Genomic DNA, 56,648 nt, shown 5'->3' on the forward strand with positions numbered 1-56,648 from the left:
GACCTGGCGCCCGCAGTGGCCTTCGCGAAGGCCGACTCGCCGCCGACCAGCGGGAGTTGGGCCGAGGTGCGGGAGAGGTCGAGGGTGAGGGTCGGGGTGGTGGACGGGGGGTCGATGAGGTCCTTGTCCGTGCCCGCGACGATCAGCGCGAGGCGGTGGCCGGCCGGGACGACGTGGTCGGTCGCGGCCAGGTCGAGGGTGATGGTGTAGGCCTTGCCCGGAGTGAGGGGTACGCCCTTGCCGGCCGAGGCGTAGTTGCCGAGGTCGGCCCAGCCGCGGCTGACGATGTTGTAGTCAACTGCCTTGGTCTTGGCCTGGGTTGCCAGGAAGCAGGCGCTGTCGCCCGCCGTGCTCTCGCCCCAGCAGGTGCGGTCGGTGAGCGTGGTGATGCCCTCGGCCGCGTCGGCGTAGTCGCGGATGGTATCGGGGCCCAGGTCCACGACGACAGCGGACAGATGGGCCGTGGAGGTCGTGGGCGTCGCGGTGATCGTCACCTTCGAGGAACCCGCCAGGTGTACGTCCTTCTTGAGCGGCCCGGTGACGAAACCGGCCTTGTCCGCGGTCGGCTTGTCGATCGCGGCGGCCCAGTCGGTCTCGCTCTCCTGGGGGTTGTCGGTGAACGTCTCGGTGCCCGCGCCCGTGCGGAGGCCGAGCGTACCCACGCCCGCCTGGGTGCCCTGCGCCGGATGGAGCGTGGTGGTCGCGGTGCCGCTCGGCGGCCAGACCTTCGACGTGACCCACTGGTCCGGGTGGCGTTCGACGTCGGCCATCGGCTCGCGGTCGATTCCGTTGTCGTAGCCGAGGAGTTCGTGGTCGAACCAGCGGTGCAGGGTGTCGACCCAGGCGCCGCGGCGGTAGTCGAAGGGGTCGACGTGGCCGGTCTGGGAGAGCCAGATCTTGCGCTCGACGCCGTTCTTGGCGAGGGCGTCCCACCACTGGCCGAAGTTCTTGGTGCGGACGTTGAGGTCCTGCAGCCCGTGCACGAGGAACACGCTCGCCTTGACCTTGCTCGCGTCCTTCACGTAGTCGCGCTCGGTCCACAGCGAGGTCCAGTCGCCGGTACGCGGGGCGCCGTCGACGAGCTTCTGCTGTACGGCGGCGCAGTGGGCCTGCGCGTCGGGGCTCTCGACGGCGTCGGACAGCCAGTCGGGGCCGGAGTCGTAGAGCGGGGCGCCCTGGGCGAAGTAGTAGTCGTACCAGGAGGAGATGGAGCTGATCGGGACGATCGTCTTCAGGCCCTTGACGCCGGTGGCGGCGACGCCGTTGGCGATGGTGCCGTCCCAGCTCTTGCCGATCATCCCGGTCCTGCCGTTGGTCCAGCTCGCCGTGGCGCGGGCGGTTCCGGTGCGGCTTGTGTAGGCCTTGGCCCGGCCGTTCAGCCAGTCGACGACGGCCTTCGCGGACTGGATGTCGGAACGGCCGCCGACGTCCACGCAGCCGTCGGAGCGGTTGGTGCCGGCGAGGTCGACGCCGACGAACGCGTAGCCGCGGGGCACGAAGTAGTTGTCGTAGAACAGCGGCATCTGGACAACGTTGCCGTCGGTGTCGTACGTCTTGATCTGCCCCTCGTTGCCGCGTCCGCAGCAGGAGTAGTAGGGGCTGGCGTCCATGATGACGGGCACTTTGTGGCCCTGCTGGGCGGGTTCGCTCGGGCGGACGATGTCGACGGCGACCCGGTCGGTCTTACCGTCGCCGTCTCCGTCGAGTCCGGTGTCCACCCACACCGCCTCGCGGATGGCGTTCGCGTAGGAGTAGACGGGTTGGCTTTCCTGCGGGGCGCTCTGGGCCGCTGCCGGGGTGAGGAAGGCGGCCAGGAGGGCGGCGATGGCCGCCGTCGCGAGCGATCTCCAGATCGTGAAGCGCGTGCGTTTCGGCATGCGCGGACGGTACATCGGTCAACTCCCGTGCTGGAAGAGGCACTCGGAGTCATGTCGGCCGAATGGCGATCGTGTGACAGGAGGGGCCGCGGACAGGCGAAGGGCCACAGGGACTGAATAGCCTGCGTACAGACTTCGCGCCTCTACGACTTGGAGTTCTCGTGCACCGCAGACTGATCGCGCCGGGCGCACTCGCGGCGGCCTCCCTCATGCTGGCGATCCCGGCGTCGGCGGCAAGCTACTCCCCCGGCGCTCCGGGCATCGGCGACCCCTACTACCCGGCCTACGGCAACGGCGGATACGACGTCTCGCACTACGACCTCAGGCTCCAGTACCAGCCCACCACCGACGAGTTGACGGGCACCGCGACCATCCTCGCCAGGACGACGCAGGATCTGTCGCGGTTCAATCTGGACTTCCTGCTGGACGTCAGTGACATCAGGGTCAACGGCGCCGAGGCGACCTTCGCGACCTCCGGCCAGCACGAGCTGGAGATCACCCCGAAGACCCCGCTGCCCAAGGGCACGCCGATCACCGTCGTGGTCCGCTACAGCGGGGTGCCTTCCACGAAGAGCGCGTACGGCTTCACCACCTGGCACCGCACACCGGACGGCGCGGTCGCGGCGGACGAGCCCGAGTCGGCGTGGTGGTGGTTCCCGAGCAACGACCACCCGAGCGACAAGGCGACCTACGACGTGTCGGTCGCCGTGCCGAACGGCACGCAGGCCATCTCCAACGGCACACTCCAGTCGACGAGTTCACAGCTCGGCTGGACCCGCTACAACTGGCGCCAGAACAAGCCGCAGGCCACCTATCTGGCCACGCTCGCCCTCGGGAAGTTCGACATCACCACCAGCACCTCGGACGGCGGTGTCCCGGTCGTCAACGCCTACAGCAAGGATCTCGGCGACAACGACGGGGCCGCGCGGGCGAGCGTGGAGCGGACCGGGGAGATCGTCGACTGGCTGAGCGGCTACTTCGGGCCGTATCCGTTCAGCAACGCGGGCGGGTACGTGCCCAACACGACCACCGGGTACGCGCTGGAGACCCAGACCCGCGTCTACTACAGCCAGAAGCAGTTCGCGAACGGCGCCAACACCTCTGTCGTCGTGCACGAGTTGGCCCATCAGTGGTACGGCGACGACGTGTCACTGAAGGGCTGGAAGGACATCTGGATCAACGAGGGCTTCGCGCGCTACGCGCAGTGGCTGTGGTCCGAGCACGAGGGTGAGGGCACCGCGCAGCAACTCGCCGACTACGTCTACGCCTCGCACCCGGCCGACGACGCCTTCTGGACGATCGCGCCCGGTGACCCGGGTCCGGAGAACCAGTTCGAGCTTCCGGTCTACGACCGGGGCGCGCTGGCCATCCAGGCGCTGCGCAACGAGGTCGGCGACGACGCGTTCTTCGCCATTCTGAAGGGCTGGCCGAAGGAGCACGCGTACGGCAACGCGTCCGTCGCGGACTTCCGTACGTTCGCGGAGCAGGTATCGGGGAAGCCGTTGTCCGCGCTCTTCGACACCTGGCTGTTCCAGCCGTCGAAGCCGGCCGCTCCGGCGGCCCGGGCCGCGTCCGTCGCGAAGGCGTCGACGGCTCCGGTCCGGCCGAAGTCGTGGAAGAGCATCGCCGCCACGAACGACGTGCACGGCGGCTGACGGGTGAGGGGCGGCCCGGGGGCTGTGGGTTCCTGGGCCGCCTACGCCGTGCGGGACTCCGAATCCACCAGATCGGCCAACTCGGCCAACTCAGCCATCTGCGCGAGGAGTTCGTCGCGGCCGATCGCGTCGATCTCCGTCGACGGCACCGTGCAGGCGTAGGCCCCGGCCACCGCGCCGTAGCGGGCACAGCGCTGCGGGGACTCTCCGCCCAGCCAGCCGAAGAGGAAGGCGGCGGCGAAGGCGTCGCCCGCGCCGTTCGAGTCGATCACCGGTCTGCGGGGCGTGACGACGGGGATGTGGGTCATCTCGTCGTCGGCCAGCAGATAGGCGCCCTCCGCACCGGCCGTGGCAACGACCAGGCGGGCCCGGCCCCGCTCGGCGATGGCGCGCATGGTGTGCTCGGGAGTGCCGGTCAGCGCGGTGGTGGACAGGAAGACGATGTCCGCCGCGTGGGCGAACTCCGCCTGGTACGGGTTCACGCCGTCCCAGTTGTGCAGATCCGTGGAGATCGTGGCGCCGGCCTCGCGCAGGGTGGGCAGCGCGTGGGCGCAGGGCTGGGTGATGGAGACATGGGCGTGGCGACTCGCGGTGGCGAGGGCGCGGACGGTGGGTTCCGGCAGGCGGTCGTCGGGGTGGCCGCGGGTCGAGTCGTAGAGGGACAGCCGCCGTCCGTCCGGGCCGACGAGGTTGACCGCGCGCTTGGTGCCGGCGGGCCCGGGCACCTCGGTGAGCGGGATGGCGCGGTCCCGGTGCAGGGCGCGGACCAGGTCGCCCTCGGGGTCGGCGCCGAGCATGTCGAGGTGGTGGGTGCGCAGGCCCAGGGCGCTCAGGCCGAGGGCCACGAAGTCGCCGGTCTGGCCGGCGCGGGTGCGGATGCCGGGGTCGATCATGTAGCTGTCGGCGTACGGGAGCGGCAGCTCGGGGACGTGGACGATGGTGTCCACGCCGGCGCCGCCGAGGACGAGGACGTCGATGTCACGGCTCATGGTTCACGACCCTCCCTGTGGTTGCGCAAGATTCTGCAACTCCTTTCAGCCGGGGGCAAGTTCGGGGCAGGTCGGTTCGCCGGCTCAGTCCTCGTGGTCGTACACGGTCACCGCGATCCCCCGCCGTACCAGCCGCTCGGTCACCAGCGGTTCGACCCGTGACCACTTGCCGCCCGCGAGGCCGCACCCTATGCGGGGCATGTGCACGGACGCGCCCAGCTCCGCCGCACGCTCGGCCAGCAGGCCCAGCGCCGTGTCGATCGCCTCGTAGCGCACCGGGACGCCCTTGCTGCCCGTGCGTATCCCCCGCTGGCCGATCATGTTGGCCACCCACACATGGCGCTCGACGCGCACGAGCTGGACGGCGCCCAGAGCGAAGTCGTTGGCCGCGCGCCCGCGGTGCCAGGCCCGGTACTCCTTCTCCGGCTCCGGCCAGCGGCGCGACACGGCCAGCACGAAGCCCTTTCCCCAGCCCCCCAGGTCGTTGCAGACATGCGCGATCACCTTGACGCCCTTGACCGACGGAACGGTCGCGTCACCCCGGACATAGTTGATCTCCCCCATGCCACCCACCGTAGACGGCACCACTGACAACGTCCTTCGGTGGTTTCACAGCGTTGGTGAGACAGCGATACTGCTGCGCATGACGACCGACACCGAGGAGCCCACGCTCACGATCGACGAACTGGCCGCGCGGGCCGGTACCACGGTCCGCACGGTCCGGTTCTACAGCACCAAGGGCCTGCTGCCGCCGCCGGTGCTCGGGGCGCGGCGGGTCGGGCACTACGGGCAGGAGCATCTGTCACGGCTGGCGCTGATCGAGGAGTTGCAGCACCAGGGCATGACACTGGCCGCGATCGAGCGCTATCTGGGGCAACTGCCGCCGGACCTCAGCGCGCAGGACCTCGCGATCCACCGGGCGGTGGTGGCGTCCTGGGCGCCGGACGGTACGGAGACCCTGGACCGGCGGGAGTTGGAGCGGCGGGCCGGCCGGGCACTGGACGAGGAGGACGTGGAGCGGCTCGTCGCGATGGACGTGGTCCGGCCCGACGGTGCCTCGTACCGCGTCGACGCCGGTCTGCTGCGGCTCGGCGTACGACTGCTCGACGTGCCGCTGTCGCAGGGGGCGATCCTCGCCGCGCGGAACGTACTGATCGAGCACTCCCGCGCGGCGGCCCACGAGTTGTCGCGGCTCCTGCGCGAGGAGGTCTCCCAACGCGCCACCCAGGACGTGAAGTCGCTGTCCGCGCACATGCAACCCCTGGTGGTGCAGGCCCTTCTGACGGCCTTTCAGCGATCACTGCGCGAGGAACTCCGCGAGTGGCTCAAGGAGTCGGCGGGGTCGGAGGAGGGCTGATCCGTCGGGCACGCTGCCCCGTCCCCGGAGGGCAAGGGCAGCGCGTCGATCGGTGCGGCCACGCGTCAGCGCGCGTCGGTGAACCGCTCGCCCTTCTCGGCCTTCTCCACCAGCAGCGCGGGCGGCGTGAAGCGGTCCCCGTAGCGCTCCGCGAGTGCACGCGCGCGTGCCACGAAGCCGGGCAGGCCGCCCTCGTAGCCGTTGATGTACTGGAGGACGCCGCCGGTCCAGCCGGGGAACCCGATCCCGAAGATCGACCCGATGTTGGCGTCCGCGACGGACGTGAGGACGCCCTCCTCAAGGAGCTTGACGGTGTCGAGCGCCTCGGAGAACAGCATGCGTTCCTGCATGTCCGTGAAGGGGGTCTCGGCGGGAGTCCCGGCGCCACCGTGGGTGAAGTGCTCGCGCAGGCCCGGCCACAGACCGGCCCGCTTGCCGTCCTCGTCGTAGTCGTAGAAGCCCGCGCCACCGCTGCGGCCGGTGCGGCCGAACTCGTCGACCATGCGGTCGATGACGGCCTCGGCGGGGTGGGCGGGCCAGGTGCCGCCCGCCTCCTCCACGGCCCGCCGGGACTCGTTGCGGATCTTGCGCGGGAGCGTGAGCGTCAACTCGTCCATCAGGGAGAGGACCTTGGCCGGGTAGCCCGCCTGCGCGGCGGCCTGCTCGATCGACGCGGGCTCGATGCCCTCGCCGACCATCGCGACACCCTCGTTGATGAACTGTCCGATCACCCGTGAGGTGAAGAAGCCGCGCGAGTCGTTGACGACGATCGGTGTCTTCTTGATCTGCCGGACCAGGTCGAAGGCGCGGGCCAGTGCCTCGTCGCCGGTGCGCTCGCCCTTGATGATCTCGACGAGGGGCATCTTGTCGACGGGCGAGAAGAAGTGGAGCCCGATGAAGTCGGCCTGGCGGTCCACGCCTTCGGCGAGGACGGTGATGGGGAGGGTGGAGGTGTTGGAGCAGAGCAGCGCGTCGGGTTCGACGATGTGCTGGATCTCCTGGAACACCTTGTGCTTGAGGGAGGTGTCCTCGAAGACGGCCTCGATCACCGCGTCGCAGCCCGCGAGTCGCTGCGGGTCGGCGGTGGCGGTGATGCGGGCGAGCAGCGCGTCCGCCTTCTCCTGGCTCGTACGACCGCGGGAGACGGCCTTCGCGCAGAGCTTCTCGGAGTAGGCCCTGCCCTTGGCCGCCGCCTCCTCCGTCACGTCCTTGAGGACGACGTCGATGCCCGCGTGGGCGCACGAGTAGGCGATGCCGGCGCCCATCATCCCGGCGCCGAGGACGGCGACCTTGCGGACCGGGCGCGAGGCGATGCCCTGGGGGCGGTTGGCGCCGGAGTTGACGGCCTGGAGGTCGAAGAAGAAGGCCTGGATCATGTTCTTCGAGGTCTGGCCCGCCGCCAGTTCCACGAAGTAGCGAGCCTCGATGACCTGAGCGGTCTCGAAGTCGACCTGCGCGCCCTCGACGGCGGCGGCGAGGATGTTGCGCGGGGCCGGGTAGGGGGCGCCGCCCGTCTGCTTGCGCAGGGAGGCCGGGAAGGCGGGCAGGTTGGCCGCGAACTTCGGGTTGGCCGGGGTGCCGCCCGGGATGCGGTAGCCGGGCCTGTCCCAGGGCTGCTGCGACTGCGGGTTGGCGTCGATGAAGGCGCGGGCCTTGGCGATCAACTCGTCCGGGGTGGCGGCCACTTCGTGGACGAGGCCGTTCTCCTGGGCGCGTCGCGGGCTGTACTGGGTGCCCTGGAGCAGCACCTTCAGCAGCGCGTCGGCGATGCCGAGCAGCCGTACCGTACGGACGACTCCGCCGCCGCCGGGGAGCAGGCCGAGGGTGACCTCGGGGCAGCCGATCTTGGAGCCGGGGGCGTCGAGGGCGACCCGGTGGTGGCAGGCGAGGGCGAGTTCGTAACCGCCGCCCAGGGCCGCGCCGTTGATCGCGGCGACGACGGGCTTGCCGAGGGTCTCGATGCGGCGCAGGTTCCGCTTGATGGCGAGGCCGCCGTCGAGCAGTTCCTGTGCGGTGTCCGGGGTGACGCGGATGAGGTCGCGCAGGTCGCCGCCCGCGAAGAAGGTCTTCTTGGCGGAGGTGACGATGACGCCGCGGATGGAGTCCTTCTCGGCCTCCAGGCGGTCGGTGATCGCCGCGAGGGAGTCGCGGAAGGCCGCGTTCATGGTGTTGGCGGACTGGTTCGGGTCGTCGAGGACGAGGGTGACGACGCCGGTGTCGTCCTGTTCCCAGCGGATGGTGGTGCTCTCGGTCATGGTGAGGGTCTCCGTGAAGTCTCTTGGTTCCGCCGGGGTTTCAGACGCGCTCGACGATCGTCGCGACGCCCATGCCGCCGCCGACGCACAGCGTGGCGAGGCCGTAGCGCTTGTCCTGGCGCTCCAGTTCGTCGACGAGTGTGCCGAGGATGATCGCGCCGGTGGCGCCGAGCGGGTGGCCGAGCGCGATGGCGCCGCCGTTGACGTTGACCTTGTCCAGGGACAGGCCCATGTCCCGTACGAAGCGCAGGACGACGGCGGCGAACGCCTCGTTGATCTCGACGAGGTCGATGTCGTCGATGGTCAGCCCGGCCTTGGCGAGGGCCTTGCGGGTGGCCGGGGCGGGACCGGTGAGCATGATGGTCGGCTCGGAGCCGGAGACGGCGGCGGAGACGATCCGCGCGCGCGGGGTGAGGCCGTAGCGCTCGCCGACCTCGCGGGAGCCGATCGCGGCGAGGGAGGCGCCGTCGACGATGCCGGAGGAGTTGCCCGCGTGGTGGACGTGGTCGATCTTCTCCACCCAGTGGTACTTCTGCAGGGCGACGGCGTCGAAGCCGCCCAGTTCGCCGATGTCCGCGAAGGACGGCTTCAGCTTGGCGAGGGAGTCGGCGGTGGTGCCGGGACGCAGATGCTCGTCGTGGTCGAGGACGACGAGGCCGCTGCGGTCCCGCACCGGGACGACGGACCGCTCGAAGCGGCCCTCCTTCCAGGCGGTGGCCGCCCGCTCCTGCGAGAGCGCCGCGTACTCGTCCACGTCGCGCCGGGAGAATCCCTCGATCGTGGCGATCAGGTCGGCGCCGATGCCCTGCGGCACGAAATTGGTGGCGAGGTTCGTCATCGGGTCGTTGAACCAGGCGCCGCCGTCCGAGGCCATCGGCACCCGGGACATCGACTCGACACCACCGGCGAGGACGAGGTCCTCCCAGCCCGAACGCACCTTGGCGGCGGCCATGTTGACGGCTTCGAGACCCGAGGCACAGAAGCGGTTCTCCTGTACGCCGGCCACCGTGTCCGGCAGTCCGGCGGCGACGGCGGCGATCCGGGCGATGTCGGAGCCCTGGTCGCCGACCGGGCCGACGACGCCGAGCACGATGTCGTCGATCGCGGCCGGGTCGAGGTCCGGGAAGCGGTCACGGATCTCGTGGATGAGTCCGACGACCAGGTCGATGGGCTTCGTGCCGTGCAGGGATCCGTTCGCCTTGCCGCGCCCGCGCGGGGTGCGGATCGCGTCGTAGACATACGCTTCGGTGCTCACTGCCAAGCCTTTCAACGAGGGTTTTCAACAGCGTCGAGAAGTCGGGGGACGTCCCAGTCCCGGGCCACGTCGGAGGTGTCCGCGCCGGGCAGGGCGGGCCCGCCGCGCACCGAGGTGGGCGTCGTCGAGAACCGGGGCGCGGGGGCGGGCTGGGTGATCCCGCCGTACTCGGTGAAGGTGCCGCGCGCGGCGAGGTGCGGGTGGTGCGGGGCCTCGCGCAGCGACAGCACGGGCGCCACGCACGCGTCCGTGCCGTCGAAGACGGCGGTCCACTCGTCTCGGGTACGGCCGCGGAAGCGGGCCGCGACCGCCTCGCGCAGCTCGCCCCAGCGCGTCCAGTCCCGGCGGGCGTCGGTGAAGTCGGCGAGGCCGAGCAGGCGCACGAACTCGTCGTAGAACCGGGGCTCCAGGGCGCCCACCGCCATGTGCTTCCCGTCGGCGGTCTCGTAGGTGCCGTAGTACGGGCAGCCGCCGTCGAGGAGGTTGGCGGCACGCCGGTCCTGCCAGCCGCCCGCGGCGAGCATGCCGTGGATCATCGCGGAGAGGTGGGCGGTGCCGTCGACGATGGCGGCGTCCACGACCTGGCCGGTGCCGGTGGCGCGCGCGTGGTGCAGGGCGGCGAGGACGCCGACGACGAGGTAGAGGGAGCCGCCCGCGTAGTCGCCGAGGAGGTTGGCAGGGGCGGGCGGGGGCTCCTGGGGGCTGCCGATCATGCCGAGGGTCCCGGTCAGCGCGATGTACGCGATGTCGTGGCCGGCGCGCTGGGCGAGGGGGCCGTCCTGGCCCCAGCCGGTCATCCGGCCGTAGACGAGCCGGGGGTTGCGGGCGTGGCAGGCCTCGGGGCCCACGCCGAGGCGCTCGGTGACTCCCGGCCGGTTGCCCTCGATGAGGATGTCGGCGCGTTCGACCAGGTCGAGGACGCGCGCGGGGCCCTCGGGGGTCTTCAGGTCGACAAGCACCGAGCGCTTGTTGCGGTTGGTGACGTCGTGCTCGGGGGCGACTCCGAGTCCGGGACCGCCGGGCCGGTCGACGCGGACGACATCGGCGCCGAGGTCGGCGAGGAGCATGGCCGCGAAGGGGCCGGGGCCGATCCCGGCCAGCTCGATCACACGCACGCCGGAGAGCGGGCCGTGCCCGGGCGTCGTTGCCGCTGTCATCCAGCCCCCAGCTGTGACACAACTGATGTAACACCGATGATGCCAAGAACGTGTTCCACTCGACAAGACCGGGGCGAGCAAGCGCTTGGCCACGGTACCTCCGGGCTCGTCGTCGGGCTCCGCACCCTTCACGCTAGCCTCAGCCACCGACAGCGGCGCGGGCTGCGGGATCCAGGAGTGTCATGAGCAGGCTGAACAGAACGGGCCGTCCCTACGACATCGTGCTCTTCGGGGCCACGGGCTTCGTCGGCGTGCTCACCGCGGAGTATCTCGCCACGCACGCGCCCGAGGGCCTGCGCTGGGCGATCGCCGGCCGGGACGAGCTGAAACTGAAGCGGCTGCGCGAGCGGCTGCCCGGCGGCACGTCGGTGGGTGTCCTGCGGGCCGACGTCTCGGACCCCGCCTCAGTGCGCCGACTCGCCGAGCACGCGCGCGTGGTGGCCACGACGGTCGGCCCCTATGTGACCTACGGCGAGGGCCTCGTCGCCGCCTGCGCGGACACCGGCACGGACTATCTGGACCTCTGCGGTGAGCCGGAGTTCGTCGACCTGACGTACGTCCGCCACGAGGCACGCGCGCGTGAGACCGGTGCGCGGCTGGTGCACGCCGCGGGCTTCGACTCGGTTCCGCACGACCTGGGGGCGTACTTCACCGTGCGGCACCTGCCGGAGGGAGTGCCCCTGACGGTGGACGGCTTCGTGACCGCCGACGCGATGTTCTCCGGCGGTACCTTCGCCTCGGCGCTCGGCCAGTTCGCGCGCGGCCGGCAGATGCTGGCCGCCGCCCGGGAACGGCGACACCATGAGCCGCGCCTGGTGGGACGCCGGGCCACCGCGCCCGCCGGGGCACCGCGGTTCGCCGGGGAGGTCGGCTCCTGGGCGGTGCCGCTGCCGACCATCGACCCGCAGATCGTCCGACGCTCCGCGAAGGCCCTGGAGCGCTACGGCCCCGACTTCCGCTACCGCCACTACGCGGCCGTACGGCACCTCCCCGTCGCACTCGGCGGCATCACGGCCGCGGGCGCGCTGTTCACGGCGGCCCAACTCCCGTCCGCCCGGCGCTGGTTGTCCGACCGCCTCAGGCCCGGAGACGGACCGGACCCGGAAAAGCGCGCCAAGAGCTGGTTCTCCGTGAAGTTCGTGGGCGAGGGCGGCGGACGCCGGGTCTTCACGGAGGTCGCGGGCGGCGACCCCGGCTACGACGAGACCGCGAAGATGTTCGCCGAGGCGGCCCTCTCCCTGGCCCTCGACGAACTCCCGCCGACAGCGGGGCAGGTGACGACGGCGGTCGCGATGGGCGACGCCCTCATCGAACGGCTCCGGGCGGCGGGCATCACGTTCCGGGTGGCGGCGATCCGGTGAGCGGGCCGGGTCCCCGTGTCACGAACTGACCGCGCTGATCGGGGAGTTCGAAGCGCCCCCGGGGATGGGCTATGCTGGATCTTGAAGCCGGTCGCCGGAACTCCCGGAGTCTGGTCGCGCGTTGGTGGTCCAAGGAAAGACGTCCCGCTTCCTGCGGGAAGATGCAGGTGCAAGGCCTGCCCGGCGCTCAAGTCCGAGCCCCACACCGCTTGTCGCGGTGTGGGGCTCGTGTGTTTCCGGCCCCGGTACGCCCGTTGGGCTCACGGCCACAGTGTGTAGAGCATCGCGCCGATCCAGGCGAGGCCGGCCGCCACGGACAGGACCAGTGCGATCATCACGGCGCGCTCAAGGGGCTGGCTCGGGTGGGCAACGGGCTTCGGGGAACGGTGCGTTGTCATGCGGCACAGCCTGCCGACCGCAGGGGCACGGCCACATCCGTACAGGTACTCAGAACACGTACTCAGAACGCGACGCGCCCCAGGTCCTCAGGCGGTCGCCTCCCGCAGCGCCCGCCGGCACAGCGCGTCCGCCCTGCGCGTCGTCTCCGGGAGGCGGTACTCCGGGGTCAGCGCGAGGGTGTGCGCGCAGGCGTTGTCGAGGCCCACCCGGTGGCCGACGGAGACGAAGACCGGTTTCACGCCCTCACGGGTGCGCAGCGCGCGGCCGACCTCGTCGGCGCCCGCACGGAGCGGGGACGCGGAGCCGCGCGGGATGCCCGGGTCGTCGTAGGTGAAGGTGAAGGGGTTCTTGGCGACGCCGATCGTGGGCAGTCCGGTGAGGACGCCGAGGTGGCTGGCGAGGCCGAAGCGGCGGGGGTGGGCGAGGCCGTAGCCGTCGCACACCACCAGGCCCGGCGGGCAGGGCAGGGCGTCCAGCGCGGCCAGCACCGTGGGGATCTCCCGGAAGGCGAGCAGCCCCGGCACGTACGGGAAGGAGACCCGGCCTACGGCCGTGGCCTCGGCCACGACGGCGAGGCTCGAAGCGTCGAGCACCACGGCCGCTGCCACGACCACGTCCCGCTCGTCGTCGTAGGCGACATCAACTCCCGTGACACGACCGGTCCCTGGCTGCGGTCCCGGTTCGTCGGTCACCACCCGCTCCCGCAACTCGTCCTGGACGGCGCGGGCCTGCTCCTCGGTCGCGGGCCAGCCCGCGGGAATGCTTACGGTCGTCATCGTGGTGCCGAGCGTACGGGGCACGGTGAAGCGGCGGGGACCCCCACGGTCCCCGCCGACCCCGGTCGCCTCACTTGCCCAGAGCGCGCTTGAGCTGCTGCTTGTTCATGTCCGAACGGCCGTGGACGTTACGCCGCTTGGCCTCCTCGTAGAGCTGGTCGTAGGTCGGGCCCTGCGCGCCACTGTGCGAGCGCTGACCGCCGCGCTCGCCGGACGACTTGTCCTGGACTGAGGTGCGGCTCGCTTCCTTGGACTCACCGGAGCGGGCGCGTTCCTTGTTGACGGTCCGCGCGGCGATCTCCTTGGCGCGCTCGGGGCTCTCGCCGCGGTCCCGCGCACTCTCCCTGATGTGCTCGTACTGGCGTTCCCGCTTGGGGCTGGATCCGCGTGGCATGGCCACCTCCTCGTTTCGGCGCCACGACGAGTACCCGGGACGCCACGGGTGAACCACCCCCGTCAGTCCTCCAGCCGCGCCACGCGCCCCTGCTCCCCCGCCGCCCAGCAGCCGAGGTCGGCCGCGCAGTCCACGGTGTCGTACGAGCCGGTGTCCACCGTCCTCCAGGTGCGGCCGGCGTCGGTCGTCAGGTCGGTGCCGGTGGGGCCGACCGCGAGGGCGGTGGCACGGCTGCGGGGCAGCCAGGTGACGCCGGAGCGGTAGGCGGGCGGCGGGATCGTGGCGGGGCGCCAGGTGCGGCCGCCGTCGCCGGTGACGGCGGCCGCCAGGGGCGAGGGCCGGTCCGCGGTGTAGTCGCCGCCGACGGCGAGGCCGTGCGTACGGTCGCGGAAGGCGAGCGCGAACACTCCGCGCGCAGGGTCACCGGCCGGGATCGGCGTGTCGGCCGCCGTCCAGGTGAGGCCCCGGTCGGCGGAGTGCAGGACACGCGCGCGTGCGGCCCCGCCGGTGGCCAGCCAGACGTCCCTGGGCCCGGAGCTCACCAGACACTGTCCGCTCGCGGCGAAGCCCGCCTCGCCGTCGAGCGCGGCCGGCATTCCGGTGTCGGGCAGCACCTGCCAGGAGCGGCCGCCGTCGCCGGTCGACAGGATGCGGAACTTCCCGTTCACGGGGTCACTCATCGCGAGGCCGTGGCGGCTGTCGAAGAAGGTCATGCAGTCGTAGAAGGCGTTCGCGTCGGTGTTGCGGAAGGACTCCGTCCAGGTCGCCCCGCCGTCGTCGGTGCGGTAGACGCGCGAGGCCTCGCCCTCGCCGATCGCCAGCACCACCGCGCGGTGCGCGTCGAAGGCCTCGATGTCCCGGAACTGGAGGTCGGCGGCGCCGGGCGGCGAGACGTTCCGCCAACTCGCCCCGCCGTCGGTGGTGCGCAGCACGGTGCCCGCGGTCCCGGCCAACCACGCGGTGTTCCGGCTGACGGCCGACAGCCCCCGGAAGCGCACATCGGCGGCTCCGGTGTCCTTCAGCTCCCAGTGCGGAGCCCGGTGCGCCGACTCCCGCGCCTGTGCCGGTACGGCGGTCAGTACGGCCAGCGCAGCCCCGCACATCACCCATACCGCCGTCCTGCGGTATGCACGTCCCACCCGTCGCGTCTTCCCCATACGCCTCATGGCGGGCGAAGCTAGTCCACTCCCCCGGGGCCGTCCAGACGGCCTGTGCCCACCTTGGGGGCATATGGGCGGCGGTGACACAGGTCACTCGAAATTCATGTGCACGGATCGGCCCGTTCCGGCGTCTCTTCCAGTGCGGACGCATCCACTCGGGGGTCCGTTCCGGAATTCGTTCGGGGAGTCCGGCAGGCCGTCACCGCAGTCCGCACCGCCGTCACACAAGGGAGCAAGGCGTTGTCCATCGTCATCGAGCAGCCCGTAGAGGCCCGTCTCGTCGCCGCCGCACCGCGGATGCCGAGCATTCCCGCCACCTTGCACTACGACCGGCGGGACCCTTTCGCCGTCCGGATGACCTTCCCGGCGCCGGCCACCCTGGAGGGCGTCGAGGTCTGCTGGACCTTCGCCCGGGAACTCCTGGCGGCCGGTCTGCACGGCGCCGAGGGCCACGGCGACGTCCGGGTGCGGCCCTACGGCTTCGACCGCACCGTCCTGGAGTTCCACGCCCCCGAGGGCACCGCCGTCGTGCACATCCACTCGGCCGAGGTGCGCCGCTTCCTGCGGGCCACCGACGAGCTGGTGCCCGCCGGTCTCGAACACCTCCAGCTCGACCTGGACCACGACCTCGCCGAGCTGATGCGGGACGCCTGCTGAGCTACTTCCCCCGGCCCAGCAGCGAGTTCAGCTCCCCGTAGTCGAGCCCTCCCCGCTGCGTGTCGTAGGTTCCCGTGTCCAGCAGCTCCCGCGCGGCACGGCGGACCACGGCGTACGCGGCCAGTGCCACGCCGGAGCCCGCGCTCACACGCGCCACGCCCAGCGCGGCCAGTTCGGCGACCGGCGGCGCGCCGGGGCCGACCAGCACATTGAGCGGTGCGTCGATCCCGTCGGCGAGTTCCTTGACCGTTCCCGGGTCGACGGCCCCGGGCACGAAGATCCCGTCCGCGCCCGCGGCCCGGAAGGCGGCGGCCCGCTCCAGGGTCGCGTCCACTCCCCCGGCGCCCCGCAGAAACGTGTCGGTGCGCGCGTTGATGAACAGCGCCACCCCCTCCGCGTCGGCGGCCGCACGGGCGGCGGCGATGCGCTCGGACTGCTCGGCGACGGAGCGCAGGACGCCCGCACCCCCGTAGAGCGCGTCCTCGATGTTCACCCCCACCGCACCCGCCGCGAGCACCGCGCGGACCGTGTCGGCGACGCCCGCCGCGTCCGGCGCGAAGCCGCTCTCGATGTCGGCGCTCACCGGTACGGCGACGGTCGCGGTGACCCGCGCGACCGCTTCCATGGCCCGCCCCCGGTCCAGCCGGTCGCCGTCCGGGACGCCGAGGGCCCAGGCGAGGCCCGCGCTGGTGGTCGCGACGGCCGCCGCGCCCGCGTCCTCGACGATGCGGGCGCTCGCGGCGTCCCAGGCGTTCGGGAGGACGAGCGGACGCCCCGGCACATGCAGCGCGCGGAAGGCCTGCGCCCGGTCACGGAGGGTGTTCTGGTTCGTCATGGGCCCCACTGAAGCAGCCTCGGGTGCGCTCCGGCTGGCAGGAATGCGACGTCGTGGTGTCGGACGCGGGCTCCCGTTTAATGCGTTGACAGCCGCCGAGGGGGGTTCGTAGCGTTTACCCCGGTCCTGTTGCCGTCGATTGGAGAAGGACGTTGCTCGTCTGAGGTTCTGAGACACCGCGTCACACACCCCTGAGGTGTGTTCTCGTCGTGTTCGACCTCGGCGTCCGAGCCGTCCTTGCGGAACAGGGCCTTTCCCGTGCCCTCCAGGACCAGTCTCCCGCCCGCGGTGTCTCGCTGCGCGTCCGCCCTGACCGCGTCAAGCAACCGCGAGGCCCTCATGCATACCTCCGTCACCTGTACCTCCCTCTCCTTCGCGTGGTCCGACGGCACCCCCGTCTTCGAGGAGCTCGATGTCGCCTTCGGCGCCGGCAGAACCGGCCTCGTCGGTGTCAACGGATCAGGGAAATCAACCCTGTTGAAGCTGATCGCGGGTGAACTCGCCCCGGCCGACGGCCTGGTGCGGGTCGCCGGCGAGGTCGGGTACCTCCCGCAGAACGTCACGCTCGACACCGCCCTGCGTGTCGACGAGGCACTCGGCATCGCCGCGCGACGGGCCGCCCTGCACGCCATCGAGGCCGGTGACACGGCCGAGGAGCACTTCGAGACGCTCGGCGACGACTGGGACGTGGAGGAGCGCGCGCTCGCCACCCTCGGCGAACTCGGCCTCGGACACATCGACTTGGACCGCACCATCGGCGAGGTGTCGGGCGGCGAGTCGGTGCTGCTGCGCCTGGCCGCGCTGCTGCTCGCCCGGCCGGACGTCCTGCTCCTCGACGAGCCGACGAACAACCTCGACCTGTACGCACGCAGGCGGCTCTACTCGGCCGTCGCGTCCTGGCCGGGGGTGATGATCGTCGTCAGCCACGACCGCGAACTCCTGGAACTCGTCGACCACATCGCCGATCTGCACTCCGGGGAGGTCACCTGGTACGGCGGCAACTTCTCCGCCTACGAGGAGGCCCTCGCCACCGAACAGGACGCCGCCGAACGGATGGTGCGCGTCGCCGAGGCGGACTTCCGCCGACAGAAGCGCGAACTGTCCGACGCCCAGGTCAAGTTGGCCCGGCGCAAGAAGTACGGCCAGAAAATGTACGAGCAGAAACGCGAACCGAAGATCGTGATGGGCGCGCGCAAGCGGGCCGCTCAGGAGTCCGCCGGCAAGCACCGCATCCTGCACGAGGAGCGGCTCACCGAGGCGAAGGAGCGCCTCGACGAGGCGGTGGAGGCCGTCCGGGACGACGACGAGATCCGCGTCGACCTGCCGTACACGGCCGTACCGCCGGGTCGGCAGGTCCTCACCCTGCTGGACCTGGAACTCGCGTACGGCGCGCGGGTGGGCGGCGGGCTCGATCTGCGCGGGCCGGAGCGGATCGCGCTGATCGGGCGCAACGGCGCGGGCAAGACGACGCTGCTGCGCACGATCGCCGGGGAGCTGGCGCCGCTGTCGGGCGAGGCGACCACGCATGTCCCGCTGCGTTTCCTGCCGCAGCGGCTCGACGTCCTCGACGACGAGCTGACCGTGGCCGAGAACGTGGCACGGTTCGCGCCGGGCGCCACCAACAACCGGGTCCGGGCGCGGCTGGCCCGCTTCCTGTTCCGGGGTGCCCACGCCGACCAGAAGGCGGCGACCCTGTCCGGCGGCGAACGCTTCCGGGCGGCGCTGGCCGCGCTGATGCTGGCGGAGCCCGCCCCGCAGCTGCTGATGCTGGACGAGCCGACGAACAACCTCGACATGGCGAGCGTGCGGCAACTGACCACGGCGCTGGAGTCGTACGAGGGGGCGTTGATCGTGGCCAGTCACGATCTGCCGTTCCTGGAGTCGATCGGCATCACCCGCTGGCTGCTGCTGGACGGGGAGCTGCGGACGATCACGCCGGAGGAGGTGGAAGACCCGGCGTAGCGCGGCCCGCCGCGTTGCAGGAGGGCCACAGCCGCACTCCAGGGGTTTTGTCGGCGCGGACGGGTGACGCATGATGGCCAACCGGTGCCGCGACACAGCGCCGAAAACGATCACGCCGATACGGAGATCCGCTCGTGCCCAGCAAGAAGGCCCTCGTCCGCCGCCCCAGCCCGCGCCTGGCCGAAGGGCTGGTCACGCACATCGAGCGGGAGAAGGTCGATGTCGAGCAAGCCGTCGAGCAGTGGGAGGCGTACGCGCAGACGCTGCGGACGCACGGCTGGGAGACGATCGAGGTGGACGCGGCCGACGACTGCCCCGACTCCGTGTTCGTCGAGGACGCGGTGGTCGTGTACAAGAACGTGGCGCTGATCACCCGGCCCGGCGCCGACTCCCGGCGCGAGGAGACCGGCGGGGTCGAGGAGGCGGTGGCCCGGCTCGGCTGCTCGGTGAACTGGGTCTGGGAGCCGGGCACCCTGGAGGGCGGTGACGTGCTCAAGGTCGACGACACGATCTACGTCGGCCGGGGCGGTCGGACGAACGCGGCCGGGGTGCAGCAGCTGCGGGCCGTGTTCGAGCCGCTCGGGGCGCGCGTGGTCAGCGTGCCCGTGAGCAGGGTGCTGCATCTGAAGTCGGCGGTCACCGCGCTGCCCGACGGGACGGTGCTCGGGCACATCCCGAAGGTGGACCGGCCGTCGCTGTTCCCGCGTTTCCTGTCGGTGCCCGAGGAGGCCGGCGCGCATGTGGTGCTGCTCGGCGGCGACAAGCTGCTGATGGCGGCGAGCGCGCCCAGGACGGCCGACCTGCTGAGCGATCTCGGCCACGAGCCGGTCGTGGTGGACATCAGCGAGTTCGAGAAGCTCGAAGGATGTGTGACGTGCCTCTCGGTCAGGCTCCGGGATCTGTACGCCTGAACGGGTGATCGCCTCACCCGTTCGGCGCCGGGACCTGCGGCCCTGGGGCTGTGGGGGTTTTCCCCGGAACGCGGCCTGAACAGCGATCTTTTACAGCGCCCTTAACCTACGGTCTCGTAACCTACGGTTTCGTAGCCTACGATTCCGTAAGTTCCGCAGCTTCCGGCCCCGCTCGCCGGTTTGTTCAGTTTTGTACCGCGTCCCCCTGGAGTCCCCGTGACGATCACTTCCCCGCACCTCGGCAGCCCCGCAGTCTGGACCGACGCCAAGCTGTTGTACGCGCTGGAGGAAGTCGTCGAGCAGGAACTCAACCGGCACCTGAAGGTCACCAAGGACTGGATGCCGCACGAGTACGTGCCGTGGAGCGACGCCCGTAACTTCCCCGGCTTCTTCGAGGACGGCGAGGCCTGGGGCAAGGAGCAGTCCAAGGTCACCGAGATCGGCCGGATCGCCCTCGTGGTGAACCTCCTCACCGAGGACAACCTCCCCAGCTACCACCACGAGATCGCCTCCCTCTTCGGCCGCGACGGCGCCTGGGGCACCTGGGTGCACCGCTGGACGGCGGAGGAGGGCCGGCACGGCATCGTGATGCGCGACTATCTGCTCGCCTCCCGCGCGGTCGACCCGGACAAGCTCGAAGCGTTCCGCATGCAGCACATGAGCGAGGGCTTCGAGTCGGACAACCGGCACTCGATGCTGCACTCCGTCGCGTACGTCGCCTTCCAGGAGCTGGCCACGCGCGTGTCGCACCGCAACACCGGCCACCAGTCCGGCGACCCGGTCTGCGACCGCATGCTGGCCCGTATCGCGACCGACGAGAACCTCCACATGGTCTTCTACCGCAACCTCCTGAAGGCCGCCTTCGAGCTGGCCCCCGACCTCACCATGCAGGCCGTGCGGGACGTCCTCGTCAACTTCCGGATGCCCGGTCACGGCATGCCCGGCTTCGAGCGCTTCGCCGCGCAGATGGCCATCGGCGAGGTGTACAACCTGCGCATCCACCACGACGACGTGATCCAGCCCGTGCTGCGCTTCCTGAAGGTCATGGACATCGACGGTCTCGGCCCCGAGGGACTTCAGGCACAGGAGGAGATCGGCCTCTACATGGGCGGCCTGGACTCCGAGGCCTCCAAGTTCGACGAGAAGCTCGCGACCCGCAAGGCCCGGATGGCGGCCCGCGCGAGCGCCTGAGCGCCCGCCGACCGATTCTCCGGTGCCAGGGCCCACCCGGCTGCGGCATCATGCCGCCATGCGTGAGAACAGCCCGTCAGGGGCGGCCGTCGGCTTTCTGCTGGGCCTGATCGACACCACAGACGCCGAGCGGATACGGCGGCGGATCGGCCTGCCGGAACCGACGGGCGAGGCACCTCCCGAGATCCACGGCAGCACACACCTCTGGTCCTGGACGAGGACGGCCGTCCCGGCCTCCGTGCTGCTGTGGGTCCTGGAGGAGGACGATCCGGAACGGAACGAGTGGGTCTGGCGGCACGTCTCCGCCGACAACGCGATGCGGCGCGCCATCGCGCGGGGCGTGCCGTTCGGGCCCGCGCCCAAGGGGCCGTTGACCGTCGCCAGGAGCGTGCGACGGGAGGACGATCCGCCGGTTCCCGAGAACTTCACCCGCTTCGGCCTGGTCGGTGCCCTGCGCGAGGGCACCTCCATGCGGGCCGCGCGGACGGCCGCGTCCATGGTGGTGGAGCGCGGCGACTGGCAGGCGGTCACCGAGGCGGACCGGGACCGCCCTCTGCCCGGCTACGCCCGCTGGGCACTGTCGATACGGCCCGACTGCCCACCCGGACTACGCGCGCGGTTCGGCACGCACCGCAAGTTCACCCACCGCGTGGAGGAGGCCGGCGTGCTGGACGGCCCCGCCGACTACGCGACCGCCTGGGGTCCCGCGTCACACGTCCTGAAGGTGCTGTCCATGGGGCGGCTGATGTTCCCCGCGCGCGTGGGCGACGCCGAGGACGCGCTGCGCCCGCTCGTGCACGACCACTTGGGCGACCGCGAGGACGCCTGGGCGGTACTGGCCCAGCTCGTCGACACCTTCCGCGGGAACGCGGTGGAGCTGATGGTGACGGCGGGCGCGATCGCCTGAGGGGGCGGGGCGGCTGGATTCGAACCAGCGTGTTCCGGTTCTGGAGACCGATGCGCCTGCCTCTGCGCTACGGCCCCGCCCTTGGGACCGGAGCGTAATGCCTTGGCCCGTTGTCAGTGGGGCCTGGTACCAATGAGGCACTGGGGGAAGCACGGCGCGGGGGGCGTGGGATGGCGTACGGGGAGCGGGGCCGGCGTACCCCTGTGGTCGATCTGGCCGACCGCAGGGCGCTGGAGCGGTACCGGCCGGCGGACCCGGTGGCGGTCGCCGAGGCGCGGCGGCTGAAGGAGGCCGCGCTGCTGGACTTCGGGCTGACCGAGTCGGCGGTGGCGTCCTGGCTGTACGCGAAGTGCCACCACCAGATCCCGACCACGGCGGTGGACACGGCGGCCGTGGTGGCCTCCGGGGACGGCTCCTGCCTGCTGCTCTTCAACCCGGACTTTTTCGTCCGACTCGGCCTGGACGGCGTGAAGTTCGTGCTGTTCCACGAGGCCCGGCACCTGGTGCAGCGCCATCTGTTCGCCGACCCCGAGCTGCGCGACGACCCGGTCTTCGAACTGGCCGCCGAGGTCTCCATCAACCATGTCGCCCTGGTCCGCCTCGGCCGCCCCGAGCTCCCTTTGCTGGGCGGCCGGCCGTCAGGCATCGACCCCCGCGAGATCCACGGGCTGTACCGCGAGGACCTCACCGCGCACGGCCTGGAGCCGGTGCCGTACGAGGAGTTCGTCGCGACCGACATGAAGGTCTACGGCGAGCTGAAGCGGATGCGGCGTCCTCCGGTCCCGGAGCGGCGGCTGTGCGTGCACCTGGTGGACGGCTGGGTACCGGCCGACCAGGAGACCGTGGACGCGGTGGCCTCGTCCGCGCTGCTCAACTCCCTGCTGGCGGCCCGGCGCGGACACGCGGGCGCGGAGCGGGAGTTGCTCGATCTGATGGGCCGTACGGAAGACGGTTCCGCGCGGGCCGCCCGGATCTGGGGGAACCTGGGCGCGGGCGTCCTGCGCGGCGAGACGGCACGCACGCGTACGGTCCACTGGTGGCAGCGCTGGCTCGTCGACGTCCTCGGCTCGAAGCTGCGCGACGGCGAGCGGCTGGTGTACCCGAAGAAACGCGGCGCACTGCTCGCCGCCCTCGGCCAGGACCCGATGCTCTCGCGGCGCGGCCCGGTCCGCGACAAGGTCCTGGTCATCGCCTACGACACCTCGGGCTCGATGCCGCACCAGGTGATCACCTGGCTCACCGAACTCGTCGGCCGGATCGACGGCGTGGAGGCGCACTGGCTGTCCTTCGACGCCGTCGTCATGCCCTTCGCCCCCGGCGAGCGGGTCCACGGCGGTGGCGGCACCAGCTTCCAGGCGGTCGCGGACTACGTGGAGGGACGCACACAGGTGAACGGCCGTCGGCTGGACGTCACCCCGGACGCGGTCGTGGTCCTCACCGACGGGTACGCACCGCCGATCACTCCCGCCGAGCCGGACCGATGGATCTGGCTGATCACCGAGGGCGGCAGCGAGTGGCCCGAGACGCACACCCCGGCGATGGACTGCCATCGCGTCACGACAGGATCCCGGTAGATGAGCACGGACACAGGGCATTCGACGGCCACTCAAGGCGGGCGCGAGGTGTCGCGGCTGGAGTCCTTCATCGACGCGATGATCGACCTGGGGCAGACCGGGCAGATCTTCGGCGAGCACGGCATCGGCAAGACGGCGACGTTCTTCTCCCACCTCGACCGCGCCCACCCTGGGACCGCGCTGGTGTACGTCCCGGCGGCGAATCTGACGCCGGACGACCTGCTGGTCAACGCACCGGTGCGGGACCCGCACACCGGTGAACTCGTGCTGCGCCAGCTCGTGATGAGCCAGTTGAAGCCGGGCACGCCGTTCGTGCTGCTCATCGACGACTCGCTGCAGGCGGGCGACACGATCCAGTCGCAACTGATGCAGATCGCCTGCAACTGGACGCTCGGGGAGCACGATCTGCGGGCGCTGGGCTGCGTCGGTGTCTTCCTCACCGACAACGAGTCGCTGTCCGAGACCTCGGCCCGGCGCGGCGATCTCGCGCTGCTCGACCGCATGGTCACGATGCGGATCACGGCGAACGACACGTCCTGGCGCCGGCACCTGGCCGCCAAGTACCGTCCGTGGGACCTCCGTCCGGTGTTCGCCGTATGGGCGTCGCTCTCCCCCGCGCTGCGCGAGCTGCTGTCCCCGCGCACGCTGGACCATGTCCTGGCCAACGCGAAGGAGGGCTTCCCGCTCCGCTGGGGCCTGCCCCTGATCGACGGCGAGCGGCTGCGCCTTGCCGAGCCGGGCCCCGACGGCAGGCCCGGGCAGAACCGCACGGCGGAGATCCTGGACCGCGTGGCCGAGGCCCTCGGTGTGCCCAACCCGGCCACGATCCCCGACCCGGTACGGCAGGTGGTGCGGGCCGCGCTGCGCAACCGCTGGACGGTGCTGCTCCAAGGGCCGCCCGGCTGCGGCAAGACGGAGCTGGTCCGGGAGACGGTCCGCGCGGGGCTGGGCCGGGAGCCGCTGTACTTCTCGCTCCCGGTGACGAACGTCGAGGACCTGTGCGCGCCGATCCCGGCGGCGGACGGCACCCTGGACAACCTGCTGGCCGCGAACTTCATCGGGTCCGCCCCCAAGGCGATCGTGTGGGACGAGTACAACCGGCCCAAGGACAAGGCCGCGTTCGCCAAGCTCATGGAGATCACCCAGGAGTGGTCGCTCGCCGGACGGCGGATCGAGAACCTGCGGGCGCAGATCGCCGTCCAGAACCCGCCGTACCATCTGGGCCGCAAGCTCCTGGTCTCGCGGAACAACATCGCCCAGGCGACGCGGTTCACCGCCTCGCTGACGGTGGAGCCGCAGGACATCCCCGCCAACGAGTGGTTGCTGGCGCGCTACGGCCCGGACGCGGAGACCGTGCTGGAGTGGTGGAAGCACGACATCGACGACGACGGCCGCGCCTGGATCACCAAGCGCACCCTGGAGCGGCTCATCAAGCTGCACCGGCGCGGGCTGCCGCTGGAGATGGCGACGGTCTATCTCGGCGACGGCGAGTACGCGCCCGTGCCGCTCACCGCGCTGATCGACCGCTTCAAGGGCCGCCCGGTCACCGGCCTGCGCGAGCTGGCCCGTGACGCGGACCGCTGGGAGGCCCGGCTGCGCCGCGCGGCCGAGCACACCGACGAGGGCGGCGACGACAGCGACGTGGTCCACCAGATCCTCGCGAACGCGGAGTTGTCACAGCTCAAGAAGCATCGCGCGGTGGTGGCCCGCATGGTGGCCCTGCTGCCGGCGAAGCTCCGGGCGACCTATCTGGTGGGGGCCTCGGAGCAGCAACAGCGGTTCTGGACGGACGTGTTCACGGGGTTGGCGCGTCGCTGACCCCGTGCCCGGCCTGCCCCGGCCGTGCCGTGCGGTGCACGCTGCGTACGGCGGCCACATCGGGAGCGAGCGGTGGCGCGGGGAGATGGGCAGTGAGGGACTCCAGGCGGCGCTTGATGCTGGCGGCGATCCCCTGGCCCAGGACGAAGCGGGTGGGGGTGATCGCCCGCGGTGCCGTGTCGAGGAGGCGATGGGCCTCACGGCTGCGCATCCCGGTGTGGGACAGGACGAGATGGGTGAGGCGGTGCTCGGCGCCCACAAGGGCTTGCGCGATGGTGTCGGCTGCGGACAGATCGACGTGGTTGTCGGCCGCCCCGAGGACGGCCGCCGCCCGGACCCGGCCGAGGTCCAGCACACGGACTCCGGCCGCGGTGGCCGCCGTCACCAGCCGCGCCGTGCCCCGCGGACCGAGGCCGTTGCTGGCGACGGACAGTCGCGTGAGCCGCCCGTACGGCGCCCGCTCCAGGGCGTCGGCCAGCCGGAGGGCGCCCGCGTCGCCCAACCGGGCAGCGGAGACGTAGAGTTCGTCGATCGCGCCCGCCGCGACGACGACGGCGAGGGGCACGGCGCCGTCCGCGCCGAGCGGATTGCCGCCGACGAAGAGGCGCTCGATCCGGCGCCCGTTGCCGGCGGCGGCGAGCAGCGCGTCGGCGAGGACGGTCGCGCCCGCCGGGTCGAGCCCGGTCTGCACGAGGTCGAGTGTGCGCAACGACCGTGCGGAGTCGATGAGTTCGGCCGCCGCCCGCCCGCCGCCACTGCCCAGCGGGTTGCGCTTGAGCCATACGCCGGTGACGACCTGCGGCGAAGCGCGCAACCGGTCGGCGATCCGGCAGGCGCCACCGGCCGTGATCCCGTTGCAGCCGAGGTAGAGCGTCTCGACGTCACCGCTCCCACCGGCCACGGCCTCGGCGCCCTCGTCACCGAGTCCGTCCGTGCCGAGCAGCAAGTGCCGTACGGGCGAAGGGCCTTGGCCCAGGACCTCGGCGATCAGCGCGGCGCCCTCCGCCCCCAGCTCCTGCTTGCACAGATCGAGCCGTCCGTCCGGCAGCGCCGTGCCCACGGTGAAGTCCAGCCTCTCGCCGGCCGGCCGTCCCGCCCGCAACCAGTCGAGCAGCGGCCCGAGTTCGGCGACCGGCCGGGGCACGACGGACCGCACTCCGGCGAAGCCGACCGCCGCCGAAACAGCCTTCCCGTCCCCGTCCCCGCTCACCACGCCGCCTCCTGGTAGTCCTTGAGGAACACCCCGGACACCGGATCCCCGAACTCGCCGCGCACGATGGGGTCGTAGACGCGGGCCGCGCCGTCCACGACGTCCAGCGGGGTGCGGAAGCCGGCCTCGGCCATGCGGCCCTTCTTGGGCGCGGGGTTCTCGTCCGTGATCCAGCCCGTGTCGACGGCGCACATGTGGACGCCCCGGTCGGCGAGTTCGGCGGCGCTGGTGCGGGTGAGCATGTTGAGCGCGGCCTTGGCCATGTTGGTGTGGGGGTGCCCGGCCGTCTTGTTGCGGACGGCGAACCGGCCCTCCACGGCGGTGACGTTGACGACGTACCTGCGCGGCCGCGGCGAGGCGAGCAGCAGGGGCAGCAGCCGGTCGCACAGCAGGGCGGGGGCCAGTGCGTTGACGAGCTGGGTCTCCAGGACCTCGGCCGGGTCGAGGGCGCCGAGCCGCGCGGACCAGGAGTTCTCCGGGGACGGGTCGGGCAGCAGACCGGCCTCGTCGGCCTCGCGCAGCACGACGGGCAGCGCCGAGGCCCCGCCCGCGAGCATCCGCATCGGGGTGAACCCCGGCGCCTGCCGTGCCCCCTCGGGCAGTGCGTCCCGCTCGCCCGCGGCCAGCAGCGCGTACGACTGCGGAGGGCGCCGTACGGTCTGCGCGGCGTTGTTGACGAGGATGTCCAGTGGTTCGCCCGCCTGCCGCAACTCCTCGCACAGGCCGAGGACTTGGCGCGGATCGCGGAGGTCGACGGCGAGTACGGTCAGCCGGTCCAGCCACTTCTCGCTGCCGGCCTGCGCGCGGAACCGGCGCACGGTGTCGTGCGGGAACCGCGAGGTGACCAGCACCTCGGCACCGTCCCGCAGCATCATCAGCGCCAACTGGAACCCGATCTTCACCCGGCCGCCGGTGAGCAGCGCCCGGCGCCCGCTCAGGTCCGTACTCAGCGCGCGGCGCGCGGAGTTGTCCGCCGCGCACTCGGGACACAGCCGGTGGTAGAAGGAATCCACCTGTCGATAGGGCGACTTGCAGACATAGCAACCGCGCGGCTTGCGGTAGACACTTCCGGCGTCACGACGAGCCGGTTCGGCCGTCGGGCTCAGCGGAGCGTCCTCGCGGCGGTCCACCGCGCCGGTCGCCGTCGCGGTCATCACCGCCGCGTCGGCCGCGGACAGGTCGGCGCTACGGGCCTTGCGGCGCCTGAGCCGTCCGTCCCGGGCGAAGGACGCGGCGACCTGTTCCGCCCGCAGGCGCACCGGATCGTCGACGGGCAACTCCCGCAGCCTGCCCACCGCCTGGTGGAAGGCCGCGAGTTCCGCCTCGGTGATCCCGCCCTCGTCAGTCATCGTTCCCCGCCCCGGCCGTGCCCTGGAGTGGGGCCCCGGCCGGATTCGAACCGGCGTATCCGCCATGAGAAGGCGGCGAGTCTGCCTCTGCTCTACAGGGCCCCGAACGCAGCCCGGGGATCGGATTCGAACCGACGTAGTTCGTCTGAGCAAGACGTGCGCCTGCCTCTGCGCTACGCCCGGGTGCGCCCCCGGATCCTAACCGCCCTCACCCGCGCGAACAGCACCGATGAACGCCCCGGTCAGTGCGAGCCCCGTCTGATCTCCAGGCGCTCCTTCTCCGAGAGACCGCCCCAGACACCGAAGCGCTCGTCGTTGTCGAGGGCGAACTCCAGGCAGGCGGAGCGGATCGGGCACATGCCGCAGATGCGCTTCGCCTCCCGGACGGAGCTGCCGGGCTCGGGGAAGAAGAAGTCCGCCCCGGTCTGCGCGCACAACGCCTCCTGCTGCCAGTCCAGGTCGGGCGAGGTGATCGTGTCGATGTGCATGCCCAGAAGCGTGCCGTGCGGCGAAAAACGTTCGATCAACGCGGGATCAACGCCGCGCTGCGAGGCCTCCGGCCACCCCGATGGTGGCGCCGCGTCCGCGAGGGCGCACGGCGGCGCGCGGAACCACAGGAAAACACGGAGAACTTCCTCGGTCACCGAGGGTGAACAAGGCGCCCGGACCGACTCACCACGGCGCTCCGGCAGCGATTGTCAGTGGGCGGTGCCAGACTCGGCACTGCAGAGAACGGGACCCTTCAATGAGGAGGGCAACAATGCTCACCACCCGTTTCGTCAACGGCGCTCCCAACTGGCTGGATGTCGGCTCACCCGACATCGACGGCGCCATCTCCTTCTACGGCGGTCTCTTCGGCTGGCGGTTCCAGTCGGCGGGACCCGAGGCCGGCGGCTACGGCTTCTTCCAACTGGACGGAAAGACCGTCGCCGGCGGCATGCCACTGCCCCCGGAGCACGACTCCTCCGCCTGGACCGTGTACTTCCAGAGCCCGGACGCGGAGGCCACGGCCAAGGCGGTGGAACAGGCGCACGGCACGGTGCTGTTCCAGCCCATGGACGTGATGGGCCAGGGACACATGGCGGTCCTCGCCGACCCGGCGGGCGCCGCGTTCGGCGTCTGGCAGCCGGGCCTGACCAAGGGGGTCGACGTCGCGGGGAAGCCCGGTTCGCTGACCTGGGTCGAGTTGTACACACCGGACGTCGCGGCGGCGGCCGCTTTCTACCACGCCTCACTCGGTCTGGAGACCTCTGCCGCGCCCATGCCGGGCGGTGAGTACACCTGTCTCAACCCGTCCGGCACCGGTGAGGACGCGATGTTCGGCGGTGTCGTCCCGCTCGACCTCGATCCGACCGGAGCGGCCGCCAGGGCCTACTGGCTGGCCTACTTCGAGGTCGCCGACGTGGACGCCACCGTGGCCAAGGCGCTGGAGACGGGCGGCAAGGTCACCGTGCCCGCCGCGAGCATGGAGGGCGTCGGCCGCATGGCGCAGCTCACCGACCCGCACGGCGCCCGCTTCGCGATCATCAAGAGCGAGCCGCCGCAGGGCTGACGCGGTCCCTGTGTCCGGGGGCAGATCTACGCGGAGGCGCGGTGGACCAGTGTGGTCGGCAGGATCACGCTGGACGGCGCGCCTCCGACGCCCTCGCGGGAGGTCCGGCGGTCGAGGCCGCGCAGCAGCAGGCGGGCCATCAACCGGCCCATCTCCTCTATGTCCTGACGGACCGTCGTGAGGGGCGGTTCGGTCTGTTCGGCGATCGGGAGCATGTCGTCGAAGCCGATCACGGCCACGTCCTCGGGCACCCGCAGCCCCTCCTCGCGCAGCACCTTGAGGGCGCCGTAGGCGGTGAGGTCGTTGGCGGCGAACACGGCGTCCACGTCGGGGCAGCGGTCGAGGAGTTCGCGCATCGCGCGCTCGCCGCCCCCCGGGGTGAAGTCGCTCTCGACGATCAGCCGGGGGTCGGCGTCGACCATGACGTCCCGGAAGCCGTCGAGCCGGTCCACCGCGGACGTCTGGTCGAGCGCGCCGGTGATGTGCGCGATCCGGGTGCGGCCGAGTCCTACGAGATGCCGGACGGCCTCGCGGGCGCCGCCCCGGTTGTCGCAGTCGACGTACACCGTGGGGCCCAGGCCGCGTGTCCCCTCGCTCCAGGAGGGCCGGCCGCCGAACACCGTGGGGACGCCGGCGCGTTGGATCAGTCCGGGCAGCGGGTCGTCGAGGTGCAGGGAGAAGGCGAGCGCGCCGTCGACGTGGCCGCCGGCGAGATAGCGGCCGACGCGGGCGTGGTCGTCGCGGCCTTCCGTGAGGAGCAGCACGAGTTGGGAGTCGTGGGACGTCAACTCCTTGCTGATGCCCCGGAGTTGCATGGCGAAGAAGGGGTCGGCGAAGACCCGGGCCTCCGGTTCGGCGATGACCACGGCGATGGCGTCGTGCCGCTTCGTCACCAGGCTCCGGGCCGCCTGGTTGGGGACGTATCCCAGCTCCTCCACGGCCTGCCGGACCCGCTCGACGAGGGGTTCGCGCACCCCGTCCCCGCCGTTGACCACCCGGGACACGGTGGCCCGCGACACCCCGGCGCGCGCGGCCACGGCCTCCAGCGTGGGACGCGCTGCTGTCTCGGTCACTTCTGGCCCCCCTCGTTGCTGCGGCTCAGGATAGCCGCGGCCGAACCCGAAGGTGAGAGCGCTCCCAACTCGGCGGCACCCCGGCTCACCCCAGCAGATTCACCCGCCGTCCCACCCCGTCCCGCTCCGCCCGCTGGTATGCCAGCCAGGCGAGCGCCAGGTCCTGCCACGGCAGTCCGACGGGGGCGTAGACGGAACGGCTGGTGGTGTCGGCCCGTCCCGGGTGGCTGCCGCGCAGGACGTCGCCGAGTGTGGTGTCGATGTCCGTCGGGGCCAACGCGCCCACGGACGCGACCAGTTGGCGGTCGTCCACGACGACCAGGGCCGCGCCGAGCAGATCGGCGGCGAGCTCCCGCTTGCCGGGCTCGTCGGCGCCCAGACTGGTGAGGTGTTGTCCCGCCCTGGTGTCGGCGAGGGACAGCAGCTGTGTGCGGGACCAGGTCGCGAGCAGGACAATGTCGGCGGCCGAGGCGATCTCCGTCGCAGATCCCAGCACCCGGCCGCCGTGCCGTACGGCGAACTCGGCGGCGCGCTCGAAGTCCGTGTCGTGGACGACGAGTTCAGCGCACGGCCGCAGGGCGCCCAGCCCTCGGACCATCAGGTCGGCCTGCGCCCCGGCGCCGATCACCCCCACCACCGCGTCCTGGTCCGGGCGCGCCAGGACGTGGGTGCCCAGGGCCGCCGCCAGTCCGGTCCGCCACGCGGTCACCGTCGCCGAGTCCAGCAGGGCGAGCAACTCTCCGTCCGTACCGCTGTGCAGGCAGATCACTCCCCTCAACGCGGGCCGCGCGCCGGGGAACTTGGCGTTGACCTTCACCGTGTAGGCCTCGATGCCGGGCAGCAGGCCGGGGATGAGGGCGGTGGCCGTACCGGGGAACGGCAGGTCGGTGCGCACCCGTTGGCCCGGTATCGCCACCGCGCCTCCCGTGGCGAGGAAGCCCTCACGCAACGCGGTCAGACAGTCCGAGGGTTCCAGCAGGGCACCGAGGTCGCTTCGCGTCAGCAGGCGGGTCATCCGCTCATGATCCCTCGGGGTCCTTCTTCGCCCTGCTCGGCTGCACCCGCTTCGGCTCCCCCGGCATCTTCGGATACTCCGGCGGGTACGGCAGATCGCCGAGTCCGTGGTCGTGTTCGTCGCGGCGGGCGAGTTCGAGGAGGGCCTCCAGGGAGAAGCGGTGGTCATCCATGTCGGCGTGCACATCGCCGAGTTCGGCGAACCGGGCCGGCATGGTCGCGAGGTCGAAGTCGCGGGGGTGCGCGCTGCCGACCTCGTCCCAGCGGAGCGGTGCCGAGACGGGGGCGTGCGGGCGGGGCCGTACAGAGTAGGCGGAGGCGATGGTGCGGTCGCGGGCGGTCTGGTTGTAGTCGACGAAGATGCGCTCGCCGCGCTCCTCCTTCCACCACTTGATCGTCACCCGGTCGGGCATCCGGCGCTCCAGCTCCCGGCCCACGGCGATGGCCGCGCGGCGGACCTGGGTGAAGGTCCAGTTGGGTTCGATGGGGACGAAGACGTGCAGGCCGCGGCCGCCGGAGGTCTTGGGGAAGCCCTTCAGGCCGCCGAACTCGTCGAGTACGGCACGGAGTTCATGGGCGGCGCGGACCGCGTCGTCGTAGTCGGTGCCGGGCTGCGGGTCGAGGTCGATGCGGAGTTCGTCGGGGCTGTCGACGTCGTCGCGGCGAACGGGCCAGGGGTGGAAGGTGAGCGTGCCGTACTGGGCGGCCCACAGCACGGCGGCCTCCTCGGTGGGGCACATCTCGTCGGCGCTGCGTCCGCTGGGGAAGGTGATGTGCGCGGTCGGGATCCAGTCGGGCATGTTCTTGGGCGCCCGTTTCTGGAAGAAGTTCTCGCCCGCGACGCCGTCCGGATAGCGCTCCAGGGTGGTGGGGCGGTTCCGCAGGGCGCGGAGGATTCCGGGGCCGACCGCGATGTAGTACCGGGCGAGGTCCAGCTTGGTGAAGCCGCGCTCCGGGAAGAAGATCTTGTCGGGACTGGACAGCCGTACCGTCCGGCCGCCCGCCTCCAGTTCCACCGCTTCGCCCATGCGAGCCACCGTAGGCCCGCCGTACAGACATCGCATACCGGGCGATAAACACCGTACGAGAGCACAATCGGAACCATGGATCTGCCGGTGATGCCGCCCGTGAAGCCGATGCTCGCCAAGTCGGTGGCGAGGATTCCGCCGGGCATGCACTACGAGGCGAAGTGGGACGGCTTCCGGGCGATCGTGTTCCGCGACGGTGACCAGGTCGAGCTGGGCAGCCGTACCGGAAAGACGCTGACCAGGTACTTTCCCGAACTGGTCGAGGCGCTGAAGGAGAGGGTGCCGGAGCGTTGCGTGCTGGACGGGGAGATCGTGATCGCCCGGGAGGGGCGGCTCGACTTCGACGCGCTGACCGAGCGCATCCACCCGGCCGACTCACGGGTGCGGACGCTGGCCGAGCGGACCCCTGCCTCTTTCGTCGCCTTCGACCTGCTGGCCCTCGCCGAGGAGTCACTGCTGGACGTGCCGCTCGGCGACCGCCGGGGCCTGCTCGCCCTGGCACTGTCGGACGTGACCGCGCCCGTGCATCTGGCGCCCGCGACCACCGACATCGAGGTGGCGCGGCGCTGGTTCGAGCAGTACGAGGGGGCCGGGCTCGACGGTGTCGTGGCCAAGCCGCTGGATCTGCGCTACCGCCAGGACGAACGCGCCATGTTCAAGATCAAGCACGAGCGGACGGCGGATGTGGTGGTCGCCGGGTACCGCCTCCACAAGAGCGGACCCGTCGTGGGCTCGCTCATCCTCGGCCTCTACGACGAGCAGGGCACCCTGCAGCACGTGGGGGTGTCCGCCGCCTTCACCATGAAGCGGCGCGCGGAGCTGATCGAGGAGCTGGAGCCGCTGCGCATGACCGACCCGTCGGGGCATCCATGGGCGGCCTGGGCGGAGGAGGCGGCCCACGAGACGGCCCGGCTGCCGGGTGCGCCGAGCCGCTGGTCGAACAAGAAGGACTTCTCCTGGGTGCCGCTCGCTCCGGAGCGGGTGGCCGAGGTGGCGTACGACCACATGGAGAACGGTGTGCGCTTCCGGCACACGGCGCGCTTCCGCCGCTGGCGCCCGGACCGGACGCCCGAGAGCTGCACCTACGCACAGCTGGAGGAACCGGTCCGCTACGACCTCGCGGAGATCCTCGGACCGCCGGAGTGACCTCTTCCGGATCTCCGGGTGGGCCGATCGGCCCATTCGACGCGCACAATCACAACCGATCGGGTATGGCCATCAATGAACTTATAAGAGCACAATCGAAAACACAGACTTGGTGGCAACGGTGGGCATGGGACAGAGGGCGCCCCGGCGTCGCGGCGCGAGAAGAGCGGCGCTGCTGGCCGCCACGATGACAGCTTCCCTGGCGGTGGGCTGCACGGCACATCACGGCCGCCCCGCCGACGACGGACGGGGACAGAGCCAGTCCCCGACGCAGAGCCCGAGCGGTGGCGGCACGGTCGCCGCCGCCGGTCCGGTGCTCGCGGTGAAGATCGACAACGTGTCCGCGGCCCGCCCGCAGACCGGCCTGGACTCCGCGGACGTCGTGTACGCCGAGCAGGTCGAGGGCGGGCTGAGCCGGCTGATGGCGGTGTTCGCGACCAAGCTGCCGAAGTCCGTCGGGCCGGTGCGCAGCGCCCGGGTGTCCGATCTGGAGCTGCTGCGCCAGTTCGACGACCCGACGCTCGCGTTCTCCGGGGCGCAGCACAAACTCCTCCCGCTGATCGCCAAGGCGCCGCTGCGGTCCGCGTCGCCCGAGCAGGCGTCCGGCGCCTACTACCGGGGAGTCGACAAGTCGGCCCCGCACAACCTCTATCTCCGCCCGGACAAGCTGCTCTCCGCCGCCCCGGGCTCGGCGGCCCTGACGACCGGCTTCCGCTACGGCGCGGCCCCCTCGGGCGGCAGGCCCACGGCCTCCCGGACCGTGCGCTATCCGGCGGCCCGCTTCACCTTCACCTGGTCCGAGGGCAAGCACCGCTGGCTGGTCACCGAGGACGGCACGCCCACCGTGACCACCGCCGGCAAGCGGCTGGCCCCGGCGACGGTCGTCGTGCAGTACGTGCGGATCCGCAAGTCCGTGTACCACGACGTCCTCGGCAACAACACGCCCGAGACGGTGACCGTCGGCTCCGGGAAGGCGGACGTGCTGCGGGACGGCCGTACGTACAGCGTCGACTGGAAGCGGCAGAAGGCCACGGACGGAACGGAGTTCACCACCTCGGACGGCACACCCGTCAACTTCGCGAAGGGCCAGGTGTGGGTGGTGTTCGCGAAGGCCTGACACCGTGGAGCGGTGACGGTTCAGCGCTGGGCCGCGAGGGGTTCCGCGGGGTTGCGGAGCCCCTCCGCCGCGTCCGCGACCCGCTGGATGAGGTCGAAGAACACGGTCTGTTCGGCGGCGGAGAGCGGGGCCAGGAAGACCTGGTTCATCCTGGCCGTGCGCACGATCAGCTTGCGGTGGGTGCGCATGCCGTCGCCGGTCAGGCGCAGCAGAAATCGGCGGCCGTCCTGCGGATCGCGACACTTGTCCAGCAACCCGCGTCGGATCAGCCGGCTGATCACCTCGGCGATGGTCGACCGGTCCAGGCCCACCCGCTCCCCCACCGTCCGCTGGTCCAGCCCGGGCTCGTCGGCGAGCGCGTTGAGCACCGCGAACTGCGGCGAGGTGATCTCCTCGGAGACCATCGTGTTCCACAGCAGGTAGTGCGCCTGCTGCAGTCGCCGGGCGAGGTGCCCGGGGTGGGTGGTGAGGTCCACCGCGGCCATGTGCCCTCCCGAGGTCATATTCATCCGTGCACTGAACGATACCCGGATGCCCTACGGCCGAGTCCAGCCCTGCGTACCGAGCTGACCTCACTGTTCTCCCGGGTCTTGACGCGAAGTCCGCACAGTGACAGCGTGAAGGAAACTTCACCGAAATGCTCAGTGCCCTGATGAACTGCTGACCGGGCGCTCGGACGGGACGGAGCTTCACGGATGGACAAGGTGGTCGCCACGGCCGACGAGGCCGTGGCCGATGTGCCGGACGGAGCGACGCTCGCGGTCGGCGGCTTCGGGCTGAGCGGGGTGCCGAACTTGCTGATCCAGGCCCTGTTCGAGCGCGGGGTCGGCGCACTGGGCGTGGTCTCCAACAACTGCGGGGCGATGGAGTCCGGTCTGGCGATGCTGCTGTCCGCCGGGCGGATCGCGCGGGTGACCGGCTCCTACATCGGCGCCAACAAGGAGTTCGCCCGCCAGTACCTCGCCGGGGAACTGGAGGTCGAGATGATCCCCCAGGGCACCCTCGCCGAACGGCTGCGGGCGGGTGGGGCGGGCATCCCCGCGTTCTACACCCCCGCGGGCGTCGGCACCCAGGTCGCCGAGGGCGGACTGCCCTGGCGCTACGACGGCTCCGGCGGCGTCTCGCTCGCCTCGCCGCCGAAGGAGGTGCGGGAGTTCGACGGCACCGAGTACGTCCTGGAGCACGGCATCCGCACGGACTTCGCGCTGGTGCGGGCGGCGAAGGGCGACCGGCACGGCAACCTCGTCTTCAACAAGTCCACCCGGAACTTCAACCCCCTCGCGGCGATGGCGGGAAGGGTGACCATCGCCGAGGTCGAGGAGCTGGTCGAACCCGGCGAGATCGACCCGGACGCGGTGCACCTGCCCGGGATCTTCGTACAGCGGGTGGTGGCCCTCACCCCTGAGCAGGCCGCCGACAAGCGGATCGAGCGGCGGACGGTGAGCAACTGATGGCCTGGACACGCGAGCAGATGGCGGCCCGTGCCGCGCTCGAACTCGAAGACGGGCAGTACGTCAATCTCGGCATCGGTCTGCCGACCCTGATCCCGAACTACCTCCCGCCGGGCGTGGAGGTGATCCTGGAGTCGGAGAACGGCATCCTGGGCACCGGTCCGTATCCGACCGAGGACCAGGTCGACCCGGATCTGATCAACGCCGGCAAGGAGACCGTGACGGTCCTGCCGGGCGCCTCCTTCTTCGACTCCTCGCTCTCCTTCGGGATGATCCGGGGCGGTCACATCGATGTCGCCGTGCTGGGCGCGATGCAGGTGTCGGCCGGGGGCGACCTGGCGAACTGGGCGGTCCCCGGCAAGATGATCACCGGGATCGGCGGGGCGATGGACCTCGTGCACGGCGCCCGCACGGTCATCGTCGTCATGACCCATGTGGCCAAGGACGGCTCCCCGAAGATCCTCTCGGAATGCGTGCTGCCGCTCACCGGGAAAGCATGTGTGAACCGAGTCATCACCGATCTCGGCGTGATCGACGTGACACCCGACGGTCTGGTGCTGACCGAGACCGCGCCCTCAGTCGCGGTCGAGGAGATCGTCGCCAGGACCGACGCGAAACTCATCGTCACGGAAGGCCTGCTGTGAACCCGGTTTACCTCGTCGACGCCGTCCGCACCCCGTTCGGCAAGCACAGCGGAGGGCTCGCCTCGGTCCGCCCCGACGACCTCGCCGCCCACGCCCTCCGTGAACTCCTCGCCCGCACGCCCCAGTTGGACCCGGCCCGCATCGAGGACGTCTACTTCGGCAACGCCAACGGCGCCGGCGAGGAGAACCGCAACGTCGCCCGCATGGCCGCTCTCCTCGCCGGCCTGCCCACCTCGGTGCCGGGCGTGACCGTCAACCGGCTGTGCGCCTCCGGGCTCGAAGCCGTCATCCAGGCCGCCCGGGCCATCGCGGTCGGCGACGCCTCCATCGCCGTTGCGGGCGGAGTGGAGTCGATGACCCGCGCCCCGTACGTGCTGCCCAAGTCGGACCGGCCCTTCCCCGCCGGGCACACCGAGCTGTACTCGACCACGCTCGGCTGGCGCATGACCAACCCGGCCATGAACCCGCGGTGGACCGTCCCGCTCGGCGAGAGCGCGGAGCTGATCGCCGACAAGCACAAGATCGGCCGCGAGCAGCAGGACGAGTTCGCGCTCGCCAGCCACCGCAAGGCGGCCGAGGCGCAGGCCGCGGGTCTCTTCGACGACGAGATCGCGCCCGTCCCGGTCCCGCAGCGCAAGGGTGACCCGGTCGCCTTCGGCGCCGACGAATGCGTACGCCCGGACGCCTCCCTCTCGGCGATGGCCCGGCTCAAGCCGTCGTTCCGCACCGAGCACGGGACGGTCACGGCGGGCAACGCCTCGCCGCTCAACGACGGTGCCGCAGCACTGCTCCTGGTCGACGAGGAGGGGCTGAAGGCCACCGGCCGCGAACCCCTCGCGCGGATCTCCGCGACCGGGGTCAGCGGTATCGACCCTGACTACTTCGGACTCGCCCCCGTCGAAGCCGTCGATCGCGCACTCACCAAGGCGGGCAAGGGATTTGACGATCTGTCAGTCCTCGAACTGAACGAGGCCTTCGCCGCCCAGGTCCTCGGATGCGTCGCCGAATGGCCCGAGTTCGACCCCGCGATCCTCAACCCCCAGGGCGGCGCCATCGCGCTGGGCCACCCCCTCGGCGCCTCCGGTGCCCGGCTCGCCGGCACCGTCGCCCACCAACTCGCCCGCAAGGGAACAGGAGTTGGTGTCGCCACCCTCTGCATCGGCGTGGGCCAGGGCCTCGCCCTCGTCCTCGAACGGTAGGAACCCCATGGCTCTCACCCAGCACGACATCGACCTCGAAATAGCGGCCGAGCACGCGACGTACGAGAAGCGGGTCGCGGACGGCGCCCCGGTCGAGCACCACCCGCGCCGCGACTACGCCCCGTACCGCTCCTCGCAGCTGCGTCACCCGAAACAGCCGCCGGTCACCATCGACGTCTCCAAGGACCCGGAGCTGGTGGAACTCGCCTCCCCCGCCTTCGGCGAACGGGACATCACCGAGATCGACAACGACCTGACCCGGCAGCACCACGGGGAGCCGATCGGTGAGCGGATCACCGTCTCCGGGCGGCTGCTGGACCGCGACGGGCGTCCGGTCCGCGGGCAGCTCGTGGAGATCTGGCAGGCGAACTCGGCCGGCCGCTACGCGCACCAGCGCGAGCAGCACGACGCCCCGCTGGACCCCAACTTCACCGGTGTGGGCCGCACGTTGACCGACGACGAGGGCCGCTACCGCTTCACGACGATCCAGCCGGGCCCCTACCCCTGGCGCAACCACGTCAACGCCTGGCGTCCGGCGCACATCCACTTCTCGATGTTCGGCACGGCGTTCACCCAGCGGCTGGTGACGCAGATGTACTTCCCGAGCGATCCGCTGTTCCCCTACGACCCGATCATCCAGTCGGTGACGGACGACGCGGCCCGGCAGCGCCTCGTCGCGACCTACGACCACAGCCTGTCCGTGCCCGAGTTCTCGATGGGCTACCACTGGGACATCGTGCTCGACGGCCCGCACGCCACCTGGATCGAAGAAGGACGCTGACCCGCCATGACGAAGATCGACACCAATCGTCCGGAGTCGGTGCTGCCGACCCCGTCGCACACGGTCGGCCCCTTCTACGGCTACGCGCTGCCCTTCCCCGGCGGCGGTGACATCGCGCCCGTGGGCCACCCGGACACGATCACGGTCCAGGGATACGTGTACGACGGCGAGGGCAATCCGCTGCCGGACGCGTTCGTGGAACTGTGGGGGCCCGACCCCGACGGCACCCTGTCCACCGTCGACGGTTCGATCCGGCGCGACCCCGCGACCGGCGGCTATCTCGGCCGCAACGGCGTGGAGTTCACCGGCTGGGGCCGTATCCAGACCGACGCCAACGGCCACTGGTACGCGCGGACCCTGCGGCCCGGCGCACGCGGGAACAGCGCCCCGTACCTCAGCGTGTGCGTGTTCGCGCGCGGGCTGCTGGTCCATCTCTTCACCCGGATCTATCTGCCGGGCGACGACGCGGCCCTCGCCGCCGACCCGCTGCTCACCCGGGTGGGCGACCGGCGCGACACGCTGATCGCCGCCGACCAGGGCCGGGGGACCTACCGTTTCGACATCCGCCTTCAGGGCGAGGGCGAAACGGTCTTCCTGGAGTTCCAGTGACATCTGAGTACGACACCGGTGACCACGTCGACGCCGGGCTGCTCGGGCCCGGCTGGACGGGTTCCCCCGCGGTGACCGCGACGAGCGACAGCGCCTATCTGCGGGCACTGCTCGACGCGGAGGCCGCGCTGACCCGCGCCCAGGCCGCGCTGGGGCTCGCCCCGGCCGGGGCCGCGACGGCGGTGACCGAGGCCGCCGACCCCGGCCGCTTCGACATCCACGCGCTCGCCGAACGCGCCCGCGTGGGCGGCAACCCGGTCATCCCGCTGGTCGCCGATCTGACGGAGGCGGTCGGCGGGAAGTACGGCCCCTACGTCCACCGGGGTGCGACCAGCCAGGACATCATGGACACGGCCACAATGCTGGTCGCCGCCCGCACCCTGGACCTGGTCCTCGGCGACCTGGCCCGCACGGAACAGGCGCTGGCCCGGCTCGCCGCCGACCACCGCGACACCGCGCTGCCCGGCCGGACGCTCACCCAGCACGCCGTACCGACGACCTTCGGGCTGAAGGCCGCCGGATGGCGGTCACTCGTGCTCGACGCACGGGACCGGGTGCGGGCCGTTCGGGACGGGCTCCCGGCTCAACTCGGGGGCGCGGCAGGCACCTTGGCGGCCTTCACCGCCTACGGCGCCGAGGACCCGCTCGCCCTGCCGGACGCGTACGCCCGCGAACTCGGCCTGACGGCACCGCTGTTGCCGTGGCACACGCTGCGTACCCCGATCGCCGACCTCGCCGGGTGCCTGGCCTTCACGGCGGGGGCGCTGGGCAAGGCCGCCGCCGATGTGCTCGTGCTGTGCCGCACCGAGATCGCCGAGGTCGCGGAGGGCAGCGGCGGGGGCTCGTCCGCCATGCCCCACAAGGCGAATCCCGTACGGTCCACGCTGATCGCCGCCGCCGCGCGCCGGGCACCGCAGCTCGCGGCCGTCCTGTACGGCTCGCTGGTCGCCGAGGACGAGCGGCCGGCCGGGGCCTGGCACGCCGAGTGGGAACCGTTGCGGGAGCTGCTGCGACTGGTCGGCGGTGCGGCGCGCGACGCCGCCGAGCTGGCCGAGGGACTGCGGGTGCGTCCGGAGGCGATGCGTGAACACCTCGGTCTCACCCACGGGTTGATCGTCTCGGAGCGGCTGTCGGCCGACCTGGCACCGCTGCTCGGGCGGGCCCGCGCCAAGGAACTGCTCACCGAGGCCGCCCGGCGGACGTACGCCGAGGGCCGCACGCTGGCCGAACTGCTCGCCGAGGAGCCCGAGTTGAAGGACCTCGATCTCATCGCCCTCACCGACCCCGCCCGTTACACGGGTTCCGCCGGAGCCCTCACCGACCGTGCGCTGGAGCGACGTTGACCGAGACACTGCTCGACTTCCGTACCGAGGGCCCCGATTCCGCTCCCCCGCTGCTGCTCGGGCCCTCGCTGGGCACCTCCTACGCCCTGTGGGACAAGGTCGCGCCCGAACTGTCCCTCACCCACCGGGTGATCCGCTGGAACCTGCCCGGGCACGGCGGTTCGGCGGCCGACCTGATCGGTCCCGACGCGACCGTGGCCGACCTCGCCGACCTGGTGCTCGCACTCGCCGACTCGCTCGGTGTCGATCAATTCGCCTACGCGGGTGTGTCGTTGGGGGGCGCGGTCGGCCTGCACCTCGCGGTGACGCACCCCGAGCGGATCGCGTCGCTCGCCGTCATCTGTTCCTCGGCGCACTTCAACGGCTCTAAGCCGTGGGAGGAGCGGGCCGCACGAGTGCGGAGCGAGGGGGTGGACTGGCTGGCCGAGAACGCCGACTCCCGTTGGTTCACGCCCGGGTTCACCGTGCCGGAGCTGGTGGCCGACCAGCGGTCCGCCGACCCGGCCGCGTACGCCGCGTGCTGCGACGCGCTGGCCGCGTACGACCTGCGCGAGCGGCTGTCCGGGATCGGCGTACGGACGCTGGTGATCGCGGGACGCGAGGACCCGGCGACCCCGCCCGCCCATCTGCGGGAGATCGCCGACGCCGTCGCGGGCGCGGCCCTCGTGGAGCTCCCGGGCGCCTCCCATCTGGCGCCCGCGCAGTGCCCGGAGGCCGTCCTCACCGCGCTCCGCGCCCACCTGGGCGGGGGTGCGAGGCGTGGGATGGCGGTACGGCGGGAGGTGCTCGGCGACGAGCACGTGGACCGGGCGCAGGCCCGGCAGACAGCGTTCACGGCCCGCTTCCAGGACTTCATCTCCCGGTACGCGTGGGGCGAGATCTGGACCGACCCCACGCTGACGCGCCGCGAACGCAGCATGATCACGCTCACCGCGCTGATCGCGCACGGCCACTACGACGAGCTGGCCATGCATGTCCGCGCCGCGCGCCGCAACGGGCTCACACCGGAGGAGATCGGCGCCGTACTGCTGCAGAGCGCCGTGTACTGCGGGGTGCCGGCGGCGAACTCGGCGTTCGCGACCGCGCAGCGGGTCCTGGCCGAAGAGGAAGAAGAGCAAGAAGAAGGGTGACCCTGCCGGTCGTAGCCTCAGCAACAGCACCCAGCCGTTCCCGCCCGGCACCCGGCCGTGCCTAGGCTGGCGGTATGTCCACTGTTCTGATCACCGGTGCCACCTCCGGTCTGGGCCGGTTTCTCGCCTTCGAGCTGGTCCGCTCCGGGCATCTCGTCCTCGCGCACGGGCGTGACCCGGGCCGCACCGACCGGCTCGTCGAAGAGCTGAGGGCCGAGGGCACGGCCGAGGGGTTCGTCGCCGACCTGGCCTCGCTGGCGCGGGTGCGGGAGCTGGGCGACCGGGTCGCCGCCGCGCATCCCCGGCTCGACGTGCTGATCAACAACGCGGGCGTGGGCGGGGGTTCACGTGGTGCGGGGCGTGAGCTGAGCGTCGACGGGCATGAACTGCGGCTGGCGGTCAACTACTTGGCGCCGGTCGCCCTGACCCGCGCCCTGTTGCCGGTGCTCCGCGCGGGCGCCCCGTCCCGGATCGTCAACGTGGGCTCGGCCGGCCAGGAACCCCTCGACTTCGACGACCCCGAGCTGACCCGCGGCTACAGCGGTGTCTCCGCGTACTGCCGCAGCAAGTTCGCCCTGGCCGCCCATACCTTCACGCTCGCCGAGGAGTTGACGGGTACCGGCGTCTCGGTCAACGTGCTGCACCCGGCGACGTACATGGACACGGCGATGGTGCGCGAGAGCGACATCACGCCCTGGAACTCCGTGGCCGACGGCGCCCCGGGTGTACTGGCCCTGGCCACAAGGGACTTGGGCACGGGCGGCTACTTCGACGGCACGAGTCCCTCGCGGGCGCACGAGGCGGCGTACGACCCCGAGGTGCGCAAGCGGCTGGCCGCCGTCACGGATCAGTTGCTGGCCATGTGAGGTGTCAGCGCAGGCCCCGGCCCGTCTCCAGAACCTCCAGCGCCTGCGCCACCAACCCGTCCGCCCCGCACGAACGGGCCAGCGTCAGACCCCTCTTGATCTCGGACACCGACCTCGCCGCGATGCCGTACTCGACCCGTGCCGCCGCGTGTTCGTACTGGCAGGGTGAGGACTCCAGATACGTGGCGGCCTGCCCGGCGAGCCGTACCGCGCGCTGCCCCGTCTCCAGCGCGGCGGCGCAGCGCAGAGCCTCGCCGATCGCGGTGTCGGTGCCGAAGCGCTCGGCCTGGCGGCGGGCGTCGGAGGCGAGTTGGGCGGCGCGGGTCGGGTCCTCGGTGGCGAGCGCCCGGGCGAGGTCCACGGCCCACGGGACCGTCACCGGGTTGTGGTGGCCACGTACGGTCGCCGCCTTCGCGGCCTGCTCCAGTTCGTTGATGCCCTCCTTCTTCCGGCCGACGGCGAGCAGCAGCCGGCCGCGCACGCAGCGGAGGTCGGGCAGCACGATGGTGGACGGGTAGGGCGGTGCGAAACCGTACTGCTCCGCGGTCGCCCAGGCCTCGTCGACATGACCGCGGGCGAGCAGCGTGTCGACGAGGTTGCAGGCCGCCGACCAGTACACGGGCAGTCCGCGGCCGACCCGCTCGGCGACCTCAAGCGACTCGCGCAGCACGGCCTCCGCCTCGCGGAGACGTCCGCGCCTGCGGTGTCCGAGACCGACGTAGGCCTGGGCCAGGGACAGATGGCCGCCGCTCCATCGAGCGGACTCGTAGGCACGCAGGGCCTCGTTGTACAGGCTCTCCGCGCGGTCCAGGCGGTCCGTGTAGGCGTACGAGGCGGTCAGCATCAGGAGCATCTCGACGCCCCACTCGCTGTCCGTCCAGCCGAGCCCGGGCGCGAGCCGTCCGTTGACGAGGGCGCGGTCGCAGAATTCGACGACCTCCTCGGCGTTCTCGCCGTGGGCCATGGCGTCGAAACCGCGCAGGATCAGCAGCGCCCGCTCGGAGTTGTCGCGGCCGGTGCAGGTACGGGCGAGGGCGGCGAGGCGCTCGGAGCGACCGGGCAGGCCGGCCTCGCCCGCGTGGACGCCCTCCCACATGTACTGCACGGCCTGCAACCGCATCTTGGCGACGCCCGGTTCGTGCCGGGCGGCCTCCGCCTCGACCGTGCGGACGGCCACCTCCAGTTGGTCGTTGTGGACCAGCGCCTGGGACAGCCGCAGGACGGCGTCCACGCGCGCCTGACCGTCCAGCCCCGGCATGCCGAGCGCGGTCTGCAGATGGCCGATGGTGACGGCGGGCGCGGTCAGCAGGGTGGCGCAGCCGAGTTCGTAGAGCACGTGCGCGTGGACCTCGGGAAGGGGCGGCTCCACCAGGGCCCGTTCCAGACAGCGGCGGGCGGCGTCGGGGGCGCCGATGGAGAGGTGTTCCCGGGCGGCCTCGCGCAGTTGACTCGACGAGTTCCTGGTCGTCGTCCGGGTGCACCTGGAGGAGATGCCGTGAGGCGGAGGCGGCGCCCAGTCCGGAGTCGGTGACGACCTGGGCGGCGATGCCGTGCATGGCCGTACGCCATCCGCCCGGAATCGAGTCGTAGACGGCGCTGGCGATCAGCGGGTGGACGAACTCCAGCTCGCCGGCGTCGGCCTGGGACGCGGCCGGGTCGGGTGCGGTGAGGATGCGGGCGCTGCGCAGCAGATCGGCGCAGCGCTCCGCCTCGTCGCTGCCCATGGTGGCGAGCCTGGCCACCAGCTTCACGGAGATGCCGGTGCCGAGGATGGCGGCGGCCCAGGCGAACCGGCGGGCCTCGGCGCCCAGGTCGTCGAGGCGGGCGACCAGTCCGCGGCCGCGTGCGGAGCGGTTCAGGGCGCGCAGTTCGGCGGCCGAGGCCTCGACGGGTTCGAGGGCGCTGTCCTGGACCTTGGCGAGGAGTTCCACGGTTTCGTAGGGGTTGCCGTCGGTGACCGCCCACACCTCGCGGCAGAAAGCCGCGTCGGCGTGCGGGCCGACGGTGGCGCGGGTGAGCCCGGCCGTCGCGGCCGGGGTCAGGGCGTTCACGTCGGTGATGGCATGGCCGGCGGTGGCGGCGATCGCCTCCAGGTACTGGGCGCTCTCGCCGCTGACCTCGCCGGGCCTGCGGGCGACCACGACCAGGACGGACAGGTCGTCGAGGCGCTCGGCGAACGCGGCGAGCCAGCGCAGGGTCTCCTGGTCGGCCCAGTGGGCGTCGTCGATCAGCAGGACCAGCGGCCAGTAGCGCTTGGAGAGCCGGCTCATCGCGGCGACCAGACCGTCGCACACGCCCTGCGGGTCGGCCTGCCGCTCGCCCGGTTCCGTGACGCCGAGGGCGGGTCCCGCGATGTCGAACCAGTCGCCGAGGTACTCGCGGATCTCCTCGGGCATCAGCGAGATCAGGGCGGGCTGCAGCAACTGCCGGACGACATTGAAGGGGACGGACTTGAGGGTCTCGCCGCCGCGGGCCTGCCAGACCTGGCAGCCGCGCGCCTCGGCGACGCGTCGGGCCTCCGCCAGGAGCGCGGTCTTGCCGAGTCCCGCCTCGCCGCGGACCAGCAGCAGCCTGCCCGAGGACGACTCGTCCGCGCACAGGGCGTCGATCGCCTCCGCCACGCCGGCGACTTCCTCCTCGCGCTCCCACAGGGAGGCCGAGGCGGCGTCCGCAGGCCGTTCCTCCGTCATCCCGAAACCTCCCCAGTAGGCCGAACGACGTACGGACCTTGAGCGTAGCCGTCCGGATGCCGATGTGAAGGCCGGTCCGGGCACCTGTTGCCGCAACGGGTGACGCGGGCCGCCCGGCGGGGCTCGCGGATATGACGAACGGTCAAGAGGCGTTGAAATGAAGGTGTTTTCCGATCGGTTCCGGCCCGTCCCGGACAGGTCTGGGGTAAGGGCTCTGATCGCGGGGTCGGTGGGCAATTTCATCGAGTGGTACGAGTTCGGTGTCTACGGCTACTTCGCGACGGTGATCGCGGCGCGGTTCTTCACCCCGGCGGGCGGGGGCGCCGCCGAGGGCCTGGTGAGGACGTACGCCGCGTTCGCGCTGGCGTTCTTCTTCCGGCCTCTCGGCGCCGCCCTGTACGGCCGGCTCGGCGACCGGGTGGGCCGGCGTCCGGTGCTGATCCTGGTGATCGCGCTGATGACCGGCGCGACGACGCTGATCGGCGTGCTGCCGACGTATGCGACGGCCGGTGCCCTCGCGCCCTGGCTGCTCACGTTTCTGAGGGTCGTTCAGGGGCTGTCCGCGGGTGGGGAGTTCGGGGGCGCGGTGTCGGTGCTGACGGAGTTCGCTCCGCCGGGCCGGCATGGGCTGTACGGGGCGTGGCAGTCGTTCACCGTGGCGCTGGGGCTGTTGGGCGGAGCGGGCGTGGCGGCGCTGCTCGCGACCGTCCTCGATCCCGTCCAACTGGGCGACTGGGGCTGGCGGTTGCCGTTCCTGCTGGCGTTGCCGATGGGACTCGGGGCGCTGTGGCTCCGGCTGCGGCTGGAGGAGACGCCGTCGTTCCGGAACGGGCCGGTGCGGGTGGTGCCGCCCGCGCGTGAGGTCAGGGCGGCGATCGCGCTGGGCGCCGGGCGGGTGATGGGGTGGGCGGCGGCCGGTTACACCTTCCTCGTCGTGCTGCCGTCGTATCTGCAGAGCACGCTCGGCGCGAGTTTCCGGCAGGCGCTGCTCGCGACGGTCCTGGCCAACGCGGGTTTCGCGGTCGCCGTCCTGCCGGCCGGGCTGCTGAGCGACCGGGTGGGGCGGCGGCCGGTGATGGTGACGGGGGCCGTGCTGGTCGTGGTCCTTTCCGTGCCCCTGCTCAACCTCCTTCAGGACGGCGGGACTTCGGACGCGGTGATGGGTGTCGGGGTGTTCGGGGCGGGTGCGGTGGTCGGGCTGATGGCGGGGCCCGGCCCGGCGATGCTCTCCGAACTGTTCCCGACGAGCGTGCGCCACACCGGTCTGGGACTCGCCTACGCCCTGTCCAATGCGGTCTTCTCGGGCTGTGCGGGGCTCATCATCACCAGGAGCGCGGAGCGGACCGGGAACGCGGACATCCCCGCGTACTACGCGGCGGCGGCCTGCGCGGTGAGTGTGCTCGCGCTGACGGTGGGCAAGCGCCCGGTGGGACAGGCGGGTCGGGAGGACACGGATGCGGGTGATCGGGCTGATGTCCGGGACGTCGTACGACGCGATCGACGCGGCGGCGGCCGGGCTGAGCCTCGTCGGTGACAGTGTCGTACTGGAGCCGCTCGGGATGGTGAGCGAGGCCTACGACGACGAGGTGCGCGACGCGCTCGCGGCGGCGCTGCCGCCGACGGCCACCACCCTGGCCGAGGTGTGCCGGCTGGACACCCGGATCGGGCAGGCCTTCGCCGCGGCGGCCGTCCGGGCGAACGTCGAACTGTGCGACGGGCGGGCCGAGTTGGTGGCCTCGCACGGACAGACCGTCTACCACTGGGTGGAGGGCGGCACGGTGCGCGGCACGCTGCAACTGGGGCAGCCGGCCTGGATCGCCGAGGCGACCGGGCTGCCGGTGGTCGCCGACTTCCGGCCGCGCGACATCGCCGCCGGGGGCCAGGGCGCGCCGCTGGTCAGCCTGGTGGACCTGCTGTGGCTGCGCGGCCGTCCGGGCACCCCGGTCGCGCTCAACCTCGGCGGGATCGCCAACCTCACCGCGCCCGACGGGACGGCCTTCGACACCGGACCGGCGTGCGCGCTGATCGACGCGGCGGCCCGGGGGTTCAGCGGCGGGCGTCTCGCGTACGACGAGGAGGGCGCCCTCGCCGCCCGCGGAACGGTCCAACAGCCGCTGCTGGACCGGCTGTTGAAGGAGCCGTACTACGCGCTGCCCGCCCCGAGGACGACCGGCAAGGAACTGTTCCACCTCGGCTATCTGCGGGACGCGCTGGCCGGCCTAGGGACCCTGTCCGCCGAGGACGTCGTCGCGACCCTCACCCTGCTCACGGCCCGCACGGTCGCGGACGCGGTCCGGTCGGTGGCCGCGACGGAGGTGATCGCCTCGGGCGGCGGCACCCGCAACCCGGTCCTGATGGACCTCCTCGCCGCCGAACTCCCGGACATCCCCCTGCGCACCTCCGACGAACTGGGCCTGCCGTCCACCGCGAAGGAGGCCTACGCCTTCGCCGTCCTCGGCTTCCTGACGGCCCACGGCCTACCGGGCACCGTCCCGACGAGCACGGGCGCCCGGCATCCGAGCGTGCTGGGCTCGGTGACACCGGGGCGACGCGGACTGCGGTTGCCCCCGGCGGCGGAACGGGCGCCGGTGCGGCTCGTGTTGGGGTGACGGGCGGGTGGGACCGGTACGGGTGATCGAGCGCGGCCGGGAACAGGCAGGGAGCCGACGGGCCGGGACGCCGAGGACCAGGCCAGCGCCCCGCCACGACGACGGAACAGGCGCCGCAGCGGCTCGTATTGCGGTCACGCGGCAGCCGGGTAGGACCGGTACCGGTGAACGAGCACGGCCGCAAACAGGCGCGAAGCCGACCGGCCCGGACGCCGAGGGCCGGGCCAGCGCCCCGCCACGACGACGGAACAGGCGCCGGTGCGGCTCGTGTTGGGGTGACGGGCGGGGCGGCCGGGGTGAGACCGGTGCCGGTGAACGAGCACGGCCGTAAACACGCAGGAAGCCGACCGGCCAGAACGCCGAAGACCAGACCAGCGCCCCGCCACGACGGCAGAACAAGCGCCGACACGGCTCGCATTGAGATAACCGGCCGGGGCAGCCGCGCAGGACCGGCGCCGGTAATCGAGCACGGCCGCAAACAGGCGGGAAGCCAACGGGCCAGGACGACGAGGACCGGGCCAGCGCCCGCCCGCCGTGCCTCTCCGGGCGCCGCTCCGCCCCCTCCGGCCGATTCGGACCGGATCCTCTCATCCCGCTTTCACCGACGCCTCATACGGTAGGTACATGACGCAGGTGACTCCCCCCGGGTGGTACCCCGATCCCGGGCAGACGAATGACGGTCCTTCCACCGAGCGCTGGTGGGACGGCAAGGCTTGGACGGACCAGACCCGCCCCGCCGGGTCGGCCGCCGAATGGGGTCCCCCGACGGAACCGCCCGCCGCCGGGGCCTACCCGGCGTATCCCGCGCTGCCCCCGGCCGCCCCGCGCCGCAATCTGCGCACGGGCATAGCCGTGGCGGCGGCGGTCGCGGTGCTCGCGGCCATCGGTGTCGGTGCGTACGCGCTGTCCGACAACGGCAGCGGGAACGGCGACCAGGCCGGCACGCAGCAGGCGCCCAACGGCCAGGGCGGCTTCGGCGGACAGGGCGGCCCGGAGGGACAGGGCGGTACGGGTGGCCAGAGCGATCCCTTCGGCGGGTCCGGCGGGACGGGCGGGTCCGGTGGCACGGGTGGTGCGACGCCCGCGCCCAGCCAGTCCGCGCAGCCGAAGGTCGAGGCGGGCGGCAAGGTGACCGACTCCCTCGACGGCATCAGCCTTCCCGTGCCGTCCGACTGGTACGGACAGGTCATCCAGGTCGGCGCGCAGGTGTCGTCGAACACCTCGTACAAGTGCCCCGGCAACACCGCGCAGACCTGCACCAACGGCGGCGCGTACTCGGCGCCCGCGGTGGTGCTGGGCACGAAGGGCTCCACCGCCGAGGCGGTCGCGAAGGCGGACATCGCCGCCAACGCCAAGGAGTCCTACGGCGGTACGACCTACGGCAGCATCACCTCGCACCAGGTGCTGGCGTCCAAGGCCGTGACGGTGGCCGGGCAGAAGGGCTACCTGGTCCGCTGGAAGGCGGTGACGAGCAAGGGCGCCGACGGCTATGTCGAGTCGCTCGCGTTCCCGTCGCCGGCCAGCGCCAGTCAGATCGTCGTGGTCCGCTTCGGTGTCGACGTCGGCCAGAAGCAGTCCGTCATCGACGAGATCACCTCGGGCATCAAGGTGGCCTCGGGCGGCGGCGACGGCCAGACGATCTGATCCTCCCCGCACACAGTCGGCCGGGTGGGGCGCCTCTCCGCTCAAGAGGAACCCCACCCGGCCGGGGGGTGCGCGCCGCCCCCGTCCCCACGGTGCGGCGCGAACAGGTCACCGTCCAGTCATCCCAGGGACGGCGGCCTGATTCTCAGGTGAGTCCGAGTGCGGGTAGCACCGCGGCCTCCACGAATTTGACGAGGTAGTCGGGGTCGGCGTAGCAGCCCTCCAGGACGGGACGGGCCCGCAGGACGCCGAAGATCTGGGCCGGGACGTACGGCAGAGCCGGGTGGTCGGCCGGGATCTCGCCGCGTTCCACTCCGCGCCGCAGGATGTCCTCCAGCGCGGTGATCTCGGGGTGGACGAGTGCCTCGCGGAGCGCTTCGGCGAGTTCGCTGTCCTGGGTGACGGCGTGCCCGAGCGCCGAGACCAGTTTGGTGTCCTTCGCCGACCAGGCGCCCGCGGCCCGCGCTGCCTGGCGCAGGTCCTCCGCGAGGGATCCGGTGTCGATGCCGGTGAAGTGCACCCGGCGGTTGGCGCGGAGCGCGGCGGCGACGAACTGGGGCTTGGTCCCCCACTGCCGGTACAGCGTGGACTTGCTGCACCGGGTGCTGGTGGCGACGCCCTCCATGCTGACGGAGTCGTAGCCGCATTCTCTTATCTGTTCGAGCACGGCGTCGAAGAACTCCCGCTCACGCTCGGGCGTGATCTTGGAGCGGCGCGAGGCGGCGACCGTGTCCGGTCCGTCCTCAGCCTGCGACGTCATGGGCTCTTCTCCTCGCTCGGTTCCGCGGCCCGGGGGCCCGCTCTCCAGTGTGTCTCGTTTCGCTATCGATACGCCAGTGTACCGGTACTCCACCGTATCGGTACCCGCTCGTATCGGTACACTGGCGTATCGGAACGAACTCGTACCGATGAATTCGGTCCGCCGGAAGGGTCACAAGCCCTGCCAGCACCACCACACGCACCACCATCAGCGAAGGGGCCGGGGGATGAATGCCCGAACCGAGCCTGCAGAGAAGGAGACCGGCGCGATAGCGCGGCCTCCGCTCGTCCGTGAGCTCCTGCTCGTCGCGGGGCTCTTCCTCGTCTACAAGCTCGGCCGCCAACTGGCGACCGGCCACACCGGTGAGGCCCTGCACAACGCCCGCCGCGTCTGGGACCTGGAGCGGACCCTGCACATCCCCGGCGAGGGCTCGGTGCAGTCGGTGCTGCTGCACAGCGACACCCTCGTGCACCTCGCGAACACCTTCTACGCGACGGTCCACTTCCCGGCCACCGTGGCCTGCCTGGTCTGGCTGTACCTGCGGCGCCCCGCGCACTACGTCTGGGCCCGCCGGGTCCTGGCGACGGTCACCTCGGCCGCCCTCGTCCTGCCCTTCGTGTTCCCGCTCGCGCCCCCGCGGATGCTGGCCGCGACCGGCCTGGTCGACACCGCCAAGGTCTACGGCCCCTCGGTCTACGGCCCGCCGACCAGCGACCACCTCTCGAACCAGTTCGCGGCGATGCCCTCGCTGCACTTCGGCTGGGCGCTGATGGTGGCGATCGGCCTGATCGTGGCGACCCGCTCGCGCTGGCGCTGGCTGTGGCTGCTGCATCCGCTGCTCACGCTGCTGGTGATCGTGGGCACCGCGAACCACTACTGGCTGGACGCGATCGTGGCCGCCGCCATGCTCGGCGCCGCCCTCGCGCTCATCCACCCGCCGCACCGGACGGCGACGACGGCCGGCCGCGGTCAGCCGGAGCTCGCCCCCGAGAAGCAGCCGGTACTCGTCGGAGCCGGCCGATGAACGCCACCCTCGTCGCCGTCGCCCTCTCCCTCTTCTCGGCCGTCGCCTACGCCGCCGCGGCCGTGGCCCAGGAACGACTGGCCGCCCGCAACTCCGACGCGGGCATGATGCGACTGCTCGCCACGGGAGCCTGGTGGTGGACGGTCGTCCTGAACGCGTCGGCCGCGCTGCTGCACGTCGTGGCCCTCAACTACGGCCCGCTGACCGTTGTGCAGCCGCTGGGCGCGCTCACCCTCGTCGCCGCCGTCCCGATGGGCGCGCGGGTGGCCGGGCGGCGGGTCAGCCCGGTGGAGTGGCGCGGCACCGCCCTGACCCTGCTGGGACTCTCCGCTCTGCTGGTCACGGCGTCCGGGCCGCAGCCCGACCAAGTCCTCAGCGTTCCGCAGGCGTTGGCGGTCGCGGGTACGACGGCCGCGCTGATCGGGGTGCTGGCACGGCGCGGCGCACGGCCGGGGCTACGGCACGCTTCGGCGTCCGGGGTCGCCTCGGGTGTCGCCTCCGCGCTCACCCAGACCGTGACGGTCGCGGCGACGGACCGCTCGGGCCCGCTGCTGAGCATGCAGGTGGTCGGGGTCGCGCTGCTGGTCGCGTTGTTCGCGGCGGGCGGGCTGCTGCTCTCGCAGACCGCCTACCGGGGCGGACTCGGCGCCCCGCTCGCGGTGGTGACGCTGGCCAACCCGGTGGCCGCCGCCGCGATCGGCCTCGCGCTGCTGGGCGAACGCCTCCAGGGCGGCGCGGCCGGCATCCTCCTCGCGCTGGCGGGGGCCGGGCTCGCCTCGTGGGGTGTGGTGCTGCTGACCCGGGTGGTCCCCGTGGCACCCCTGACACCCGAATACGGCGACCACGAACATCCCGTGGCCGCCGTACTGGCGCTGGAGCCCGAATCGGCCTCCGCGGAACCGGCGTTGCTGCCCCGGCAGCCGGACCGGAAGTCCGCGCCGGGGCATCTCACCGCGCTCTGAGCGAGGTCAGCCGAGGCCCCGCGAGTCCTGCTTGAGGGCGGTGTCGACGGTCAGCGCCGTCGCCACCACCAGGCTCAGCAGCGGCTCGGGCAGCTGGTAGTGGATCTGCAGGACGTAGTTGTCCGCGGTGGTGAACATCGTCTTGGCGAGGCCTTCCCAGGTCTTGGTGATCCGGGCGACCTCGTTGTCCGCGTGGTCGACGATCGCGAAGTTCCACGCCCGCCAGTTCTCCGCCTTGATCGCGCCGACCTGCCGGCCGTTCGCGGTCATCGCGAAGTTGATCTTCCCGATCATGTTCTGCTGGACGATCTCGCCCACCGGCGAGCCGTCCGGACGGGACACGATCACCTTGGACTTCATGATCTTCGCCGGCCGGGTCAGCACCAACTGCGGCTGCCCGTGGGCGTCGCGGATCTCCAGCTTGTGGGTCATGAACTGGTCGATGCTGGAGACGAAGCGCAGCGCCTTCTTCAGCGTGCTCTGGCCGATCTCGGTGACCGAACCGATCAGATTGCCGTTCTGATCCATGACCTTGTACTCGTTGGTCAGCTCGATCAGCTTGGCCTTCTGGTTCACCACGAGGACCGGCTCGTTGAACAGGCTGCCGCCGCCGGGGCCGCCCGCGGCGACCCCGGCCTGCTGCTGCACCTGCTGCTGGACGCGCGGGTCCGGACCGGCCGCCTGCTGCGGCACGGCCTGCGGCGGCGCCTGCTGGGCGCCCTGCCCCTGCTGGTCCGCGTTGGTGTGGTCGGTCCACTTCGCGCCGTCCCAGTAGCGGAGGGTCTGGGGCGCTCCGTGCGGATCCGGGTACCAGCCTGCAGGTGTGTTCGAATGCGTGGTCACCGGGGCACACTACCGCGAGTGCCCCGGAAAACAACCGGCGTCACGAAAGCCCTTACGCGGTACCGAACGCCGGGTCGCTGACCCCCGGACGGCCGTTCTCGACATGTCCGGCGAATCGCCGCAGGAAGCCCGCGTCGGCGTCGGAGGTGACCGTCAGGTCGTACCACCGCTTGCTCGCGCCGAGGTCGAAGGTGTGCCGTACGGTGGCGCCGGCCCGCACCTTGAAGGTCCGGTCACGGCCGCCGTAGCCGCTGGTGACCTTCAACTGCACCGTGCCGGAGCCCTTGTTGGTGAAGGTCAGCTCGACGTCGTCGCCGCAGTCGCGGGCGGTGACCTCGGGGCCGGCCTTCTTGCCGGGGTTCTTGAAGACGCGCAGGAAGCCGTTGGGGCCGTGCACGGTCAGGTCGTGGGAGCCGTTCGAGTACGCCGAGTTCCAGGCGTCCGAGACCTTCTTGCCGGCCTCGGTGGTGTAACTCCAGGGCCCGTCCGTGCGGTTGCCGGAGGTGACCAGGAAGTTGGCGCCGGCCTTCGCGCCGGAGGCGAAGGCGAGCGTGAACGTGCCGGCCCCGGTGTCCGCCGAACCGTCCACCGTGGGCGCGTACTTGAGCGGCCGGGCGGGGCGCAGTCCGCGCTCCTGCTTGGGGAGCACCGGGTTGGCGGGCGGGGTCGGCACATAGTCGGGGTGCCGGTTCTTGTCCGGCGGCTGGTAGCCGTCGGTGGCGGGCAGGGGAACCGGCTTGGTGTCCTTGTGCGAGAAGTCGAAGGCGGTGGTCAGGTCGCCGCAGATCGCGCGCCGCCAGGGCGAGATGTTGGGCTCGTGCACACCGAAGCGGCGCTCCATGAACCGGATGACCGAGGTGTGGTCGAAGGTCTCCGAGCAGACGTAACCGCCCTTGCTCCAGGGCGAGACGACGATCATCGGCACGCGCTGGCCCAGTCCGTAGGGACCGGCCGGGTGGCTGGCGTCGCCCTTGAAGAGGTCGGGGCCGACGTCGACGGTCGACTTGCCCTGCGAGGCCGAGCCCGGGGCGAACGGCGGTAGCAGGTGGTCGAAGAAGCCGTCGTTCTCGTCGTAGGTGATGAACAGGGCCGTCTTGGCCCACACCTCGGGGTCGGAGGTCAGCGCGTCCAGGACCTGGGCGACGTACCAGGCGCCGTAGTTCGCGGGCCAGTTGGGGTGCTCGGTGAAGGCCTCGGGGGCGACGACCCAGGAGATCTCCGGCAGCGTGCCGCCCTTGACGTCGGCCTTCAACCGGTCGAAGAAGCCCTCGCCCTTGGTGGCGTCGGTGCCGGTGCGGGCCTTCTCGTAGAGCGGGTCGCCGGGCTGGGCGTTCTGGTACTGCTTGAAGTAGAGGAGCGAGTTGTCGCCGTAGTTGCCGCGGTAGGCGTCCTGGATCCAGCCCCAGCCGCCGGCCGCGTCGAGGCCGTCGCCGACGTCCTGGTAGATCTTCCAGGAGACCCCTGCCTTTTCGAGGCGCTCGGGGTACGTCGTCCAGCTGTAGCCGGCTTCGTCGTTGCCGAGGACGGGGCCGCCGCCCTGGCCGTCGTTGCCGGTGTAACCCGTCCACATGTAGTAGCGGTTGGGGTCGGTGGAGCCGATGAACGAGCAGTGGTACGCGTCGCAGACGGTGAAGGAGTCGGCGAGCGCGTAGTGGAAGGGGATGTCCTCGCGCGTCAGGTACGCCATCGTCGTGGAGCCCTTGGACGGCACCCACTTGTCGTACTTGCCGCCGTCGAACGCGGCGTGTCCGTCGTTCCAGCCGTGCGGGAGGTCCTGGATGAACTGCAGGCCCAGGTCGTCGGCCTCGGGGCGGAAGGGGAGGAGGTCCTTGGTCCCGTCCGACTGGTACCAGACCGGTTTGCCGTCCTGCCGGGTCACGACCGGACGGGGGTCGCCGAAGCCCCGGACGCCTCTGAGCGACCCGAAGTAGTGGTCGAAGGAGCGGTTCTCCTGCATCAGGACGACGATGTGCTCGACGTCCTCGATGCTCCCTGATCGGTGGTTCGCGGGGAGCGCGGCGGCACGCTCGATGCTGTTCGACAGTGCCGTGAACGCCGTGGTGGCACCCGCGAGTTGGAGAAAGCGACGCCGATTGACTTCGGACATGGGTGAGGCACCTCTCATCCTGACGCGCGGCCGGCCGGAACATGGCGAAATGCGCGCGGTGCGAGTGTTCCAAGAGCAACAAACGTCAGGGAAGGGTCTGGTGGCGCCCGTGTGAAAGTCGTCCGTACGTGCGGGGGCGCACGGGCGGCGCCGGACAGTCACGGTGCTGGTCGGACCGCCCTGGCCCAGGGCAGCGCCACGGCCCCGGTGCCGAACCGGCCCCGGATCCGGCCCTGTTGGGGCCCGGCGCCCGCAGTTGGCCGGTCTCCGCGCGGCGTTCGGGGACCGAGAGGCTCCGTATCGGCCGGCCGGTGTCGAGTCGAGGCACCTGCGCCGGCGGCGGTCGGGCCTCGCCGGCGATGTGGCCCCTGTACCGCGCACTCCGCCCGGTACCGATCGGGGCCGGCTGGAATCCATGCGGGACGGCATCGTCTACGGTCTTCGGGGCCGCGCGGGGACCACCGGCGTGCCCCCACCATCCGTACCGGCCGACGTGCGCCGCTACCCGGCCGGCTGCGGCAGGCGCATCCCCGCGAGGTCCGGCGGTACCGAGGTGTCCGGGCGGAAGAGTCAACGGCCTTCGGGGCCGCGCCGAGACAACAGGCCCGCCGTCACCGCTACTCGTTCGCCGGCGGCAGACGCATCCCCGCGAGGTCCGGTGGGACCGGGGTGTCCGGGCGGAAGAACGGTTCCGAGGGGTCCTGGGCGTTGGCGGGGGCGTCGGTGAGGCGGAAGCGGTCGCGCAGCCGGCCGTAGAAGTCGGTGGGACGCAGCCGGACGAGGCGGACGCGTTGCGGGGCGCGGAAGACGCCGATCCAGTCGCCGGGGTCCAGGACACCGCGGAGTTGGCCGTCGACGCTGACGGCGGCCTGGCCGGAGTGGGGCAGGACGCGCAGGCCGACCGGTTCGTCGGGGGCGGCGATCACGCTGCGGTTGAACGTCATGTGCGGGGCGATGGGCGTGAAGACGACGGCGTCCATGTGGGGTGAGAGGACGGGTCCGCCGGCGGCGAAGCTGTAGGCCGTGGAACCGGTCGGGGTGGCGACGGCCAGGGCGTCGGCCGAGTAGGTCGCCAGCAGTCGGCCGGCGAGGTAGACCCCGACACCGACCTGCCGGTCGCGGGCCAGCTTCTCCAGTACGACGTCGTTGAGGGCGGTGACGTCCAACGCGCAGCCCCAGCCGCCCCCTTCGGTGGTCTCGGGCCGAACTCGCGGCGGCGGCAGGGCGGGACCGCGGCCGTAGCGCAGCATGGCCTCCATCTCGGCGGGGATGTCCAGCGGCCGGGAGGCACGCATGGTCAGGGTCATGCGCTCCTCCACGACGGCCCTTCCCTCGTGCACGGCGTCGAGGGCGTCGCCGATGTCGCGGGCCGGGACCTCGGTGAGGAAGCCGACCTTGCCGAGGTCGACGCCGAGGACGTCCGCCCCGCTCTTGACAGCGATCCGGGCTCCGCGCAGGAAGGTGCCGTCGCCGCCGAGGGTGACGACGAGGTCGGGGTTGCCGGCGGCCTCGGCCTCCTCGCGTCCGGCGCGGCGGTGGTGGTCCTTGGCCCACACGTCGATCTCCGTACAGCGGACGCCGTGCGCCTCGCTCCAGGCGTGCACGGCGCTCGCCGCGTCCCGGGCGGTCTCGCGCCCCTGATGGACGACGAGGCCGATACGGCGTACGGGCATGGAGCCTCCAGGAAATGCGGCCGGGGGCGGGGCGTTCGTCCGGCGGGACCGTCGGTGACCCACCGAAGGTACTGCCACTCGGTCATGACTTCAGGAGACTGGCCGCCCCGTGCCGGAGGCGTCGAAGGCGTGGGTGACCTCGGGATGCGTGCCCGGCAGGAGGAGGGCGCGGGCGTGTTCCTCGAAGCCGCGGTCGGTGGCGGTGAGGCGGTGGTGGTGCTGGGCGAGGTGTTCGGCCCAGGAGCCGACGAGGTAGTTCTCGATGAAGCGGCCGGGTTCGTTGCCGTCCTGGAAGAGGCCCCAAGTGAGGGCGCCGGTCCGGCGCCGGGATCGC

Annotated in this window: 49 protein-coding genes, 3 tRNA genes and 1 pseudogene (2 of these 53 running past the window's edge); 26 read left to right on the top strand and 27 right to left on the bottom strand. The window is 71.7% G+C overall.

The annotated features are described in order from the left end of the window. A protein-coding gene (locus AB0M63_RS37690) for a Xaa-Pro dipeptidyl-peptidase (RefSeq protein WP_366022522.1) crosses the window boundary here: on the bottom strand, positions 1-1,877 show its 5' portion. The gene continues 73 nt to the left of window position 1, outside the view; 1,877 of the gene's 1,950 nt are visible here — the first part of the coding sequence; it begins with the start codon at positions 1,875-1,877; the stop codon falls past the left edge of the window. Positions 1,878-2,038: 161 nt separating this feature from the next. Between AB0M63_RS37690 and AB0M63_RS37695 the strand changes: the two genes are divergently transcribed. Next, positions 2,039-3,532 (top strand): M1 family metallopeptidase, encoded by a 1,494-nt coding sequence (locus AB0M63_RS37695; protein WP_366022523.1) that lies wholly within the window; start codon positions 2,039-2,041, stop codon positions 3,530-3,532. A gap of 41 nt (positions 3,533-3,573) precedes the next feature. Here the strand turns inward: AB0M63_RS37695 and AB0M63_RS37700 are convergent, their stop codons facing one another. Then, entirely contained in the window at positions 3,574-4,521 is a 948-nt protein-coding gene (locus AB0M63_RS37700; protein WP_366022524.1) for a PfkB family carbohydrate kinase, read from the bottom strand. An 84-nt stretch (positions 4,522-4,605) separates the two neighbouring features. Continuing rightward, a complete protein-coding gene (locus tag AB0M63_RS37705; RefSeq protein WP_355919607.1) occupies positions 4,606-5,085 on the bottom strand; it encodes a macro domain-containing protein in 480 nt (159 codons plus the stop codon). A gap of 79 nt (positions 5,086-5,164) precedes the next feature. On the opposite strand from AB0M63_RS37705, the gene AB0M63_RS37710 reads away from it, so the two are divergent. Beyond that, entirely contained in the window at positions 5,165-5,878 is a 714-nt protein-coding gene (locus AB0M63_RS37710) for a MerR family transcriptional regulator (RefSeq protein WP_355919610.1), read from the top strand. A 65-nt stretch (positions 5,879-5,943) separates the two neighbouring features. Here the strand turns inward: AB0M63_RS37710 and AB0M63_RS37715 are convergent, their stop codons facing one another. The 3 genes from AB0M63_RS37715 to AB0M63_RS37725 are packed head-to-tail and all read right to left on the bottom strand — an operon-like array spanning position 5,944 to position 10,545. Further along, positions 5,944-8,133, bottom strand: coding sequence for a 3-hydroxyacyl-CoA dehydrogenase NAD-binding domain-containing protein (locus tag AB0M63_RS37715; protein ID WP_366022525.1), 2,190 nt, complete (start codon positions 8,131-8,133; stop codon positions 5,944-5,946). A 40-nt stretch (positions 8,134-8,173) separates the two neighbouring features. Continuing rightward, positions 8,174-9,388 (bottom strand): acetyl-CoA C-acetyltransferase, encoded by a 1,215-nt coding sequence (locus AB0M63_RS37720; protein WP_366022526.1) that lies wholly within the window; start codon positions 9,386-9,388, stop codon positions 8,174-8,176. An 11-nt stretch (positions 9,389-9,399) separates the two neighbouring features. Beyond that, on the bottom strand, positions 9,400-10,545 hold the full coding sequence (locus AB0M63_RS37725; protein ID WP_366022527.1) for a CaiB/BaiF CoA-transferase family protein: 1,146 nt from the start codon (positions 10,543-10,545) through the stop codon (positions 9,400-9,402). Between the two features lie 182 nt (positions 10,546-10,727). On the opposite strand from AB0M63_RS37725, the gene AB0M63_RS37730 reads away from it, so the two are divergent. Continuing rightward, entirely contained in the window at positions 10,728-11,906 is a 1,179-nt protein-coding gene (locus tag AB0M63_RS37730) for a saccharopine dehydrogenase NADP-binding domain-containing protein (protein ID WP_366022528.1), read from the top strand. Positions 11,907-12,166: 260 nt separating this feature from the next. Here the strand turns inward: AB0M63_RS37730 and AB0M63_RS37735 are convergent, their stop codons facing one another. The 4 genes from AB0M63_RS37735 to AB0M63_RS37750 all read right to left on the bottom strand — a co-directional run bounded on the left by AB0M63_RS37735 (position 12,167) and on the right by AB0M63_RS37750 (position 14,578). Continuing rightward, positions 12,167-12,304, bottom strand: a complete 138-nt coding sequence (locus AB0M63_RS37735; protein ID WP_366022529.1) for a hypothetical protein — start codon at positions 12,302-12,304, stop codon at positions 12,167-12,169. Between the two features lie 87 nt (positions 12,305-12,391). Next, a complete protein-coding gene (locus AB0M63_RS37740) occupies positions 12,392-13,081 on the bottom strand; it encodes an endonuclease V (RefSeq protein WP_366022530.1) in 690 nt (229 codons plus the stop codon). A 70-nt stretch (positions 13,082-13,151) separates the two neighbouring features. Then, positions 13,152-13,475 (bottom strand): plasmid stabilization protein, encoded by a 324-nt coding sequence (locus AB0M63_RS37745; protein ID WP_355919630.1) that lies wholly within the window; start codon positions 13,473-13,475, stop codon positions 13,152-13,154. 62 nt (positions 13,476-13,537) lie between these two features. Further along, complete coding sequence (locus AB0M63_RS37750; RefSeq protein WP_366022660.1) at positions 13,538-14,578, bottom strand: oxidoreductase; 1,041 nt, start codon at positions 14,576-14,578, stop codon at positions 13,538-13,540. Between the two features lie 297 nt (positions 14,579-14,875). On the opposite strand from AB0M63_RS37750, the gene AB0M63_RS37755 reads away from it, so the two are divergent. After that, positions 14,876-15,292: an SsgA family sporulation/cell division regulator gene (locus tag AB0M63_RS37755; protein ID WP_366022531.1), complete on the top strand. Its 417-nt coding sequence runs from the start codon at positions 14,876-14,878 to the stop codon at positions 15,290-15,292. A 1-nt stretch (position 15,293) separates the two neighbouring features. Here AB0M63_RS37755 and AB0M63_RS37760 read toward each other — a convergent pair whose 3' ends face one another. Next, positions 15,294-16,127 carry an isocitrate lyase/phosphoenolpyruvate mutase family protein gene (locus tag AB0M63_RS37760; protein ID WP_366022532.1) on the bottom strand — a complete coding sequence of 278 codons (834 nt, stop codon included), beginning with the start codon at positions 16,125-16,127 and terminating at the stop codon, positions 15,294-15,296. Between the two features lie 339 nt (positions 16,128-16,466). Between AB0M63_RS37760 and AB0M63_RS37765 the strand changes: the two genes are divergently transcribed. From AB0M63_RS37765 to AB0M63_RS37780, 4 genes are all read left to right on the top strand, one after another. Beyond that, complete coding sequence (locus AB0M63_RS37765) at positions 16,467-18,089, top strand: ABC-F family ATP-binding cassette domain-containing protein (protein ID WP_366022533.1); 1,623 nt, start codon at positions 16,467-16,469, stop codon at positions 18,087-18,089. A 134-nt stretch (positions 18,090-18,223) separates the two neighbouring features. Beyond that, entirely contained in the window at positions 18,224-19,000 is a 777-nt protein-coding gene (ddaH, locus tag AB0M63_RS37770; protein ID WP_355919641.1) for a dimethylargininase, read from the top strand. 216 nt (positions 19,001-19,216) lie between these two features. Continuing rightward, positions 19,217-20,191 carry an acyl-ACP desaturase gene (locus tag AB0M63_RS37775; protein WP_355919644.1) on the top strand — a complete coding sequence of 325 codons (975 nt, stop codon included), beginning with the start codon at positions 19,217-19,219 and terminating at the stop codon, positions 20,189-20,191. A 58-nt stretch (positions 20,192-20,249) separates the two neighbouring features. Continuing rightward, positions 20,250-21,098, top strand: a complete 849-nt coding sequence (locus AB0M63_RS37780; protein ID WP_366022534.1) for a hypothetical protein — start codon at positions 20,250-20,252, stop codon at positions 21,096-21,098. A gap of 3 nt (positions 21,099-21,101) precedes the next feature. Here the strand turns inward: AB0M63_RS37780 and AB0M63_RS37785 are convergent. Next, positions 21,102-21,177 (bottom strand) — tRNA-Trp (locus AB0M63_RS37785). 91 nt (positions 21,178-21,268) lie between these two features. Between AB0M63_RS37785 and AB0M63_RS37790 the strand changes: the two genes are divergently transcribed. Continuing rightward, on the top strand, positions 21,269-22,672 hold the full coding sequence (locus AB0M63_RS37790) for a hypothetical protein (protein ID WP_366022535.1): 1,404 nt from the start codon (positions 21,269-21,271) through the stop codon (positions 22,670-22,672). Then, on the top strand, positions 22,673-24,490 hold the full coding sequence (locus AB0M63_RS37795) for an AAA family ATPase (RefSeq protein ID WP_366022536.1): 1,818 nt from the start codon (positions 22,673-22,675) through the stop codon (positions 24,488-24,490). Here AB0M63_RS37795 and AB0M63_RS37800 read toward each other — a convergent pair. From AB0M63_RS37800 to AB0M63_RS37820, 5 genes are all read right to left on the bottom strand, one after another. Then, positions 24,468-25,700 carry a ribonuclease inhibitor gene (locus AB0M63_RS37800; RefSeq protein ID WP_366022537.1) on the bottom strand — a complete coding sequence of 411 codons (1,233 nt, stop codon included), beginning with the start codon at positions 25,698-25,700 and terminating at the stop codon, positions 24,468-24,470. The two genes, AB0M63_RS37795 and AB0M63_RS37800, sit on opposite strands and share 23 nt — an antisense overlap. Next, a complete protein-coding gene (locus AB0M63_RS37805) occupies positions 25,697-27,049 on the bottom strand; it encodes an SDR family oxidoreductase (protein ID WP_366022538.1) in 1,353 nt (450 codons plus the stop codon). Before AB0M63_RS37805 ends, AB0M63_RS37800 begins: the two co-directional genes overlap by 4 nt. A gap of 30 nt (positions 27,050-27,079) precedes the next feature. Then, positions 27,080-27,151, bottom strand: a tRNA-Glu gene (locus AB0M63_RS37810). Positions 27,152-27,160: 9 nt separating this feature from the next. Then, positions 27,161-27,233: transfer RNA gene (locus tag AB0M63_RS37815), tRNA-OTHER, on the bottom strand. A gap of 58 nt (positions 27,234-27,291) precedes the next feature. Further along, on the bottom strand, positions 27,292-27,537 hold the full coding sequence (locus tag AB0M63_RS37820; RefSeq protein ID WP_355919662.1) for a WhiB family transcriptional regulator: 246 nt from the start codon (positions 27,535-27,537) through the stop codon (positions 27,292-27,294). Positions 27,538-27,809: 272 nt separating this feature from the next. Here AB0M63_RS37820 and AB0M63_RS37825 point away from each other — a divergent pair, with 272 nt between their 5' ends. Then, the gene (locus AB0M63_RS37825; protein WP_366022539.1) at positions 27,810-28,601 is read left to right on the top strand and encodes a VOC family protein; all 792 of its coding nucleotides are present in this window, start codon (positions 27,810-27,812) and stop codon (positions 28,599-28,601) included. A gap of 26 nt (positions 28,602-28,627) precedes the next feature. Here AB0M63_RS37825 and AB0M63_RS37830 read toward each other — a convergent pair whose 3' ends face one another. From AB0M63_RS37830 to ligD, 3 genes are all read right to left on the bottom strand, one after another. Beyond that, positions 28,628-29,674 (bottom strand): LacI family DNA-binding transcriptional regulator, encoded by a 1,047-nt coding sequence (locus AB0M63_RS37830; protein WP_355919668.1) that lies wholly within the window; start codon positions 29,672-29,674, stop codon positions 28,628-28,630. Positions 29,675-29,759: 85 nt separating this feature from the next. Continuing rightward, positions 29,760-30,689 carry an ornithine cyclodeaminase family protein gene (locus tag AB0M63_RS37835; protein ID WP_366022540.1) on the bottom strand — a complete coding sequence of 310 codons (930 nt, stop codon included), beginning with the start codon at positions 30,687-30,689 and terminating at the stop codon, positions 29,760-29,762. Between the two features lie 4 nt (positions 30,690-30,693). Next, positions 30,694-31,716, bottom strand: a complete 1,023-nt coding sequence (gene ligD / locus AB0M63_RS37840) for a non-homologous end-joining DNA ligase (protein WP_355919674.1) — start codon at positions 31,714-31,716, stop codon at positions 30,694-30,696. Between the two features lie 75 nt (positions 31,717-31,791). On the opposite strand from ligD, the gene AB0M63_RS37845 reads away from it, so the two are divergent. Together AB0M63_RS37845 and AB0M63_RS37850 are read left to right on the top strand one after the other, a co-directional pair. After that, a complete protein-coding gene (locus AB0M63_RS37845) occupies positions 31,792-32,862 on the top strand; it encodes an ATP-dependent DNA ligase (protein ID WP_355919677.1) in 1,071 nt (356 codons plus the stop codon). A 127-nt stretch (positions 32,863-32,989) separates the two neighbouring features. After that, positions 32,990-33,979, top strand: a complete 990-nt coding sequence (locus tag AB0M63_RS37850; protein ID WP_355919680.1) for a DUF3048 domain-containing protein — start codon at positions 32,990-32,992, stop codon at positions 33,977-33,979. A 20-nt stretch (positions 33,980-33,999) separates the two neighbouring features. Here the strand turns inward: AB0M63_RS37850 and AB0M63_RS37855 are convergent, their stop codons facing one another. Further along, entirely contained in the window at positions 34,000-34,464 is a 465-nt protein-coding gene (locus AB0M63_RS37855; protein WP_366022541.1) for a MarR family transcriptional regulator, read from the bottom strand. 210 nt (positions 34,465-34,674) lie between these two features. Here AB0M63_RS37855 and AB0M63_RS37860 point away from each other — a divergent pair, with 210 nt between their 5' ends. From AB0M63_RS37860 to AB0M63_RS37895, 8 genes are all read left to right on the top strand, one after another. Next, positions 34,675-35,430, top strand: coding sequence for a CoA transferase subunit A (locus tag AB0M63_RS37860; protein ID WP_366022542.1), 756 nt, complete (start codon positions 34,675-34,677; stop codon positions 35,428-35,430). Continuing rightward, positions 35,430-36,074, top strand: a complete 645-nt coding sequence (locus AB0M63_RS37865) for a CoA transferase subunit B (protein WP_366022543.1) — start codon at positions 35,430-35,432, stop codon at positions 36,072-36,074. Before AB0M63_RS37860 ends, AB0M63_RS37865 begins: the two co-directional genes overlap by 1 nt. Beyond that, positions 36,071-37,273, top strand: coding sequence for a thiolase family protein (locus AB0M63_RS37870; protein WP_366022544.1), 1,203 nt, complete (start codon positions 36,071-36,073; stop codon positions 37,271-37,273). The genes AB0M63_RS37865 and AB0M63_RS37870 overlap by 4 nt, the downstream gene beginning before the upstream one ends. A 7-nt stretch (positions 37,274-37,280) precedes the next feature. Beyond that, entirely contained in the window at positions 37,281-38,054 is a 774-nt protein-coding gene (pcaH, locus tag AB0M63_RS37875) for a protocatechuate 3,4-dioxygenase subunit beta (RefSeq protein ID WP_366022545.1), read from the top strand. A gap of 6 nt (positions 38,055-38,060) precedes the next feature. Continuing rightward, a complete protein-coding gene (pcaG, locus tag AB0M63_RS37880) occupies positions 38,061-38,663 on the top strand; it encodes a protocatechuate 3,4-dioxygenase subunit alpha (RefSeq protein WP_355919697.1) in 603 nt (200 codons plus the stop codon). Beyond that, positions 38,660-40,006, top strand: a complete 1,347-nt coding sequence (gene pcaB / locus AB0M63_RS37885; protein WP_366022546.1) for a 3-carboxy-cis,cis-muconate cycloisomerase — start codon at positions 38,660-38,662, stop codon at positions 40,004-40,006. Before pcaG ends, pcaB begins: the two co-directional genes overlap by 4 nt. Continuing rightward, positions 40,003-41,136 carry a 3-oxoadipate enol-lactonase gene (gene pcaD / locus AB0M63_RS37890; RefSeq protein WP_355919702.1) on the top strand — a complete coding sequence of 378 codons (1,134 nt, stop codon included), beginning with the start codon at positions 40,003-40,005 and terminating at the stop codon, positions 41,134-41,136. Before pcaB ends, pcaD begins: the two co-directional genes overlap by 4 nt. A 74-nt stretch (positions 41,137-41,210) precedes the next feature. Continuing rightward, on the top strand, positions 41,211-42,002 hold the full coding sequence (locus tag AB0M63_RS37895; protein WP_355919705.1) for an SDR family NAD(P)-dependent oxidoreductase: 792 nt from the start codon (positions 41,211-41,213) through the stop codon (positions 42,000-42,002). 4 nt (positions 42,003-42,006) lie between these two features. On the opposite strand, the pseudogene AB0M63_RS37900 reads toward AB0M63_RS37895, so the two are convergent. Continuing rightward, positions 42,007-44,692 (bottom strand): annotated as a pseudogene (locus AB0M63_RS37900) (AAA family ATPase). Positions 44,693-44,849: 157 nt separating this feature from the next. Here AB0M63_RS37900 and AB0M63_RS37905 point away from each other — a divergent pair. The 3 genes from AB0M63_RS37905 to AB0M63_RS37915 all read left to right on the top strand — a co-directional run bounded on the left by AB0M63_RS37905 (position 44,850) and on the right by AB0M63_RS37915 (position 48,945). Beyond that, positions 44,850-46,226 carry an MFS transporter gene (locus tag AB0M63_RS37905; protein ID WP_366022547.1) on the top strand — a complete coding sequence of 459 codons (1,377 nt, stop codon included), beginning with the start codon at positions 44,850-44,852 and terminating at the stop codon, positions 46,224-46,226. Beyond that, a complete protein-coding gene (locus AB0M63_RS37910; protein ID WP_366022548.1) occupies positions 46,147-47,301 on the top strand; it encodes an anhydro-N-acetylmuramic acid kinase in 1,155 nt (384 codons plus the stop codon). The genes AB0M63_RS37905 and AB0M63_RS37910 overlap by 80 nt, the downstream gene beginning before the upstream one ends. A 624-nt stretch (positions 47,302-47,925) precedes the next feature. After that, a complete protein-coding gene (locus AB0M63_RS37915) occupies positions 47,926-48,945 on the top strand; it encodes a DUF2510 domain-containing protein (protein ID WP_355919717.1) in 1,020 nt (339 codons plus the stop codon). Positions 48,946-49,090: 145 nt separating this feature from the next. On the opposite strand, the gene AB0M63_RS37920 is transcribed toward AB0M63_RS37915, so the two are convergent. Continuing rightward, the gene (locus AB0M63_RS37920; RefSeq protein WP_355919720.1) at positions 49,091-49,705 is read right to left on the bottom strand and encodes a TetR/AcrR family transcriptional regulator C-terminal ligand-binding domain-containing protein; all 615 of its coding nucleotides are present in this window, start codon (positions 49,703-49,705) and stop codon (positions 49,091-49,093) included. Positions 49,706-49,931: 226 nt separating this feature from the next. Between AB0M63_RS37920 and AB0M63_RS37925 the strand changes: the two genes are divergently transcribed. Together AB0M63_RS37925 and AB0M63_RS37930 are read left to right on the top strand one after the other, a co-directional pair. Beyond that, positions 49,932-50,729, top strand: a complete 798-nt coding sequence (locus AB0M63_RS37925) for a phosphatase PAP2 family protein (protein WP_355919723.1) — start codon at positions 49,932-49,934, stop codon at positions 50,727-50,729. After that, a complete protein-coding gene (locus AB0M63_RS37930; protein WP_355919726.1) occupies positions 50,726-51,691 on the top strand; it encodes a hypothetical protein in 966 nt (321 codons plus the stop codon). The genes AB0M63_RS37925 and AB0M63_RS37930 overlap by 4 nt, the downstream gene beginning before the upstream one ends. Before the next feature lie 6 nt (positions 51,692-51,697). On the opposite strand, the gene AB0M63_RS37935 is transcribed toward AB0M63_RS37930, so the two are convergent. The 4 genes from AB0M63_RS37935 to AB0M63_RS37950 all read right to left on the bottom strand — a co-directional run. Then, complete coding sequence (locus tag AB0M63_RS37935) at positions 51,698-52,534, bottom strand: phospholipid scramblase-related protein (RefSeq protein ID WP_366022549.1); 837 nt, start codon at positions 52,532-52,534, stop codon at positions 51,698-51,700. Between the two features lie 52 nt (positions 52,535-52,586). Further along, a complete protein-coding gene (locus tag AB0M63_RS37940; RefSeq protein WP_366022550.1) occupies positions 52,587-54,641 on the bottom strand; it encodes a phosphocholine-specific phospholipase C in 2,055 nt (684 codons plus the stop codon). Between the two features lie 617 nt (positions 54,642-55,258). Next, a complete protein-coding gene (locus AB0M63_RS37945) occupies positions 55,259-56,314 on the bottom strand; it encodes an NAD(+)/NADH kinase (RefSeq protein ID WP_366022551.1) in 1,056 nt (351 codons plus the stop codon). A 90-nt stretch (positions 56,315-56,404) separates the two neighbouring features. Beyond that, positions 56,405-56,648, bottom strand: the final stretch of a protein-coding gene (locus AB0M63_RS37950) for an MFS transporter (RefSeq protein WP_366022552.1). Its footprint extends 1,382 nt past the window's final position; the window shows 244 of its 1,626 coding nt (coding positions 1,383-1,626); its start codon lies beyond the right edge, outside the window — the gene reads right to left on this strand; its stop codon occupies positions 56,405-56,407.

The organism is Streptomyces sp. NPDC051576 (assembly GCF_040681835.1).
Lineage (GTDB): Bacteria > Actinomycetota > Actinomycetes > Streptomycetales > Streptomycetaceae > Streptomyces.

Coding starts and splice junctions, on each gene's coding strand:
- AB0M63_RS37780 (WP_366022534.1), top strand. CDS start 20,250: ATGCGTGAGAACAGCCCGTCAGGGGCGGCCGTCGGCTTTCTGCTGGGC.
- AB0M63_RS37825 (WP_366022539.1), top strand. CDS start 27,810: ATGCTCACCACCCGTTTCGTCAACGGCGCTCCCAACTGGCTGGATGTC.
- AB0M63_RS37920 (WP_355919720.1), bottom strand. CDS start 49,705: ATGACGTCGCAGGCTGAGGACGGACCGGACACGGTCGCCGCCTCGCGC.
- AB0M63_RS37740 (WP_366022530.1), bottom strand. CDS start 13,081: ATGACGACCGTAAGCATTCCCGCGGGCTGGCCCGCGACCGAGGAGCAG.
- AB0M63_RS37945 (WP_366022551.1), bottom strand. CDS start 56,314: ATGCCCGTACGCCGTATCGGCCTCGTCGTCCATCAGGGGCGCGAGACC.
- AB0M63_RS37735 (WP_366022529.1), bottom strand. CDS start 12,304: ATGACAACGCACCGTTCCCCGAAGCCCGTTGCCCACCCGAGCCAGCCC.
- AB0M63_RS37745 (WP_355919630.1), bottom strand. CDS start 13,475: ATGCCACGCGGATCCAGCCCCAAGCGGGAACGCCAGTACGAGCACATC.
- pcaG (WP_355919697.1), top strand. CDS start 38,061: ATGACGAAGATCGACACCAATCGTCCGGAGTCGGTGCTGCCGACCCCG.
- AB0M63_RS37845 (WP_355919677.1), top strand. CDS start 31,792: ATGGATCTGCCGGTGATGCCGCCCGTGAAGCCGATGCTCGCCAAGTCG.
- AB0M63_RS37910 (WP_366022548.1), top strand. CDS start 46,147: ATGCGGGTGATCGGGCTGATGTCCGGGACGTCGTACGACGCGATCGAC.
- AB0M63_RS37905 (WP_366022547.1), top strand. CDS start 44,850: ATGAAGGTGTTTTCCGATCGGTTCCGGCCCGTCCCGGACAGGTCTGGG.
- AB0M63_RS37805 (WP_366022538.1), bottom strand. CDS start 27,049: ATGACTGACGAGGGCGGGATCACCGAGGCGGAACTCGCGGCCTTCCAC.
- AB0M63_RS37865 (WP_366022543.1), top strand. CDS start 35,430: ATGGCCTGGACACGCGAGCAGATGGCGGCCCGTGCCGCGCTCGAACTC.
- AB0M63_RS37795 (WP_366022536.1), top strand. CDS start 22,673: ATGAGCACGGACACAGGGCATTCGACGGCCACTCAAGGCGGGCGCGAG.
- AB0M63_RS37860 (WP_366022542.1), top strand. CDS start 34,675: ATGGACAAGGTGGTCGCCACGGCCGACGAGGCCGTGGCCGATGTGCCG.
- AB0M63_RS37925 (WP_355919723.1), top strand. CDS start 49,932: ATGAATGCCCGAACCGAGCCTGCAGAGAAGGAGACCGGCGCGATAGCG.
- AB0M63_RS37940 (WP_366022550.1), bottom strand. CDS start 54,641: ATGTCCGAAGTCAATCGGCGTCGCTTTCTCCAACTCGCGGGTGCCACC.
- AB0M63_RS37710 (WP_355919610.1), top strand. CDS start 5,165: ATGACGACCGACACCGAGGAGCCCACGCTCACGATCGACGAACTGGCC.
- AB0M63_RS37705 (WP_355919607.1), bottom strand. CDS start 5,085: ATGGGGGAGATCAACTATGTCCGGGGTGACGCGACCGTTCCGTCGGTC.
- pcaH (WP_366022545.1), top strand. CDS start 37,281: ATGGCTCTCACCCAGCACGACATCGACCTCGAAATAGCGGCCGAGCAC.
- AB0M63_RS37915 (WP_355919717.1), top strand. CDS start 47,926: ATGACGCAGGTGACTCCCCCCGGGTGGTACCCCGATCCCGGGCAGACG.
- AB0M63_RS37895 (WP_355919705.1), top strand. CDS start 41,211: ATGTCCACTGTTCTGATCACCGGTGCCACCTCCGGTCTGGGCCGGTTT.
- AB0M63_RS37760 (WP_366022532.1), bottom strand. CDS start 16,127: ATGACGAACCAGAACACCCTCCGTGACCGGGCGCAGGCCTTCCGCGCG.
- ligD (WP_355919674.1), bottom strand. CDS start 31,716: ATGGGCGAAGCGGTGGAACTGGAGGCGGGCGGCCGGACGGTACGGCTG.
- AB0M63_RS37835 (WP_366022540.1), bottom strand. CDS start 30,689: ATGACCCGCCTGCTGACGCGAAGCGACCTCGGTGCCCTGCTGGAACCC.
- AB0M63_RS37700 (WP_366022524.1), bottom strand. CDS start 4,521: ATGAGCCGTGACATCGACGTCCTCGTCCTCGGCGGCGCCGGCGTGGAC.
- AB0M63_RS37750 (WP_366022660.1), bottom strand. CDS start 14,578: ATGTGCGGGGCTGCGCTGGCCGTACTGACCGCCGTACCGGCACAGGCG.
- AB0M63_RS37855 (WP_366022541.1), bottom strand. CDS start 34,464: ATGGCCGCGGTGGACCTCACCACCCACCCCGGGCACCTCGCCCGGCGA.
- AB0M63_RS37715 (WP_366022525.1), bottom strand. CDS start 8,133: ATGACCGAGAGCACCACCATCCGCTGGGAACAGGACGACACCGGCGTC.
- AB0M63_RS37725 (WP_366022527.1), bottom strand. CDS start 10,545: ATGACAGCGGCAACGACGCCCGGGCACGGCCCGCTCTCCGGCGTGCGT.
- AB0M63_RS37820 (WP_355919662.1), bottom strand. CDS start 27,537: ATGCACATCGACACGATCACCTCGCCCGACCTGGACTGGCAGCAGGAG.
- AB0M63_RS37850 (WP_355919680.1), top strand. CDS start 32,990: ATGGGACAGAGGGCGCCCCGGCGTCGCGGCGCGAGAAGAGCGGCGCTG.
- AB0M63_RS37930 (WP_355919726.1), top strand. CDS start 50,726: ATGAACGCCACCCTCGTCGCCGTCGCCCTCTCCCTCTTCTCGGCCGTC.
- AB0M63_RS37730 (WP_366022528.1), top strand. CDS start 10,728: ATGAGCAGGCTGAACAGAACGGGCCGTCCCTACGACATCGTGCTCTTC.
- AB0M63_RS37790 (WP_366022535.1), top strand. CDS start 21,269: ATGGCGTACGGGGAGCGGGGCCGGCGTACCCCTGTGGTCGATCTGGCC.
- AB0M63_RS37765 (WP_366022533.1), top strand. CDS start 16,467: ATGCATACCTCCGTCACCTGTACCTCCCTCTCCTTCGCGTGGTCCGAC.